Origin of the sequence: Cryobacterium sp. MDB2-A-1, from assembly GCF_004402675.1 — a bacterium.
Taxonomy (GTDB): domain Bacteria; phylum Actinomycetota; class Actinomycetes; order Actinomycetales; family Microbacteriaceae; genus Cryobacterium; species Cryobacterium glucosi.
In genome coordinates, this window is record NZ_SOFK01000009.1 from 1 (window position 1) to 57,262 (window position 57,262).

General features: G+C 69.5%; 52 protein-coding genes (1 of these 52 cut by a window edge). 10 read left to right on the top strand and 42 right to left on the bottom strand.

Annotation, left to right across the window (positions count from 1 at the left end; all coding sequences use genetic code 11):
• Positions 1-507: 507 nt before the first annotated feature.
• Positions 508-1,809, bottom strand: a complete 1,302-nt coding sequence (gene tyrS, locus E3O39_RS00740) for a tyrosine--tRNA ligase (RefSeq protein ID WP_241984930.1) — start codon at positions 1,807-1,809, stop codon at positions 508-510.
• Between the two features lie 166 nt (positions 1,810-1,975).
• Here tyrS and E3O39_RS00745 point away from each other — a divergent pair, with 166 nt between their 5' ends.
• Both E3O39_RS00745 and E3O39_RS00750 read left to right on the top strand, forming a co-directional pair.
• Complete coding sequence (locus E3O39_RS00745) at positions 1,976-2,659, top strand: winged helix-turn-helix transcriptional regulator (protein WP_134447024.1); 684 nt, start codon at positions 1,976-1,978, stop codon at positions 2,657-2,659.
• Positions 2,656-3,255: a hypothetical protein gene (locus tag E3O39_RS00750; protein ID WP_134447022.1), complete on the top strand. Its 600-nt coding sequence runs from the start codon at positions 2,656-2,658 to the stop codon at positions 3,253-3,255. The genes E3O39_RS00745 and E3O39_RS00750 overlap by 4 nt, the downstream gene beginning before the upstream one ends.
• A gap of 61 nt (positions 3,256-3,316) precedes the next feature.
• Here the strand turns inward: E3O39_RS00750 and E3O39_RS00755 are convergent, their stop codons facing one another.
• From E3O39_RS00755 to E3O39_RS00825, 15 genes are all read right to left on the bottom strand, one after another.
• Complete coding sequence (locus tag E3O39_RS00755; RefSeq protein WP_134447020.1) at positions 3,317-3,928, bottom strand: DNA-3-methyladenine glycosylase; 612 nt, start codon at positions 3,926-3,928, stop codon at positions 3,317-3,319.
• Between the two features lie 53 nt (positions 3,929-3,981).
• Positions 3,982-5,418: an argininosuccinate lyase gene (argH, locus tag E3O39_RS00760; protein WP_134447018.1), complete on the bottom strand. Its 1,437-nt coding sequence runs from the start codon at positions 5,416-5,418 to the stop codon at positions 3,982-3,984.
• 10 nt (positions 5,419-5,428) lie between these two features.
• On the bottom strand, positions 5,429-6,628 hold the full coding sequence (locus tag E3O39_RS00765; protein WP_134447017.1) for an argininosuccinate synthase: 1,200 nt from the start codon (positions 6,626-6,628) through the stop codon (positions 5,429-5,431).
• A 33-nt stretch (positions 6,629-6,661) separates the two neighbouring features.
• Positions 6,662-7,594 (bottom strand): ornithine carbamoyltransferase, encoded by a 933-nt coding sequence (gene argF, locus E3O39_RS00770; protein ID WP_134447015.1) that lies wholly within the window; start codon positions 7,592-7,594, stop codon positions 6,662-6,664.
• 35 nt (positions 7,595-7,629) lie between these two features.
• Positions 7,630-8,892: an acetylornithine transaminase gene (locus tag E3O39_RS00775; RefSeq protein ID WP_134447013.1), complete on the bottom strand. Its 1,263-nt coding sequence runs from the start codon at positions 8,890-8,892 to the stop codon at positions 7,630-7,632.
• Between the two features lie 40 nt (positions 8,893-8,932).
• On the bottom strand, positions 8,933-9,784 hold the full coding sequence (gene argB / locus E3O39_RS00780) for an acetylglutamate kinase (RefSeq protein ID WP_241984934.1): 852 nt from the start codon (positions 9,782-9,784) through the stop codon (positions 8,933-8,935).
• 140 nt (positions 9,785-9,924) lie between these two features.
• Complete coding sequence (gene argJ, locus E3O39_RS00785; RefSeq protein WP_134447009.1) at positions 9,925-11,097, bottom strand: bifunctional glutamate N-acetyltransferase/amino-acid acetyltransferase ArgJ; 1,173 nt, start codon at positions 11,095-11,097, stop codon at positions 9,925-9,927.
• Complete coding sequence (argC, locus tag E3O39_RS00790) at positions 11,094-12,140, bottom strand: N-acetyl-gamma-glutamyl-phosphate reductase (protein WP_134447007.1); 1,047 nt, start codon at positions 12,138-12,140, stop codon at positions 11,094-11,096. Before argC ends, argJ begins: the two co-directional genes overlap by 4 nt.
• A 231-nt stretch (positions 12,141-12,371) precedes the next feature.
• Complete coding sequence (gene pheT, locus E3O39_RS00795; protein ID WP_134447005.1) at positions 12,372-14,951, bottom strand: phenylalanine--tRNA ligase subunit beta; 2,580 nt, start codon at positions 14,949-14,951, stop codon at positions 12,372-12,374.
• Positions 14,951-16,009, bottom strand: a complete 1,059-nt coding sequence (gene pheS, locus E3O39_RS00800; protein WP_134447003.1) for a phenylalanine--tRNA ligase subunit alpha — start codon at positions 16,007-16,009, stop codon at positions 14,951-14,953. Before pheS ends, pheT begins: the two co-directional genes overlap by 1 nt.
• Before the next feature lie 11 nt (positions 16,010-16,020).
• Positions 16,021-16,800, bottom strand: a complete 780-nt coding sequence (locus E3O39_RS00805) for an amino acid ABC transporter permease (protein WP_241975412.1) — start codon at positions 16,798-16,800, stop codon at positions 16,021-16,023.
• A gap of 41 nt (positions 16,801-16,841) precedes the next feature.
• The gene (locus E3O39_RS00810) at positions 16,842-17,489 is read right to left on the bottom strand and encodes an amino acid ABC transporter permease (protein WP_134446999.1); all 648 of its coding nucleotides are present in this window, start codon (positions 17,487-17,489) and stop codon (positions 16,842-16,844) included.
• Positions 17,490-17,595: 106 nt separating this feature from the next.
• Entirely contained in the window at positions 17,596-18,462 is an 867-nt protein-coding gene (locus E3O39_RS00815) for a glutamate ABC transporter substrate-binding protein (RefSeq protein WP_134446997.1), read from the bottom strand.
• Positions 18,463-18,533: 71 nt separating this feature from the next.
• Positions 18,534-19,322: an amino acid ABC transporter ATP-binding protein gene (locus tag E3O39_RS00820; protein ID WP_134446995.1), complete on the bottom strand. Its 789-nt coding sequence runs from the start codon at positions 19,320-19,322 to the stop codon at positions 18,534-18,536.
• A 70-nt stretch (positions 19,323-19,392) separates the two neighbouring features.
• A complete protein-coding gene (locus E3O39_RS00825; protein WP_134446993.1) occupies positions 19,393-20,193 on the bottom strand; it encodes an RNA methyltransferase in 801 nt (266 codons plus the stop codon).
• A gap of 135 nt (positions 20,194-20,328) precedes the next feature.
• Here E3O39_RS00825 and E3O39_RS00830 point away from each other — a divergent pair, with 135 nt between their 5' ends.
• The gene (locus E3O39_RS00830) at positions 20,329-22,536 is read left to right on the top strand and encodes a glycosyltransferase family 39 protein (protein ID WP_134446991.1); all 2,208 of its coding nucleotides are present in this window, start codon (positions 20,329-20,331) and stop codon (positions 22,534-22,536) included.
• Positions 22,537-22,659: 123 nt separating this feature from the next.
• Here E3O39_RS00830 and rplT read toward each other — a convergent pair whose 3' ends face one another.
• Genes rplT through infC form a run of 3 tightly spaced genes read right to left on the bottom strand, consistent with a single transcriptional unit; the run spans position 22,660 to position 23,845 of the window.
• On the bottom strand, positions 22,660-23,046 hold the full coding sequence (gene rplT / locus E3O39_RS00835) for a 50S ribosomal protein L20 (protein ID WP_134446990.1): 387 nt from the start codon (positions 23,044-23,046) through the stop codon (positions 22,660-22,662).
• Positions 23,047-23,073: 27 nt separating this feature from the next.
• The gene (rpmI, locus tag E3O39_RS00840; RefSeq protein ID WP_134446988.1) at positions 23,074-23,268 is read right to left on the bottom strand and encodes a 50S ribosomal protein L35; all 195 of its coding nucleotides are present in this window, start codon (positions 23,266-23,268) and stop codon (positions 23,074-23,076) included.
• Positions 23,261-23,845, bottom strand: coding sequence for a translation initiation factor IF-3 (gene infC, locus E3O39_RS00845; RefSeq protein ID WP_134446986.1), 585 nt, complete (start codon positions 23,843-23,845; stop codon positions 23,261-23,263). The genes rpmI and infC overlap by 8 nt, the downstream gene beginning before the upstream one ends.
• A gap of 277 nt (positions 23,846-24,122) precedes the next feature.
• Here infC and E3O39_RS00850 point away from each other — a divergent pair, with 277 nt between their 5' ends.
• A complete protein-coding gene (locus E3O39_RS00850; protein ID WP_134446984.1) occupies positions 24,123-24,470 on the top strand; it encodes a DUF1844 domain-containing protein in 348 nt (115 codons plus the stop codon).
• A gap of 82 nt (positions 24,471-24,552) precedes the next feature.
• Here E3O39_RS00850 and E3O39_RS00855 read toward each other — a convergent pair whose 3' ends face one another.
• The 8 genes from E3O39_RS00855 to E3O39_RS00890 form a co-directional block, all read right to left on the bottom strand.
• Entirely contained in the window at positions 24,553-25,332 is a 780-nt protein-coding gene (locus tag E3O39_RS00855) for a DNA-formamidopyrimidine glycosylase family protein (protein ID WP_134446982.1), read from the bottom strand.
• Positions 25,333-25,340: 8 nt separating this feature from the next.
• A complete protein-coding gene (locus tag E3O39_RS00860) occupies positions 25,341-30,188 on the bottom strand; it encodes an ATP-dependent helicase (RefSeq protein ID WP_134446980.1) in 4,848 nt (1,615 codons plus the stop codon).
• 51 nt (positions 30,189-30,239) lie between these two features.
• The gene (locus tag E3O39_RS00865; protein ID WP_134446978.1) at positions 30,240-31,070 is read right to left on the bottom strand and encodes an SseB family protein; all 831 of its coding nucleotides are present in this window, start codon (positions 31,068-31,070) and stop codon (positions 30,240-30,242) included.
• The gene (priA, locus tag E3O39_RS00870; protein WP_134446977.1) at positions 31,054-31,794 is read right to left on the bottom strand and encodes a bifunctional 1-(5-phosphoribosyl)-5-((5-phosphoribosylamino)methylideneamino)imidazole-4-carboxamide isomerase/phosphoribosylanthranilate isomerase PriA; all 741 of its coding nucleotides are present in this window, start codon (positions 31,792-31,794) and stop codon (positions 31,054-31,056) included. Before priA ends, E3O39_RS00865 begins: the two co-directional genes overlap by 17 nt.
• Positions 31,795-31,855: 61 nt before the next feature.
• Positions 31,856-32,488, bottom strand: coding sequence for an imidazole glycerol phosphate synthase subunit HisH (gene hisH, locus E3O39_RS00875; protein WP_134446975.1), 633 nt, complete (start codon positions 32,486-32,488; stop codon positions 31,856-31,858).
• The gene (gene hisB / locus E3O39_RS00880) at positions 32,485-33,123 is read right to left on the bottom strand and encodes an imidazoleglycerol-phosphate dehydratase HisB (protein ID WP_134446973.1); all 639 of its coding nucleotides are present in this window, start codon (positions 33,121-33,123) and stop codon (positions 32,485-32,487) included. The genes hisH and hisB overlap by 4 nt, the downstream gene beginning before the upstream one ends.
• Before the next feature lie 25 nt (positions 33,124-33,148).
• Positions 33,149-34,228 carry a histidinol-phosphate transaminase gene (locus E3O39_RS00885; protein ID WP_370294541.1) on the bottom strand — a complete coding sequence of 360 codons (1,080 nt, stop codon included), beginning with the start codon at positions 34,226-34,228 and terminating at the stop codon, positions 33,149-33,151.
• A 117-nt stretch (positions 34,229-34,345) separates the two neighbouring features.
• Positions 34,346-34,720 carry a LysM peptidoglycan-binding domain-containing protein gene (locus tag E3O39_RS00890; RefSeq protein ID WP_134446971.1) on the bottom strand — a complete coding sequence of 125 codons (375 nt, stop codon included), beginning with the start codon at positions 34,718-34,720 and terminating at the stop codon, positions 34,346-34,348.
• Between the two features lie 418 nt (positions 34,721-35,138).
• Between E3O39_RS00890 and lexA the strand changes: the two genes are divergently transcribed.
• Entirely contained in the window at positions 35,139-35,762 is a 624-nt protein-coding gene (gene lexA / locus E3O39_RS00895; RefSeq protein WP_241975417.1) for a transcriptional repressor LexA, read from the top strand.
• Between the two features lie 112 nt (positions 35,763-35,874).
• Here the strand turns inward: lexA and metE are convergent, their stop codons facing one another.
• From metE to hflX, 3 genes are all read right to left on the bottom strand, one after another.
• Entirely contained in the window at positions 35,875-38,214 is a 2,340-nt protein-coding gene (gene metE / locus E3O39_RS00900; RefSeq protein WP_134446969.1) for a 5-methyltetrahydropteroyltriglutamate--homocysteine S-methyltransferase, read from the bottom strand.
• Between the two features lie 173 nt (positions 38,215-38,387).
• Positions 38,388-39,377 (bottom strand): methylenetetrahydrofolate reductase, encoded by a 990-nt coding sequence (locus E3O39_RS00905; RefSeq protein ID WP_134446967.1) that lies wholly within the window; start codon positions 39,375-39,377, stop codon positions 38,388-38,390.
• 205 nt (positions 39,378-39,582) lie between these two features.
• Positions 39,583-41,133, bottom strand: a complete 1,551-nt coding sequence (hflX, locus tag E3O39_RS00910; RefSeq protein ID WP_134446965.1) for a GTPase HflX — start codon at positions 41,131-41,133, stop codon at positions 39,583-39,585.
• Between the two features lie 41 nt (positions 41,134-41,174).
• Between hflX and E3O39_RS00915 the strand changes: the two genes are divergently transcribed.
• Positions 41,175-41,798 (top strand): class I SAM-dependent methyltransferase, encoded by a 624-nt coding sequence (locus tag E3O39_RS00915; RefSeq protein ID WP_134446963.1) that lies wholly within the window; start codon positions 41,175-41,177, stop codon positions 41,796-41,798.
• Positions 41,799-41,937: 139 nt separating this feature from the next.
• On the opposite strand, the gene dapF is transcribed toward E3O39_RS00915, so the two are convergent.
• From dapF to dapA, 12 genes are all read right to left on the bottom strand, one after another.
• Entirely contained in the window at positions 41,938-42,819 is an 882-nt protein-coding gene (gene dapF, locus E3O39_RS00920) for a diaminopimelate epimerase (protein ID WP_134446962.1), read from the bottom strand.
• Positions 42,820-42,883: 64 nt separating this feature from the next.
• Positions 42,884-43,819: a tRNA (adenosine(37)-N6)-dimethylallyltransferase MiaA gene (gene miaA / locus E3O39_RS00925; RefSeq protein WP_134446960.1), complete on the bottom strand. Its 936-nt coding sequence runs from the start codon at positions 43,817-43,819 to the stop codon at positions 42,884-42,886.
• Complete coding sequence (gene miaB, locus E3O39_RS00930; protein ID WP_134446958.1) at positions 43,794-45,515, bottom strand: tRNA (N6-isopentenyl adenosine(37)-C2)-methylthiotransferase MiaB; 1,722 nt, start codon at positions 45,513-45,515, stop codon at positions 43,794-43,796. The genes miaA and miaB overlap by 26 nt, the downstream gene beginning before the upstream one ends.
• Positions 45,516-45,559: 44 nt before the next feature.
• Positions 45,560-46,264 carry a regulatory protein RecX gene (locus E3O39_RS00935; protein WP_134446955.1) on the bottom strand — a complete coding sequence of 235 codons (705 nt, stop codon included), beginning with the start codon at positions 46,262-46,264 and terminating at the stop codon, positions 45,560-45,562.
• Positions 46,265-46,266: 2 nt separating this feature from the next.
• Positions 46,267-47,418, bottom strand: coding sequence for a recombinase RecA (recA, locus tag E3O39_RS00940; protein ID WP_134446953.1), 1,152 nt, complete (start codon positions 47,416-47,418; stop codon positions 46,267-46,269).
• 271 nt (positions 47,419-47,689) lie between these two features.
• Positions 47,690-47,911, bottom strand: coding sequence for a DUF3046 domain-containing protein (locus E3O39_RS00945; protein ID WP_134446951.1), 222 nt, complete (start codon positions 47,909-47,911; stop codon positions 47,690-47,692).
• Positions 47,912-47,957: 46 nt separating this feature from the next.
• The gene (locus E3O39_RS00950; protein WP_134446949.1) at positions 47,958-48,266 is read right to left on the bottom strand and encodes a helix-turn-helix domain-containing protein; all 309 of its coding nucleotides are present in this window, start codon (positions 48,264-48,266) and stop codon (positions 47,958-47,960) included.
• Between the two features lie 170 nt (positions 48,267-48,436).
• Positions 48,437-48,949, bottom strand: a complete 513-nt coding sequence (locus E3O39_RS00955; protein WP_134447028.1) for a CinA family protein — start codon at positions 48,947-48,949, stop codon at positions 48,437-48,439.
• Between the two features lie 69 nt (positions 48,950-49,018).
• Positions 49,019-49,618 (bottom strand): CDP-diacylglycerol--glycerol-3-phosphate 3-phosphatidyltransferase, encoded by a 600-nt coding sequence (gene pgsA / locus E3O39_RS00960; RefSeq protein ID WP_134446947.1) that lies wholly within the window; start codon positions 49,616-49,618, stop codon positions 49,019-49,021.
• A 2-nt stretch (positions 49,619-49,620) separates the two neighbouring features.
• A complete protein-coding gene (locus E3O39_RS00965) occupies positions 49,621-52,617 on the bottom strand; it encodes a DNA translocase FtsK (RefSeq protein ID WP_134446945.1) in 2,997 nt (998 codons plus the stop codon).
• 89 nt (positions 52,618-52,706) lie between these two features.
• Positions 52,707-54,383: a ribonuclease J gene (locus tag E3O39_RS00970; RefSeq protein ID WP_134446943.1), complete on the bottom strand. Its 1,677-nt coding sequence runs from the start codon at positions 54,381-54,383 to the stop codon at positions 52,707-52,709.
• 28 nt (positions 54,384-54,411) lie between these two features.
• Complete coding sequence (gene dapA, locus E3O39_RS00975; RefSeq protein ID WP_134446941.1) at positions 54,412-55,389, bottom strand: 4-hydroxy-tetrahydrodipicolinate synthase; 978 nt, start codon at positions 55,387-55,389, stop codon at positions 54,412-54,414.
• A 105-nt stretch (positions 55,390-55,494) separates the two neighbouring features.
• Here dapA and E3O39_RS00980 point away from each other — a divergent pair, with 105 nt between their 5' ends.
• The 4 genes from E3O39_RS00980 to E3O39_RS00995 all read left to right on the top strand — a co-directional run.
• Complete coding sequence (locus tag E3O39_RS00980) at positions 55,495-55,977, top strand: thioredoxin family protein (protein ID WP_134446939.1); 483 nt, start codon at positions 55,495-55,497, stop codon at positions 55,975-55,977.
• Entirely contained in the window at positions 55,967-56,482 is a 516-nt protein-coding gene (locus tag E3O39_RS00985; RefSeq protein ID WP_134446937.1) for a DUF4395 domain-containing protein, read from the top strand. Before E3O39_RS00980 ends, E3O39_RS00985 begins: the two co-directional genes overlap by 11 nt.
• A gap of 99 nt (positions 56,483-56,581) precedes the next feature.
• On the top strand, positions 56,582-57,007 hold the full coding sequence (locus tag E3O39_RS00990; protein WP_134446935.1) for an OsmC family peroxiredoxin: 426 nt from the start codon (positions 56,582-56,584) through the stop codon (positions 57,005-57,007).
• A gap of 15 nt (positions 57,008-57,022) precedes the next feature.
• On the top strand, positions 57,023-57,262 hold the 5' portion of the coding sequence (locus E3O39_RS00995; protein ID WP_134446934.1) for a TIGR01777 family oxidoreductase. It continues 651 nt past the right edge of the window; 240 of the gene's 891 nt are visible here — the first part of the coding sequence; it begins with the start codon at positions 57,023-57,025; the stop codon falls past the right edge of the window.

Genomic DNA, 57,262 nt, shown 5'->3' on the forward strand with positions numbered 1-57,262 from the left:
ATTGTGCACGCTGTTGAGTTCTCAAGGATCGGACGCACCCGGCTTCAGGCCACACCGTAACCGGCTTAGTGGCTGTCGCTCCGAGGCAACTTGTCTAACCTAACCTCCCCCGCAGCCCCTGTCAAATCGGCCGGGACCCCGCTTCTCGACACGAAAACGCGTCCACAAAAGGAGTTCAACCAATCCGACAAAACTTGCGGGAGGAAGACTTTCAAGCCTACGCCTCGCACATCCGAATCAAGGATTCGAGAGTGAGAAAAGCGTAAAACTTCGGTCCCACGTGAGGCCGGAAAGCACTGCGGCTTTTCCGCACCTTTGGGGTACGTGAAGACATTACGTGCCCCCACCACCCCCGTCAAAACCCGCACCACCCCGGGCGTGTCACGCCCCCGCCCACGCCGCCCCCAGCATCCGCGAGAGTACGATTTTGGCCCTTAAACCTCCGGTTTAAGGGCCAAAATCGTACTCTCGCGGCGGGGACTGCTCGACGAAGACGCCGGGCAGGGACTACTCGACGAAGACGCCGGCCAGGGTCTTCTTGCCGCGGCGGAGCACGGCGACACCACCGGGGAGCACGGCCCCCTCGATGGTCTGGTCCTCGCTGAGGACCTTGACGTTGTTCAGGTACACCCCGCCCTGCTTGATCGCGCGCCGGGCCTCGCTCAGGCTCGTCGTGAGTCCGGTGTCCACGAGCAACTGCATGACAGGTGCGTGCGGGGCCGTTGTCGTGTTGGGGAGTTCACGCAGGGCGGCCTCGAGGGTCTCCTCGTCGAGGTCGGCGAGGTCACCCTGGCCGAAGAGGGCCTGCGCGGCGTGGATGGCAGCATCCGTCGCCGCCCGCCCGTGCACGAGGCTCGTCACCGAGACGGCGAGGGTGCGCTGGGCGAGCCGCTTGAAGGGTTCCGTGGCAACCGATTCCTCGAGGCCCTCGATCTCGGCCCGCGTCAGGAACGTGAAGATCTTGAGGCGCAGGATCACATCGGCGTCGTCGGTGTTGAGCCAGAACTGGTAGAAGGCGTATGGGCTCGTCAGGGTGGGGTCGAGCCAGACGGCGTTGCCCTCGCTCTTGCCGAACTTGGTGCCGTCGCTGTTCGTGATCAGGGGTGTGCCGATGGCGTGCACGCTCGCACCCTCTGCCTTGCGGATCAGGTCCGTGCCGCTCGTGAGATTGCCCCACTGGTCGCTGCCCCCGGTCTGCAGCACGCAGCCGTGCGCGCGGAAGAGCTCGAGGAAGTCCAGGCCCTGCAGCACCTGGTAGCTGAACTCGGTGTAGCTGATGCCTGCGTCGGAGTTCAGCCGCGCGCTTACCGCATCCTTCTTGAGCATGGTGCCGACCCGGAAGTACTTGCCGATGTCGCGCAGGAAGTCGATCGCGCTGAGCGGACCGGTCCAGTCGAGGTTGTTCACCAGGGTGACGGGATTGTCGCCCTCCGCGCTCAGGAAGCGCGACACCTGCGCCTGCAGGTAGCCGACCCAGGTGCCGACGGTGTCCTTGGTGTTCAGCACCCGCTCCGCGGTGGGCCGCGGGTCGCCGATCAGACCAGTGGAACCGCCGACGAGGCCGAGCGGCCGGTGACCGGCGAGCTGCAGGCGGCGCATCAGCAGGAGCTGGACGAGATTTCCGAGGTGCAGGCTCGGCGCGGTCGGGTCGAACCCGCAATAGAAGGTGATCGGCTCCCCCGCGAGCAGCGCGCGCAGCTCGGCCTCGTCGGTCGACACCTGCACGAGGCCACGCCAGGAGATCTCCTCCCAGACATTCTCGAAGGTAACGTCGTTGGACTGCTGCTTGAGGATCACGGAATCTGACACGCAGCCCAGATTACCAGCGCGGCCGTGCCGGGCCGGGAGGACAGGCCTAAGCCTTCATCGTGAATAATTAAGCCTGAAGAATGAATATTCAGATATATAGCGTGTACGCTTACTTTATGCGGGCGAACTCCCGCGCTGCACAGCAATCGCACCGGAGGGCGCGCTCATGTTCGTGATCACCGCAGACCAGATCGACAGCCGCCACGACCGGGACCGGGCCGGCGAGATGATCGCCCGCCTCGCCGCCGACTTCGGCCCCGCCTTCCTCCTGCCGCCAGACCAGACCTCCGGCGACGAGATCCAGACGCTGCTCACCGACGCCGCGACCGCGCTCGACGTCGTGTTCGCGCTGCACCGGTCGGGGCACTGGAGCATCGGCCTCGGCATCGGCCCGGTCCGGGTGCCGCTCCCCCACGCCACCCGGCAGGCCTCCGGCGCGGCATTCATCGCCGCGCGGGCCGCCGTGACGCGAGCCAAGAAAGCGGATGCCCGCTTCGCCCTCGACGCAGACGGGTCCGGGGCCACGGCGGCCGGGGCATCCGCCGGCCGGCCCCACCCCGGCTTGCCCGCTGGCGCACCGATTCTGGCCGGCGCCGAGGTCGAGGCGCTCATCGCGACCGTGCTCCTGCTCCGCCAGCGCCGCTCGCCGGAGGGCTGGGCGGCGGTCGACCTGCTGCGCGGCGGGCTCAGCCAGGTCGACATCGCCGCCCGGCTCGGGATCACGCCCGCCGCGGTGAGCCAGCGGATCAAGTCCTCGCTCTGGAGGGTCGAGGAGGCTGCACACCCCGCACTCGTTAGGCTCGTGGAAGACCTCGAGCAGACTTCGACAGAAACGGACACCGCCGGATGACGATCCAGTCCTTCCAGATCCTCGCCACGCTGTACTGGATGCTGCTGTTGCTCGTGACGATCGGCTCGCTTGGCTGCGCCGTGCTCGCGTTCCGGTGGCGGAAGCAGACCTTCGCGATCATCTCGGCGGGCGGCCTCGCCGGCGCCCTGCTGATCGCGGCGGCCCCCGCTCCGGGCGGCAGCGACACCTTCGGCGTCATCCTCGGACTGATCGCACTCGCCCTCGCCGTCGTCGGCGGCGGTCCGATGGCCCTGCTCGCACTCGACTTCGCCACCCACGATTCCGCGCGGCCCGGCCAGCACGGCGGCATCCTCGTCGACGACGGCGCGACGCCCGCAGCACCCGGCGCGGCCGGTGCCGTGCACGAGGTGCTCCGCGGCGGTCTCATGATCGGCATCCTCGAACGGCTCGCGGTCGCGGGGGCGATCCTCGCCGGGTTCCCCGAGGCGATCGCCGTCGTCGTCGCCATCAAGGGCGTCGGCCGGTTCACCGAACTCACCGAGGCCGAAACCCGTGAGCGCTTCATCATCGGCACCTTCGCGAGCCTGATCTGGGCCTGCGCGTGCGCCGCCCTCGTGAAGATCGCGACGAGCTGAGCGACTGCGTGCGCTGAGTTACGGCCCCTCTGCGCGATCGGGAGGGTGTTTTGTCGGTGACTTAAACCCCCGACGCGTTTCCAAGCTGCGGATGCCGCCGGTAGGGCGACACGGTCGGCTCGCCCGGGAGCCAGAATCGCCACGGGAACGCCACTCCCCCGCCGGGACCGCTGACGCCGGTGCGCGGACCGGTGCGTACCGCAGGCGCGGGAATGGCGGGCAGGGTCAGCTCGAACGGCAGGGCGCCGAGATCGGCGCCGTCGTCGCCGAGCCCGATACCGAGGGCGATCGTGAGCCGCGCCGGTCCCCTGGCCAGATCGCCGTCGGTCTTCGAGGTCGTGCGGCGCGACCGGGCTTCGGCCAGTCCGTCGACGATCTCGCCTCCGCGGAGCAGGAGCGCTGACGCGGCACCCTCCGGGGAACAGACGATGTTGGCGCAGACGTGCATCCCATAGCTGAAATACGCGTAGAGGTGCCCGGGCGGGCCGTACATGGCCGCATTACGCCGGGTGCGACCCCGGAAGGCATGCGAGCCCGGGTCGGTTCCGTCGCCGAGGTAGGCCTCGACCTCGGTGATGCGCAGCGCGACCCCGCCGTGGCGGAGAACCGCACCGAGCACGAGCGGGGCGAGTTCGATCGCCGGCCGTGCGAGCAGCTCCCGGTCGAGGCTCACCGGCGGCGCCCGTCACGTCGCAGTTCCCGCGCGGCGTTCACCCGTGGCGCCCGCTAGAGCGCGAGTGCCGAGGCGAGCACGCGCACCCGGGCGACGAGCACGGCACGCTGCTCGGCAACGCGAACCGGGGCGGTGCCGCCCTGGCCGTCGCGACCCTCGACGGACCCGTGGATACTCAGCACGCTGCGCACCTCGGGGGTCAGGTGCGCGGAGATCGTGAGGAGCGCGTCATCGTCGACCTCGTGGAGTTCGAGTTCGTTCTGCTCGGCGTACTTCACGAGGAGCCCGGTGATCTCGTGCGCGTCCCGGAACGACACACGCTGCTTGACGAGCCATTCGGCGACATCGGTGGCCAGGGAGTAGCCCGCGGGGGCGAGTTCCGCCATCCGCTCGGTGTGGAAGGTCAGCGTCGCGATCATGCCGGCGAAGGCGGGCAGGAGCACCTCGAGGGTGTCGATCGAGTCGAAGACGGGTTCCTTGTCCTCCTGCAGGTCGCGGTTGTACGCGAGCGGGAGACCCTTGAGGGTCGTGAGCAGGCCGGTGAGGTTGCCGATCATGCGACCGGACTTGCCGCGGGCGAGTTCGGCGATGTCGGGGTTCTTCTTCTGCGGCATGATCGAGGACCCGGTCGAGTACGCGTCGTCGAGGGTGACGAAACCGAATTCGCGGGTGTTCCAGAGGATGATCTCCTCGGCGAGGCGGGAGATGTCGATGCCGATCTGGGCGGTGATGTACGCGAACTCGGCGACGAGGTCGCGGCTCGCGGTTCCGTCGATCGAGTTCTCGACGACGTGGCCGAAGCCGAGGTCGGTCGCGACGAGCCGGGCGTCGAGGCCGAGGGTGTTCCCGGCCAGCGCGCCGGAACCGTACGGCGAGTAGTCCGCGCGCTTGCCCCAGTCGGTGAAGCGTTCGAGGTCGCGCACGAGCGGCCAGCAGTGCGCGAAGAGGTGGTGGGCGAGGAGCACCGGCTGCGCATGCTGCAGGTGGGTGCGCCCGGGCATGATCGCGGTCTCGTTGGCCTCGGCCTGGGCGGCGAGGGCGTCGATCACCGTGATCAGGTGCGCGGAGATGCTCGCGGCCTTGTCGCGGAGCAGCATCCGGATCAGGGTGGCGACCTGGTCGTTCCGGCTGCGCCCGGCGCGGAGCTTGCCGCCGAGCGGGGCGCCGACGATGTCGATCAGGCCGCGTTCGAGGGCGGAGTGCACGTCCTCGTCGCTCTCGGCAGGCTGGAAGCTTCCATCGTTGATGGCGGCGTCGAGCCGGTCGAGCCCGGCGATCATGGCGGCGAGTTCTTCGGCGCTCAGGTAACCAGCGGCGGCCAGGGCACGGGCGTGAGCCCGGGAACCCCGGATGTCGTATGGCGCGAGTGGCCAGTCGAACTGGGTCGACTTGCTCAACCGTGCGAGCTCGGGGCTCGGTCCCCCGGCGAAGCGGCCACCCCAGAGGGCGCCCGCCTCACCGGCGCGGTTGACCGGAGAATCGCCTGTCATGCTCCGGACCCTACTTGCCGGCCAGGTCGCGGCGTGCGGAGATCTTGCTCGGCAGCGACCACAGCTCGATGAACCCCTTGGCCATGCTCTGGTCGAAGGTGTCTCCGGTGTCGTAGGTGGCGAGGTTGAAGTCGTAGAGGCTCTGCGGGCTCGTGCGGCCGGTGACGACCGCGGTGCCGGCGTGCAGCTTGAGGCGGATGTCGCCGGTCACGTACTTCTGCGTCTCGTCGATGAACACGTCGAGGGCACGCTTGAGGCCGGAGAACCAGAGCCCGTCGTAGACGAGTTCTGCCCACTTGGCCTCGACGCCGCGCTTGTAGCGGGCGAGGTCGCGTTCGATGGTCATGTTCTCGAGCTCTTCGTGCGCGGCGATGAGGGCGATGCCGGCGGGGGCCTCGTAGACCTCGCGGCTCTTGATGCCGACGAGGCGGTCTTCGACCATGTCGATCCGGCCGACGCCCTGGTCGCCGGCGAGCTTGTTCATGATCTCGATGGCCTGCAGAGGCGTGACGGGCTTGCCGTCGATCGCGACGGGGACGCCCTGGTCGAAGCGGATGACGACCTCGGTCGCGTCCCGCGTGACCGTGGGGTCCTGGGTGTACGTGTAGAGGTCCTCGATCGGCGCGTTCCACGGGTCTTCGAGGAAGCCGGTCTCGACCGCGCGGCCGTAGACGTTCTGGTCGATCGAGTACGGGCTCTTCGCGGACTGCTTGATCGGCAGGTTGTGCTCCGCGGCGTAGATGATGGCCTTGTCGCGGGTCAGCGCGAAGTCCCGGACCGGGGCGAGGGAGATCAGGTCGGGAGCGAGCGCGGCGACGGCGGCCTCGAACCGGACCTGGTCGTTGCCCTTGCCGGTGCAGCCGTGGGCGACGCTGTCGGCGCCGAGCGCCTTGGCGGTGGAGGCGAGGTACTTGGCGATCAGCGGGCGGCTGAGCGCGGAGACGAGCGGGTAGCGCTTCTGGTACAGCGCGTTGGCCTTGAGGGCCGGGACGATGTAGTCGTTGGCGAATTCGTCCTTCGCGTCGACGACGATGGCCTCGACGGCGCCGCAGTCGAGCGCACGCTGGCGGATGGCCTCCATGTCTTCGCCGTCCTGTCCGACGTCGATGGCGAGTGCTACGACCTCCTTGCCGGTCGCATCCTTCAGCCAGCCGATGCCGACCGAGGTATCCAGTCCACCGGAGTATGCGAGCACAACACGTTCAGCCATGGTTCTCCCTCTAAATATCTACTAAGTCTCAGTTTACGGGTTGGTGTTGTGGCCGAGCAGCCAGACCAGCAGCGCCTTCTGCGCGTGCAGGCGGTTCTCGGCCTCATCCCAGATGATGCTCTGCGGCCCGTCGATGACGTCCGCGGTGACCTCGTAACCGCGGTCGGCGGGAAGGCAGTGCATGAAGAGCGCGTCGGGCTTGGCGCGGGCGAGCAGCGCGCTGTCGACGCGGTAGGCGCCGAGGGAGGCGACGCGTGCGGCCTTCTCCTCCTCGAAACCCATCGACACCCAGGTGTCCGTGACGACGACGTCGACGCCGGTGACCGCTTCCGCGGGGTCGGTGTAGAGGGTGATCGAGCCGCCGGTCTTCGCGGCGATGGCCTCGGCATCCGCCAGCACCTGCGGCTGCGGGGTGTAGCCGGCCGGGGAGGCGACACGGATGTGCATGCCTGCCGTCGCGCCGGCGAGGAGGTAGGAGTGCGCCATGTTGCAGGCGCCGTCGCCGAGGAAGGTCAGGGTGAGGCCGGCGAGCTCGCCGCGGTGTTCGCGGATGGTGAGCAGGTCGGCGAGGAGCTGGCAGGGGTGGAAGTCGTCGGAGAGCGCGTTGACGACGGGCACGGTGGTGCCGAGGGCCATCTCCTCGAGGCCGGCCTGGCCGTAGGTGCGCCAGACGATCGCGGCGACCTGGCGTTCGAGCACGCGGGCGGTATCGCCCGCGGTCTCCTTGCCCCCGAGCTGGCTGTTGGCGGTGCTGATGATCAGCGGGCTTCCGCCGAGGTCGGCGATGCCGACGGCGAAGGACACCCGGGTGCGGGTCGACGACTTGTCGAAGATCACGGCGACGGTCTGGGGGCCCGCGAGGGGTTTCGCCTGGAATCGGTCGCGCTTGAGCTCAACGGCCAGGTCGAGGATCTCGGCTTGTTCGGCCGGGGAGATGTCGTCGTCGCGCAGGAAATGGCGGGTCACGGGGTCACTTTCGCTGGAATGGGGGATTCTTCAGCCTAGAGGCTGGCCAGGGCGAGCCCGAATCGGCGCCCGAATTCGGCCAGCTCGGCCTCGCCGACGATGAGGGGCGGCGCGAGCCGGATGGTGGACTCGTTTGCGGCGTTGATGATGAGGCCGGCCTCGAGGGCCGCGTCGGCGAGCTTCAGGGCCACGGGCTCGGCGAGTCCGATTCCGAGCAGCAGGCCGCGGCCCCGCACCTCGAGGATGTGCGGGGAGTCGAAGCCGAGGATCAGGTCGCGGAGCTGCTCGCCGCGGCGGGCGGCGTTGGCGACGAGGCCGTCCCGCTCGATGATGCCGAGCACGGTGTTGGCGGTCGTGGTCGCGAGCGGGTTCCCGCCGAAGGTCGAGCCGTGCTGGCCGCGCTGGAACAGCTCGGACGTCGCACCGAAGGTGACGAGGGCGCCGATCGGCACCCCGCCGCCGATGCCCTTGGCGATCGAGATCGCATCGGGCAGGATGCCGTCGTGCTGGTACGCGAACCAGTCTCCGGTGCGTCCGGCACCGGTCTGCACCTCGTCGAGGATGAGCAGGACCCCGTGCCGGGTGCAGAGCTCTCGGGCGCGGCGCAGGAAGCCGTCCGGCAGGTCGATGACGCCGGCTTCCCCCTGCACGGGCTCGAGGAACAGGGCGGCGACGGTGTCGTCGATCGCGGCCTCGAGGGCCTCGAAGGTCGCGTGGATGTGCTCGACGCCGCCGGGCACCGGCAGGAACGGCGCCCGCATGGCGGGCTTGCCTGACAGGGCGAGGGCGCCCATGGTGCGGCCGTGGAAGGACTCGTGCAACGAGAGGATGCGGGTGCGCGGCCGACCGGGCTCGCTCCCGATGTTGAGGCGGGCGAGTTTGAAGGCCGCCTCGTTGGCCTCGGCGCCCGAGTTGCAGAAGTAGACACGGCCGGCCGGGCCGGCCCCGGTGATGCGCTTGAGCCGTTCGGCGAGCTCGATCTGCGAGGGGGACGCGAAGTAGTTGGAGATGTGCGCGAGGGTGCCGACCTGGGCGGACACGGCGGCGACCATCTCGGGGTGGGCGTGCCCGAGGGAGTTGACGGCGATGCCCGCGAGGAAGTCGAGGTATTCGGTGCCGTTCTCGTCCCAGACGTAGCAGCCGGCGCCGCGGACGAGCATCGCGCGCGGCGGCGCGAAGGTGAGCATCATCGCCGCGGTGTATCGGTCCCGCCAGCCCTCGCTGCGTTCCGCGAGCGTGGCCGCGTCGGTCGTGCCCGCGTAGGTTGCCGGTGAGTCGGTGATCGTTTCGCCTGTCATTCTCAAATCCGTCGTGTCGGTGGTGTGGTGCGGTTGGGCTTCAGTTCGCCCGGGGTACTACTTCGGTGCCGATCCCGCTCCCGGTGAAGACCTCGAGCAGGATCGAGTGCGGCACGCGCCCGTCGATGATGGCCGCCTTGGCGACGCCGCCCTCGACGGCGTCGAGGCAGGCGGTCATCTTGGGGATCATCCCGGATTCCAGGTCGGGCAGCAGGGCGCGGAGCTCGGGCACTTCGATGATCGAGACGAGGGAGTCCCGGTTCGGCCAGTCGCTGTAGAGCCCGGCGACATCGGTGAGGATGACGAGCTTCTCGGCCCCGAGCGCGATGGCGAGGGACGCGGCGGCGGCGTCGGCGTTGATGTTCAGGGACTGGCCCGGGACATCCGTGTCTGGCGCGATCGAGGAGATCACCGGGATGCGGCCCGCGTCGAGCTGGGCGTGCACGGCCTCTGGGTCGACGCCGATCACGTCGCCGACGAGGCCGAGGTCGACCTCCTCGCCGTCGATCATCGTGCCGCGGCGGCGGCCCTGGAAGAGTCCGGCGTCCTCGCCGGAGAGGCCGGCCGCGAGGGGGCCGTGCTCGTTGATGTGGCTGACGAGCTCGCGGTTGATCTGGCCGGTGAGCACCATCCGCACGACGTCCATCGCCTCGGGGGTCGTCACGCGGTAGCCGCCGCGGAATTCGCTCTGGATGCCGAGGCGGTCGAGCATCGCCGAGATCTGCGGGCCGCCTCCGTGCACGACGACGGGGCGGAGGCCGGCATAACGCAGGTAGACCATGTCCTCGGCGAAGCTGCGCTGCAGCGCCTCGCTGACCATGGCGTTACCGCCGAACTTGACGACGATGATCTTGTCGTGGAAGTGCTTGAGCCAGGGCAGCGACTCGATCAGGGTCTCGGCCTTGACCGCGGCCTCGGCCCGGGTGTTCGACTCGGCCTCGGTCGTGTCGACCTCTGCGTCGCTCGCGTGCGTTCCGGTGCCGGTGTCCGCGAGCGGATGCCGGTGCGAGGCCTTGCCGTGCGTGTGACGGGTCAACTCGAGTACGCGCTGTTCTCTTCGACGTAGGCGTGCGTGAGGTCGTTGGTCCAGATCGTCGCTTCCGCGTCCCCCGCGTGCAGCGTGATCAGCACCGTGACGGAGCGTGGCGTGAGGTCGACGAGTTCGCGGGGCTGGTCCGGCTCCCCCGCGGTGCAGACCTGCACCCCGTTGATCGTGACGTCGATGTTGTACGGGTCGAAGGCGGCATCCGTCGTGCCGACGGCGGCGAGCACGCGGCCCCAGTTCGGGTCGTTGCCGAAGATGGCGGTCTTGAACAGGTTGCTGCGGGAGACAGCGCGGGCCACGATGACGGCGTCGGCTTCGGTCTCGGCGTTGCGCACGGTGATGGCGACGTCGTGGGCGCTGCCCTCCGCGTCGGCCTGCAGCTGCAGGGTGAGGTCCTGGCAGATCGCGGTGAGCGCGGCGGCGAATTCGGCTTCGTCCGGCGCGATGCCGCTCGCGCCAGAGCCGAGCAGGCTCACGGTGTCGTTGGTCGACATGCATCCGTCGGAGTCGAGGCGGTCGAAGGTGATCCGGGTCGCGACCCGGAGCGCCCTGTCGAGCTGGGCGGAGTCGAGGACGGCGTCGGTCGTGATCACGACGAGCATTGTCGCGAGGCCGGGGGCGAGCATGCCTGCGCCCTTGGCCATCCCGCCGATCGACCAGCCGGCCGGCGCGGTCACGGCGGACTGCTTCGGAGTGGTGTCGGTCGTCATGATGGCCCTGGCGGCGGACAGGCCCGCTTCGGCGGACGTCGAGTCGTCCGTGCGCAGGGCGAGGGTGGCGTCCCAGATGCCTGCGGTGATCTTGTCCAGGTCGAGCTGTTCGCCGATCAGGCCGGTCGAGCAGACGAGCACCTCCCCGGCGGACACGCCGAGGCGGTCACCGACGGCCTCCGCGGTCGCATGGGTGGTCTGGAAGCCGATGCTGCCGGTGTAGCAGTTCGCACCGCCCGAGTTGAGCACGATCGCGCGGACGCTGCCGCCGCGCATGACCTGCTGGCTCCAGATCACCGGGTTCGCCTTGCAGCGATTGCTCGTGAACACGGTCGCGGCACTGGAGAGCGGGCCGAGGTTCTGCACGACGGCGAGGTCGAGTCCGCCGGACTTCTTGAGGCCGGCTGTGACGCCGGCTGCCGCGAATCCGGCGGGGGTTGTGACGCTCACGGGGCGACTCCATTCATGCTGAGGCCCAGGGTCTCGGGCAGCCCGAGGGCCAGGTTTGCGGATTGGATCGCGGCACCGGCGGTGCCCTTGGCGAGGTTGTCGACGGCGGTCACCGTGACGACGCGGCCGACGGCCTCGTCGACGGCGAGGCCGATCAGTGCGGTGTTGGCGCCGAGCACGTCGCTCGTGCGCGGGAAGTGTCCGGCCGGGAGCAGGTGCACAAACGGTTCGTCTGCGTATGCGCTCTCCCAGGCTGCGCGCACGGCGGCTGCGGAGGTGCCGGGCACGAGGCGCGCCGTCGCCGTCGCGAGGATGCCGCGGGACATCGGCACGATCACGGGCGTGAAGGAGATGGTCGGATTCACGGCGCCCGCCCAGCGCAGGCTCTGCTGGATTTCGGGAATGTGCCGGTGGGTGCCGCCGACCGCGTACGGGTTGGCGGATCCGAGCACCTCTGCGGCGAGGTTCGGGACTTTGAGGCTCTTGCCCGCACCCGATGGTCCGACGGCGAGCACGGCGACGAGGTCGGCCGGTTCGATCACGCCGGCGTGGATGCCGGGCGCGAGGGCCAGTGCGACCGTGCTCGCGTTGCACCCGGGCGCGGCGATCCGGCGGGCTCCGACCAGGCGGGAGCGCTGCTTGCCGCCACCGGGGATCGGGAGTTCGGGGACGCCGTACGCCCACGAGCCGAAGTAGTCGCCGCCGTAGAACGCCGCCCAGTCCGCTGCATCCTCCAGCCGGTGGTCCGCGCCGCAGTCGATCACGAGCGTGTCGGGCGACAGCTCCGCGCTCAGGGCACCGGATGCCCCGTGCGGCAGGGCGAGGAAGACGACGTCGTGCCCGGCGAGGTTGACGGCGTTCGTGTCCACGAGGGTGAGGTGCGCGAGGCCGCGAAGGTGCGGTTGCACGTCGATCAATCGCTGGCCCGCGTTGCTGTGCGCGGTCACCGTGCGCACCTCGAATTCAGGGTGTCCGGCGAGCATTCGCAGCAATTCTCCGCCCGCGTAACCGCTCGCGCCTGCAATTGCTACCGAAAAAGCCATGTGACAAACCTATCGCGCTGCCCCGCGCCCCCGGGAATCCGGGCGACATCGGGTCGGTTCCCGCCGGCATCCGCACCCGGCCACCCGAGCGCACGTCAGCTGCGCACGCAAGAAAGTTGCGCGCCACCTCCGCCGCGACGCGCCAATCGCGCCCGATCGCGCGCCATTTCCGCCGTTTCGCGCCAGGCGTGCCTGGCGCGAAACGGCGCACGTGGCGCGCACCCCGGAGTCTTACTCGCGGAGGGTCGCGTCGAAGCGGGCGGCCGCGACGGCCACGCCGGCGAGCTTCGCGTCGCTCGCTTCCGCGGCGGTCAGGGTGCGGTCGGTGGCCCGGAATCGCAGCGCGAACGTCAGCGACTTGCGGCCGGGCTCGATCCCGGTGCCGCGGTAGTCGTCGACGAGCTCGATGTGGTCGAGCAGCGCGCCGGCCCCTTCAGCCACTGCCGCGAGCACCTCGGCTGCGGGCACCGTGGCGCTGACGACGAGCGAGAGGTCCTGGGTCGCTGCGGGCATCGTCTTGATCGGTGCGGCGTGCAGTTCGGAACCGGCCTGGGCGAAGACGTCGGAGAGGGTGATCTCGGCGACGGCGACCACGGCGGGCAGGTCGAAGCCGGTCGCGACGGCGGGCAGCAGTTCGCCCGCGAAGCCGACGCTCAGCTCCCCGTCTGCGGTGGCGACGAACAACTCGGCGGTGCGGCCGGGGTGCATCGCCGGGTGCACTCCCTGGCGCACCAGGATCGGCACGCCGGTCGCGAGCGCGACCTGCTGCACGGCGGCGAGGGCGTCCTGCCAGCCTGCGGCGATCGGCGCCCGGCCGGGCTGGTGCCGCACGGTGTTCCCGGTGAGAGCGACGGCGACGGAGTACGGCTGCGGCGGGATGCCCGCGTTGAGCTCGGCCTCGAGTGCCGTGCTGGGGCGGGTGGCACCCGCCGGTACGACGAGGCTGCCGTAGCGGATGCCCGCCACCGGCCGGAAGACGAGTCCCTGTTCGAAGACGGCCAGGTCGGTGATCCCGCGAGAACGGTTGCGGTGCGCGATCCGCAGCAGGCCAGGGAGGATCGAGGTGCGCAGGAAAGGCGCCTCGCCGTCGAGCGGATTGGCTACGCGGGTATGGGGGACCTCGGCGACGGCGGGGATGCCGGCGGCGGCACCGGCGGCATCCGTCGTGGTCGCGAGCGGTGCGAAGAGGCGGTTGTCGGCCTCGGACACGAACGGGTAGGCGAGCACCTCGGTGTGGCCGGTGGCCGCGAGGGTCTGCGCGACCGTGCGGCGCAGGCGCTGCACGAGGGTCAGGCCGCGGCCGGGCGGGGCGACCGGGAGCACAGAGGGGATGCTGTCGTAGCCGACGATGCGGGCGACCTCCTCTGCGAGGGTCCACTTGTCGGTGAGGTCGGGGCGCCAGGTCGGCGGGGTCACCGAGAGTCCGGTCGGGGTTTCGACGAGCAGGCCGCCGATCTCGGCGAGGGCTGAGCGCTCCTCGTCGTCCGAGTAGGTGCGCCCGATCAGGCCGGAGATGAAGTCGCGCGGGAGCTCGATCGCGACGGGCGGCACCGAGGAGTCGAGCGCGGAGCCGAGGCCGTCCGCGGTTCCGCCGGCGAGGTCGACGAGCAGCTGCACGACGCGGGCAGCTGCCACGGCGGCGACCTGAGGGTCCACTCCGCGTTCGAAGCGACGGGAGGCCTCGCTCGGGAGCTTGTGGCGGCGGGCGCTGCGGGCGATCGACACCGGGTCGAAGTTCGCGGCCTCGATGAGCACGTTCGTGGTGGATGCACCGATCTCGGTGCTGCGGCCGCCCATCACGCCGGCGAGGCCGATGGCACCGGACTCGTCGGTGATCAGGAGGTCCTCGGAGTGCAGGGCGCGCACGACGCCGTCGAGGGTCGTGAGCTTCTCCCCCGGTTCCGCCCGGCGCACCAGGATGCCGCCGGCGAGGGCGTCGAGGTCGTAGCCGTGCAGCGGCTGGCCGAGTTCGAGCATGACGTAGTTGGTCACGTCGACGACGAGCGAGATGGACCGCATGCCCGCGAGGGCGAGCCGGGTGATCATCCAGGCCGGAGTGGGCCGGGACGGGTCGACGCCGCGCACGGCGCGGGTCACGAAGACGCTCGCGCCCACGCGACCGCGGATGGGGGAAGCGTCGGCGAGCGTGACGGGGAAATCAATCGTGGAAACCGCGGTCACCGTCGCGAGGGCGGGGTCGCGGAAGGCGGCCCCTGTCGCGTGCGAGTATTCGCGGGCGATGCCGCGGATCGAGAACGCGTAGCCGCGGTCGGGGGTCACGTTGACCTCGACGGCGGTGTCGTCGAGTCCGAGGAGGGCGATCGCGTCGGTGCCGACCGGGGCGTCGTCGAGGCCGAGGTTCTTCAGGAGCAGAATGCCATCATGCTCGTCGCCGAGGCCGAGCTCGCGGGCCGAGGCGATCATGCCGTCGGAGACGTGGCCGTAGGTCTTGCGGGGCGCGATCGGGAACGGGCCGGGGAGCACCGCGCCGGGCAAGGTCACGACGACCTTGTCGCCGACGACGAAGTTGTGGGCGCCGCAGACGATGCCGTGCACGGCGGGGCCGCCGTCGGCCGCGGTCTCGTCGCCGGGCGCGACGCGCACCTGGCACCAGTTGATGATCTTGCCGTTGGTCTGCGGCTCTCCGACGAACTCGAGCACCTCGCCGACGACGATCGGGCCGGTCAGCTCGAAGCGGTGGATCTCTTCTTCTTCGAGGCCGACGCTCACGAGGGCGGCGTGCACGGCTTCGGGGGTCGTGCCGGGTTCGAGGTCGACGAATTCGCCGAGCCAGCTCAGGGGAACGCGCATCAGACGGTCATCCCGTACTGCTGGCTGAACCGTGCGTCGCCTTCGACCATGTCGTGCATATCCTTCACATCGTTGCGGAACATCAGTGCTCGTTCGACGCCGACGCCGAACGCGAAGCCCGAGTAGACCTCGGGGTCGATCCCCGCGGAGCGGAGCACGTTTGCGTTGACCATGCCGCAGCCGCCCCACTCGATCCAGCGCGCGCCGCCCTTGAAGGTCGGGTGCCAGACGTCGAGCTCGGCGCTCGGTTCGGTGAACGGGAAGTAGTTCGGCCGCAGCCGCACCTTCGCCTCCGGGCCGAAGAGGGCCTGCACGAAGTGGTCGAGGGTGCCGCGGAGGTGCGCCATCGTGAGCCCCTTGTCGACGGCGATGCCCTCGATCTGGTGGAACACGGGAGTGTGGGTCGCATCGAGCTCGTCGGTGCGGTACACCCGGCCGGGCGCGACGACGTAGACCGGCAGCTCGCGGGAGAGCAGGGCGCGCATCTGCACGGGCGAGGTGTGCGTGCGCAGCACGAGGTGTGCCTCGGGCGGGTCGATGAAGAAGGTGTCCTGCATCGCGCGCGCCGGGTGGTCCTCGTCGAAGTTGAGCGCGTCGAAGTTGAACCACTCGCTTTCGAGCTCGGGGCCTTCCGCGACCTCCCAGCCCATCGCGACGAAGACGTCGGCGACGCGTTCCTGCAGCAGGGCGAGCGGATGCCGCGCCCCGGCGTGCCAGGTCGACGCCGCTGCCGTGACATCCACCGTTTCAGCGGCGAGCTGTGCGGCGGCCTCTGCCGCGCCGATCTCCGCCTCGCGGGCGGAGAGGGCCTGGTTGACCCGGGCCCTGGCCTGGCCGACGAGCTTGCCGGCCGCCGCCTTCTGCTCCTTCGACACCGAACGCATCAGTGCGTTCAGGCGGGAGAGCGGAGACGCCTCACCGGCGTGTTCGCTCCGGGCCGCCTTGAGGGCGGACGAGTCGGCGGCGGCGGATATGGCGGCCAGGGCGGCGGTGACCGCCGCGGTCACGGCCGCTTCGGAGATTTCGGCCGGTGCGGGGTTTTCGGTGGATTCAGACACAAGTCCCAAGTTTAGTGCGTGGGCTTCGAACCGCTCCGCCGGGCGATCCGCCGGGCCAGCCACGACAGCGACAGGTTCATCGCGAGGTAGATGACGAGCACGACGAAGAAGAAGGAGAAGGAGTATCGGTTGCCGAAGAAGTTGGTCAGGTCGCGCATGCTGCGCAGGAGTTCGGAGTATCCCACCACGAAGGCGAGCGAGGTGTCCTTGAGCAGCACGACGAGCTGGGCGATGATGATCGGCAGCATCTGCCGGAAAGCCTGCGGGAATTCGATCCGGAGTCGCGTCGCGATGGGGGTCAGGCCGATCGCGAGACCGGCTTCGCGCTGGCCGCGTGGGAGCGCCTTGATACCGGCCCGGAGGGCCTCGCCGATGATCGCGCCGTTGTAGACGGCGAGGGCGGCGACGCCGGCCCAGAACGATCCGGTCGAGAAGACGAGCAGGACGAACAGCATCATCAGCAGCACGGGCATGCCGCGAAAGAATTCGAGGACGACCGTGGTGGGCACCCGGATCCAGGCCGTGTCGGAGGCGCGGCCGAAGGAGAACAGCACACCGAGGACGAGGGCGAGGACGGCCGCGACACCGGCCATTTCGAGGGTCGCGAGCGCGCCGCGGCCGAGCGAGCGCCAGACCTCGAGGTCGTTGAAGACGTCCCAGCGGCTCAGGTCCCAGAGTCCGGGCTGCACGGCGCCGTTGGCGCTCGCCTTCGGGGCTCCCAGGGCGAGCACGAGGGCGACGACACCGACGGCGATCACGGCGACGCCGACGTAGGAGATGATGCGGGACATCCGCCGGGCCTTGGGGCCTGGCGCATCGTAGAGGACCGAGGTCATCGGAGCACCGCCACTCTCTTCTCGACCCGGCCGGCGATGATGCCGAGGGTCACGGTGATCAGCAGGTAGAAGACGGCCACCGCGAGCAGGATTGCGAGGACCTGGTCGCCGCGGTCGTTGGTGACCTGGCGGGCGGCGCCGAAGAGTTCGAAGACGAAGAAGGCGCCGGCGACGGAGGTGTTCTTCGCGAGGGCGATGAACACGTTGATCAGGGGCGGCACGACCATCCGCAGCGCCTGCGGCAGGATCACGAAGGCGAGCGACTGGCCGAAGCCGAGCCCGATGCTGCGGGCGGCCTCGGCCTGGCCGACGTGCACGCCGTTGATACCGCTGCGCACGGCTTCGGCGACGAACGGCGAGGTGTAGACGGTGAGGCCGATCGCTGCGAGCGTGAAGTAGCCGGGCGAGAACTGCAGGTATGGCAGCAGGAACGCGCAGAAGAAGAGGATCAGGGTCAGGGGTGTGTTGCGGATGATCTCGGTGTAGACCGTGGCGAAGCCGCGGAACGAGCCGATGGGCGAGATGCGCAGGCCGGCAACGATCAGGCCGAGAATGAGTGCGCCCACCCCGGAGATGACGAGCAGGCCGAGGGTGTTTCGAAAGCCTTCGAGGAAGACCGGCAGGTTATCGATGACTGCGTCCATGCCTCAACTCCTCTTCTATGTCTGTGTCTGTGGGTGTCGGTGGGTGCATTCGAACGCGAGGCCGGGCGGATGCCGCATCAGGCATCCGCCCGGCGTCGCGCGGGTTCTAGTAGCGGTTGATGGTCGGCGGGGTGGGGGTGTCGAGGACCTTGCCTGCGGTGGCCTCCCAGGCCGCTGCCCAGGTTCCGTCGGTGAAGGAGGCGGCCAGGGTGTCGTTGATGAAGGCGCGGAATTCGGTGTCGTCCTTCTTCAGCCCGATGCCGTACGGCTCCTTGGTGAATGGCTTGCCGACGACCTCGAATTCGCCGGAGTTCTGGTCGGCGAGACCGGCGAGGATGACGTTGTCGGTCGTGACCGCGACGACTTCACCGCTGCGCAGCGGGCCGAGGCAGTTGGAGTAGGTGTCCGTCGCGATCACGTTGGTCGTGTACGCGGCGATGTTCTTCTCCGAGGTCGAGCCGCTCACGGTGCAGACCGGCTTCCCAGTGAGGTCTTCTGGCCCGGTGATCTTGTTCGGGTTCCCGGCGAGCACGAGCAGGTCCTGTCCGGCTTCGTAGTACGGGCCGGCGAAGGAGACGACCTCCTTGCGCTTGTCGTTGATCGTGTAGGTCGCGATGACGATGTCGACCTGGCCGTTCGTGATGAACGGTTCCCGGTTGGCCGACACGGTCTCGACCCAGTTGATCTTGTCCGCTGCGATGCCGAGCTTGGCCGCGATGAGCTTGCCGATCTCGACGTCGAATCCGACGGGGCCGTTCGGGCCCTTGAGTCCGAACAACGGCTGGTCGAACTTGGTGCCGATGGTGATCTTGCCTGCTTCGGCGAGCTTGGCCATGGTCGTGCCCGGCGCGAACGTCGGGGTGGCGGCGACGGGGGCCGCAGAGGGGGATGCACCGGAGTCGGTGCAGGCGCTGAGCGTGAGAACGCTCGCGAGGGCAATGGCAGAAATCACTAGACCTTTATTGAGTCGCATGGTGTCCTCCTGGGTGCTGTGTGCGGGGATCGCCGGTCGTGTGACCGGCAAGTACTGCGGGAAGAGGATCCTCAGTGCGCGAGGATCTTCGAAAGGAAGTCTTTGGCGCGGGTGGTCTGCGGGTTGGTGAAGAAACGGTCCGGGGTCGATTCCTCGACGATCTCGCCCTCGGCCATGAAGATGACCCGGTTGGCGGCCCTGCGGGCGAAGCCCATCTCGTGGGTGACCACGATCATGGTCATTCCGTCGTTGGCGAGATCGATCATGACCTCGAGAACCTCGTTGATCATTTCGGGGTCGAGTGCGCTCGTCGGCTCGTCGAGGAGGATGACCTTGGGTTCCATGGCGAGGGCCCTGGCGATCGCGACGCGCTGCTGCTGGCCGCCGGAGAGCTGGGCGGGCATCTTGTGGGCCTGGTCGGCGACGCCGACCCGCTCGAGGAGGGCCATCGCCCGGGTCTCGGCGTCGGCCTTGGACAGCCCGCGCACCTTGATCGGCCCGAGGGTGACGTTCTGCAGCACCGTCATGTGCGCGAACAGGTTGAACGCCTGGAAGACCATGCCGACGTCTGCCCGCAGCCGGGCCAGGCCCCTGCCCTCTTCGGGAAGGGCCTGACCGTCGATCGTGATGACGCCGGAGTCGATCGTCTCGAGGCGATTGATAGCCCGGCAGAGCGTGGACTTGCCCGACCCGCTCGGGCCGATGACGACGACGACCTCGCCACGGGTGACGACGGCGTTGATGTTCTTGAGGACGTGCAGCTCGCCGAAGTGCTTGTTGACATCGGTAACGACCACGAGGGGCTCGCCCCGACGCACCGTGATGTTCGACGTAGCCGGCGTGGGATCTGTAGGCTCCATATCCCCCAATCTAGGGGAAATTGTTAGCAGCGCAAACCAATCCGCACGCCGGCGGGCCCGGTTCCCGCGACTAGCTGCGCTGCGCGAAGGCGCTTTCGTACAGGCAGACGGATGCCGCGGTCGCGAGGTTCATCGATTCGGCGTGGCCGTAGATCGGCACGGTGATCGAGCGGTCGACGAGGGCCAGGTCCTCATCGGTCAGGCCGCGGGCCTCGTTGCCGAACAGCCAGGCCGTCGGCGCGAGAAGGAGTCCCTCATTGCGGGCGGCGAGCAGGTCGGTGCCCTTGATGTCGGCGGCGAAGATCTGGAGGCCGGCGAAGCGGGCGCGCTCGCGGACGTCGTCAAGGGTGACGCCGACGGCGACGGGCAGGTGGAAGATCGAGCCCGTGGACGAGCGCACGACCTTGGGGTTGTAGAGGTCGACGCTGCGACCGGTGAAGATCACGGCGTCGGCGCCGGCGGCATCCGCTGCCCGGATGATCGTGCCGGCGTTGCCCGGGTCGCGCACCTCTTCGAGGATCGCGATGAGCTTCGGTTCCTTGGCGAAGATCTCCTTGACCGAGGTGGGGAACTGGTGGCAGACCGCGACGAAGCCCTGCGGGGTGACGGTGTCCGCCATCGTCTCGAGGACCTGCTCGGTGACGAATTCGACGTCGACGCCCGCATCGACGGCGGTTTCGGCGATCTCGGGGTGGCGCTCGAGGGCCGTCGGGGTTGCGTACAGCTCGACGACGAGCTCCGGACGGAAGTTCAGGGCCTCGGCGACGGCCTGCGGGCCCTCGAGAAGGAACAGCCCGGTCTCGGAGCGCGCGGCCCGGTTCGACAGCTTCGCAACGGCCCGCACGCGCGGAGAACGGGGATTATCTAACATGCTCCCAGCCTACTTGCCGGGGCTGTGGCGGCGCGGTTGCCGCGCTGACAGCCGGCCATAGCCATCTCATAGCGCCGGCATAGCTGGCCCATGGACGCACTCGGCAAGCTCAAAGGATCAACCTTTGGAGGAGCCATGACCGGCCACATCGTTCCGGGTCACGTGACCCGCCCACCCGTATCCGTGCCGCGCACATCCGGCGCGACCACAGGGTCCAGCACGTCCGGCGCCGCAGCGCCGTCGACGGCGCGCCGCGGACTGATCGCCCGGATCATTCTCGGAGAGCGCACGGACGCCGCCTGGATCCGGCCGTCGTTCTGGGCGCTCCTGATCGTCACCGGCCTGCTCTACCTCTGGAACCTGAGCGAGAGCGGCTCGGCGAACAGCTTCTACGCCGCCGCGGTGCAGGCAGGGTCCAGGAGCTGGACCGCCCTGTTCTTCGGATCTCTCGACTCCTCGAACTTCATCACCGTCGACAAGCCGCCGGCATCGCTCTGGGTGATGGGGCTCTCGGCGCGGATCTTCGGTTTCTCGAGCTGGAGTGTGCTCGTGCCGCAGGCGCTGATGGGCGTCGCGGCCGTCGCCCTCGTCTTCGCGACCGTGCGGCGCAGCCTCGTGGCCTTCGGCCAACGGCTGGGCGCCGTCGGCGGGCTCGTGGCCGGCGCGGTGCTCGCGTTCACGCCCGCCGCGGCGCTGATGTTCCGCTTCGACAACCCCGATGCACTCCTGACGGTGCTGATGACGGCTGCCGCGTACTGCGTGGTCCGCGCGCTGCCCGCCGCGAGCTGGCGCTGGCTCGCCCTCGCCGGCGTCGCCCTCGGCTTCGCCTTCCTGACCAAGATGCTCCAGGGCCTCCTCGTGCTGCCGGCCTTCGGCCTCGCCTACCTGCTCCTGGCGAATACGACCGTCTGGCGCCGCCTCGCACACCTCGGCGTCGCCGCGGGCGCCCTCGTCGTGTCGGCGGGGTGGTGGGTGCTCGCGGTCGCCCTGTGGCCGGCATCCGCTCGCCCATACATCGGCGGGTCCACGGACAACACCGTGCTCGACCTCGTCTTCGGCTACAACGGCCTCGGTCGGATCTTCGGGGCGACCGCAGGCGGCGGCGGAAACGCGGGCGGCGGCACGACGGCCGCGGCCGGCTCGAGCTTCGGCGGCGCGACCGGACTCAGCCGCCTGTTCAGCAGCGAGATGGGCCTCGAGATCTCGTGGCTGCTGCCGACGGCGCTGCTCGCCCTGGTCCTCGGCCTCTGGGCCACCCGCAAGCGGCACCGTACCGACGGTGCCCGCGCTGCTCTCGTGATCTGGGGCGGCTGGCTGCTCGTGACGGGACTCGTCTTCAGCTACATGAGCGGCACCATCCACCCGTACTACACCGTCGCCCTCGCCCCGGCGATCGCGGGCCTCGTCGGAACCGGCGGCGTCGTGCTCTGGCACGGCCGTTCGCACTGGTTCGGCCGGCTCGGCCTCGCCGCGATGATCGCCGCCGCCGGCGCCTGGGGCTTCGTGCTCCTGTCCGAGAACGCGGACTGGCTGCCGTGGCTGCGCTGGACACTGCTCACGGTGACCCTGCTCGGCGCGGCCGGCTTCGTCGTCGGTGCCGCACTGAGCTGGCGTCGCCTCACGACCGTCGCGGTTCTCGTCGGCATGCTCGGCGGCCTCGGCGGAAGTGCGGCATACGCGATCGCGACGGCGTCGGTCGCGCACAACGGCTCGATTCCCTCTGTCGGTTCTGTCTCGTCCTCGAGCGGAATGGGCGGCGGCGCGGGCGGCGCGATGGGCGGTGCCCCCACAGGCGACGGCGGCGGCACGAGGCCCGATGGCGGCACGGCGCCGGACGGCGCAGGCGGCACTCCCCCGACGGGAGGCACCGGCGGTCCGGACGGCTCGGGCACGACCGGAACGACGGGCACCGATACCGGCTCCGGCACGAGCGACACGGGCACGGATGCCGCGGCGAACGCCGGCGACTCCGGCTCCGCTCCCTCCGGCGCGGGTTCGGATTCCGCGACCTCGTCCGAGCTCACCGCCCTGCTCACGGCCTCGACGGCTCGCTGGGCCGCGGCGGTCGACGGATCGCAGTCCGCTGCGACGCTCGAACTGTCCACCGGCGTCGCCGTGATGGCGATCGGCGGCTGGAGCAGTGACCCGACGCCGACCCTCGCCGAGTTCCAGGCGTACGTCGCGGCCGGTGACGTCGGCTACTACATCTCCGGAAGCCAGGGCGGCGGCATGGGCGGCGGCGACAGCACCGCGACGGCCATCGCGACCTGGGTGGCCGCGACATACACCGCGACCACGGTCGGCGGCTCGACGGTCTACGACCTCTCGACCCCCGCCGCCTGACCCGGTTCCGGGCGCGGGAACGCAAAAACGGGAGTGGGCCCTGGGGCCCGCTCCCGTTTTGGGTGATGCGGAGTGCTGGTGGAACGAACTGCTCGCGAACTGAACGGCGCTGAAGCGTGAAGGCTAGGCCTTGACCTTCGGTGCGGACGTGTCGGCGGGCAGTGCTGCCTTGGCGCTCTCGACGATGGCGGCGAAGGTGGCCGCTTCGTTGACCGCGAGGTCGGCGAGGATACGACGGTCGACCTCGATGCCGGCCAGGGCGAGGCCCTGGATGAGGCGGTTGTAGGTCAGGCCGTTCTGGCGGGACGCAGCGTTGATCCGCTGGATCCACAGGCGACGGAAGTCACCCTTACGTGCACGACGGTCACGGTAGCTGTAAGTGAAGGAGTGAGTGAGCTGCTCCTTGGCCTTCGTGACCAAACGGGAGCGCTGGCCGCGGTAACCCTTGGCGCGCTCGAGGATGACGCGGCGGCTCTTGTGAGCATTGACCGCTCTTTTTACTCTTGCCATTTTCTTGTTCCTTTAGGGGTACGGGGTCTAGCGACCGAGAAGCTTCTTGATGACCTTGGCGTCGGCCTTGGCCAACACCTGGTCGTGGTTCAGGCGGGACTTGCGCTGGGTGCTCTTGACCTCGAGGTTGTGGCGCAAACCGGCCTGCTGCTTCATGATCTTGCCGCTGCCGGTTACCTTGAAGCGCTTCTTAGTCCCGGAGTGGGTCTTCATCTTAGGCATTTTTTTCCTCCTGTTTCGCTGCCTTATCAGCAGCTCTATGTGCATTGGCCTCTGCCTTGGCCTCTGATTTGTTCTTCAGTGGGCCAATCACCATGACCATGTTTCGACCGTCGATAGTCGGGCTCGATTCGACCGAACCGAATTCCGCGACATCCTCGGCAAATCTTTGGAGCAGTCGTACGCCCTGGTCGGGACGGGACTGTTCACGGCCACGGAAAAGAATCATGGCCTTGACCTTGTCGCCGGCCTTGAGGAAGCCTTCGGCGCGTTTGCGCTTGGTCTCGTAGTCGTGCGTGTCAATCTTGAGGCGGAACCGAACTTCCTTAAGAATGGTGTTCGCCTGGTTGCGCCGGGCCTCCTTGGCCTTCTGCGCAGCCTCGTACTTGAACTTGCCGTAGTCCATGATCTTTGCGACCGGCGGCTTGGAGGTAGGGGCAACCTCGACGAGGTCCAGATCCGCCTCCTGTGCCATGCGCAGTGCGACGTCAATGGCCACGACCCCGATCTGCTCGCCGGCGGGGCCGACAAGACGGACTTCAGGGACGCGGATACGGTCATTTGTACGGGGATCGCTGATGCGTCTCTCCTTCTCTCATGCATCGTGACTACAGCCAGGCAACGGATGCCGCCTGGCGACGAAGAGAGGAAAATCGCGTGCGAAATGGTGGAGCGTTATTGCTCAAACACTGCGTACGGCACCCTGTCTACCTTCGCGCCACTGTTTCCAGTGCCACGACGGCGGAGTGCAAACAACCCGGTAACCTTTGTGAAGCGGTATGCGCGGGTGGGAGATTATCCACTTTCGTACCGAGATAAATACCTCGGAGCCCGGACGAGTCTAACAGAGGAATGCAGTGACCAGTAGCACAAGCCAGGATGCCAGCCAGGAAACCCGCGATATCGCCGATGTGGCCGCCGTGGAGATCATCACGACGGCGTGCGTGCACCTGATGAGCGCCGCTGCGGTGAAGTGCGGGCTCGCCGACGACCCCGACACGCAGATCGACCTCGACGAGGCCCGGAAGCTCATCAACGCCCTCGCCGGGCTCGTGACGGCGGCCGCCCCCGACATCGCCGACATGCACGCGCGGAGCCTGCGCGACGGGCTGCGTTCGCTGCAGCTCGCGTTCCGCGAGGCCTCCGCGATCCCGGACCCGATCGGCGCGGGCCCAGGCGAGAAGTACACCGGCCCGGTCAACTAGCCCGATCACCCTTCCCTGAGGTGTCGCATATCGACGTTCCCGCGACCCGCGAACGTCGATATGCGACACCTGAGCCGGCACGTCAGGTCTGGCAGCGGGGACACCAGTAGGTGACCCGCTGCTCGAGCTCAGAGCGGCCGAGCGTGCCCTGGCGGATGCGGGTGCCGCAGCGTCGGCAGGGCCGGCCGGCACGGCCGTAGACCCAGGACTGTTCGCCGCGGCGGGCGGAACCCGTGGTGATTCGGTCGGTTCTGCCGCGGTTCGCGACGATCAGCCGGTGCGCGAGGTCGACGAGACCGGCGACATCCGTCACGTCGGCCACCGGCCGGGTGGGCAGCACGCCCCGCAGGAAGCAGAGCTCGTTCACGTACTCGTTGCCGAGACCCGCGAGGTTCGCCTGGTCGGCGAGTGCGACCGCGATCGGACGCTCGGGCCGGTCCTCCAGGCGGCGCACGGCCTCGGCGGGGTCCCAGTCGGCGCCGAGCAGGTCGGGGCCGAGGTAGTCGAGCCTGGCGCCTTCCTCCCCGATGGGCAACACCTCGAGCACCCCGAGTTCGAAGCCGACCGCGATCCAGTCGGCCGTCTCGAGCACGGCCCTGGCCTGGAAGGCCGGCCGCTTCCAGGCCGAGCCGTGCCGGTAGAGGTGCCAGGCGCCCTCCATCTTCAGGTGTGAATGGATGCTGGCCTCCCCCACCCGGATCAGCACGTGTTTGCCGCGACTCGTGACCTCGTGCACGGTGTCGCCGGTGAGATCGACGGTCGCATAGGCCGGCACGCGGATGTCGCAGCGGGTCAGGACGGCCCCGCGCAGCGCCGTGTCGAGGTTGTGCGCGGTCAGCCAGACGGTGTCGCCCTCAGGCACGGTCGGCCTCAGGCATGCAGCTTCAGTCCCTTCGGCGTCACGCCGAATCCGGCGGCCTGGAGCGCGCGGCCGAACGGGGTGCCGATCACGAAGGCGCCATTGACCGTCTCGACGCCGAGTTTGGCGATCCGGCCGCTCGTCACCGTGGCGGCGAGGGCACCGGCCGCGGCCGCGAAGAGTGCGTCACGGGCGGCGGCGACGTCGGCACCGATGGCAGCACCAACGGCATCGTCGGCATCGGCGCGGTTACCCGCCGGCACGGCGCCGGCGTCGACATCGTCGGCCCCTCCGACCTGGCTTCCGTCGAAGGCGAGCACGGTCTTGCCGCCGCGTTCGACGTAGAGCGCGAGGGCGCCGTCGACGAGCACGACGATCGCGCCGGCCTTCCGGGCAGCACGGTGAGTGGTGCCGGCCGGCAGGGCCGGCCACGGCAGCACGGCCCCGTACGGGTTGGCCGGGTCGGTCGCGGCGAGCGTGACGACGACCGGCGCCCCCTGCCCTGCCGCGGCGGGACCCGCTCCCCGGCCACCGTGCGCGCCGGACTCCGACTCGGTGAAGGAACGCAACCGGTCGATCGTTCCGGCGGTCGCGAACTGTGCGGCGCCGAGCCCGTCGATGAAGTAGCCGCGCCGGCAGCGGCCGGATTCCTCGAAGCCGCTCAGGGTGCGGTAGACGAGCGCGAAGCCGCCGGTGACGCCCTCCCCCACGACGGCGCCGCGGGTGACGACCCCGTAGCGTTCGAGCAGGGTCTCGCCGAGGGCATGGGCGCGGCGGGTGGGTGAATCGTCGGCGACAGGCACGATCGACCAGCGGCCGGACACCGTCGGCGGTCCGCCGCGCAACGGCATCGCCGACCGGGCAAACCCGCGGCCGCCGTGCAGGCGTGCCCGAGGCACCGCCCTCCGGGTGCTGTGCGCCGTGCGGCCTCCGGAAAGCAGCGCCCGCACCGGGGCGAAGGTGTCGTTGCCGACGAGGCCGGCCCAGACCAGGTCCCAGAGGGCGTCGGCGAGGAGCACGTCGTCCTGGCTGCCGACCGCGTCGGCGAGCTGCCGGAAGAAGAACCCTCCCCCGCCGCCGAGGGTCGCGAGCACCTCGCGCTGCAGCTCCGTGGTCTCGACGAGGGCTGGCGGCGGCAGGGTGAGCGCGGCGGTCTCGGCGAGGTACAGGCTGATCCAGCCGTCGTTGCCCGCGAGGGTGCCTGCCCCCGCCCAGAGCACCTCGCCCGCGTTGGTGAGTTCGTCCAGCATCGCCGGCCGGTAGTCGCTCACCCGGGCGGGCAGCACGAGCGATTCCCAGGCGGACGCCGGGATGCGGGCCCCCTCGAGCTGTTCGATGACGGATGCGACGCCGTCGACGCCGCGCAGCCGTCCGCCTACATGTTGCCAGGACGGCAGGAACCGGCCCATCGTGATTTGATCGACGGGCTCGACCTCGTGGCGGAGCGCCGCGAGGGACCGCCTGCGGAGTCGGCGCAGAACCTCGGCGTCGCACCATTCGCTGCCGGTGCCGTGCGGCCGGTACTCGCCCTCGATCACCCGGCGGGTGCCGGCGAGACGTCGCAGCGCCCCGAGGGCGACGACCGGACCGAGACCGAAGCGGTCGGCGACATCCGCCACCGTGAACGGGCCGTGCGTCCGCGCGTACCGGCTGACCAGGTCGCCGAGCGGGTCTGGCACGGCCTCGGTGAAGGCGGCGGGCACCCCGAGCGGCACCGGAACGCCGAGGGCGTCGCGAAGCCGGCTGGCGTCCTCGATCACGGCCCACCACTGGCGGCCGGCGAACCCGGCCCTGAGTGCCCTGCGTGCGGCGACGAGCTCGAGCAGGCCGGTTTCGGCGTCGGGGTCGTCCTGGGTATCGAGCCGGGCGGCGACCTCCTCGGTCGTGAGGGGCCCGAGCTGGCGGAGGAGGTCGGCGATACCCTCGACGCCCCGCGCGTGCCGGTCGGCGGGCAGGCGCTGGAGTTCGGCATCCGTCTGCTCGATCACGGCGGGGTCGAGGAGCTCTCGCAGTTCGACCCTGCCGAGCAGCTCCGCGAGGAGGCTCGAGTCGAGGAACAGCGCCGTGGCCCGGCGCTCGGCGAGCGGTGAGTCGCCCTCATACATGAACGCGGCGACGTAACCGAAGAGCAGGGTGCTCGCGAAGGGGCTCGGGGTCTCCGTGCGGGTCTCGACGAGGCGGATCGTGCGGCTGTTGATCTTGCGGGTGAGGTCGAGCAGGGCCGGCAGGTCGTACACGTCCTGCAGGCATTCCCGCACGGTCTCGAGGATGATCGGGAAAGTGGGGAACGTGCGGGCGACCTCGAGCAGCTGGGCGGCCTTCTGCCGCTGCTGCCAGAGCGGCGACCGGGTGCCGGGGTTGTACTTCGGGAGCAGCAGGGCGCGGGCGGCGCACTCACGGAACCGGGCGGCGAAGAGGGCGGAGCCGCCGACCTCATCGGTCACGAGCTGCTCGATCTCCTCCGCCTCGAAGACGAAGAGTTCGGCGCCGGGCGGTTCGGCGTCGGTGTCGGGGATGCGCGCGACGATTCCGTCGTCGCTTGCGACGCACCCGCCGTCGAGCCCGTAGCGTTCCCGCACCCGGGCGGCGACCGCGAGCGCCCACGGCGCGTGCACCTGCATGCCGTATGCGGAATGCAGGATCACCCGCCAGTCGCCGAGTTCGTCGCGGAACCGTTCGACGACGAGGGTGCGGTCGGTCGGCAGCTGGCCGGTGGCCGCGCGCTGGTCGGCGAGGAAGACCAGGAGGTTGTTCGCGGCGCGCTCATCGAGCCCCCCGGCCGCGCAGCGGACCCGGGCGGCGGCCTCCGGCAACGCGGAGACCTCCCGGACGAAGGCGCCGACGGCCTCGCCGAGTTCCGCCGGCCGGCCCAGGCCGTCACCCTTCCAGAACGGCAGCCGCCCCGGCTCGCCGAACGCCGGGAGCACGAGCACCCGGTCGTGGGTGATCTCCTGGATCCGCCAGCTCGTCGTGCCGAGTGCGAAGACGTCGCCGACCCGGGATTCGTAGACCATCTCCTCGTCGAGTTCGCCGACACGACGCCCTGTGGTCTGCTCGCCGCCGACCATGAAGACGCCGAAAAGCCCGCGGTCGGGAATGGTGCCGCCGCTTGTGACGGCGAGGCGCTGCGCGCCGGGACGCCCGGTGAGCAGGCCGGTGTCGCGGTCCCAGACGATCCGGGGGCGGAGCTCGGCGAACTGGTCGGAGGGGTACCGCCCGGCCAGGAGGTCGAGCGTTGCCTCGTATGCCGAGCGGGGCAGGCCCTGGAATGGGGCGCTGCGGCGCACGATGTCGAACCAGTCCTCGGCCTGGATCGGCTCGAGCGCCACCGCCGCGACGGTCTGCTGGGCGAGAATGTCGAGCGGGTTCGATGGCACCGCGATCGACTCGATCAGTCCGGCGACCATCCGCTCGGCGGCGACGGCGGCGTGGATGAGGTCGGCACGGTGCTTGGGGTAGATGACGCCGCGGGAGATCTCGCCGACCTGGTGCCCGGCGCGGCCGACCCGCTGCAGCCCGCTCGCGACAGAGGGCGGAGACTCGACCTGCACGACGAGGTCGACGGCACCCATGTCGATGCCGAGTTCGAGGCTCGACGTCGCGACGACGCAGCGCAGCCGCCCGGCCTTGAGGTCCTCCTCGATCATCGAACGCTGTTCCTTGCTCACCGAGCCGTGGTGCGCGCGGGCGAGCAGGGGCTCGGCCCCTGCGCTCTGGCCGCTCGCTCCCATCAGGTCTGCCGGCGGCCGTGCAGGGCCCGCTGAACCGCGTGCTGAGCCTTCACCGACTGAGCCCGCACGGGCTGCGCCCGCTGCAGCGCCCTCGGCAGCGGATGCCGGTGCGACCCCTGCCCCGACCGGCGCGAGCTCGCCCGCGGCCTGCTCCGCGGCATCCGCCAGGCGCCCGGCGTAGATCTCGTTGAAGCGCGCGGTCAGTCGCTCGGCAAGGCGGCGCGAGTTCGCGAAGACGATGGACGAGGAATGCGCGAGCACCTCGTCGACAATGGCTTCTTCGACGTGCGGCCAGATCGAACCGGCCTGCGGCGCGGCGGCCGCTGTCGACCCCTCCCGTTCGGGAACGGGGCCCAGCTGCGTCATGTCGTCGACGGGGACGACGACGCGGAGGTCGAAGCGCTTGCCCGCGGCAGGATTGACGATCTGCACGGGGGCGGCGCCGCCGAGGAACCGGGCGACCTCCGCGGCCGGGCGGACGGTCGCAGAGAGACCGATCCGCTGCGCTGGCCGCGCGAGCAGCTCGTCGAGGCGTTCGAGAGAGACGGCGAGGTGGGCGCCGCGCTTGCTCGACGCAACGGCGTGCACCTCGTCGATGATGACGGTGTCGACACCCCGCAGGGAGTCACGGGCGGCGGAGGTGAGCATCAGGAAGAGCGACTCGGGGGTCGTGATCAGGATGTCGGGGGGCGTCTTGACGAGGCTGCGCCGGTCGGCGGCCGGGGTATCACCCGAGCGCACGCCGACGGTCACCGTGACCGGAGGGAAGCCGAGCCGGGCCGCCGCCTGGGTGATGCCGACGAGCGGAGCGCGGAGGTTCCGTTCCACGTCGACGCCGAGCGCTTTGAGCGGGGAGATGTAGAGCACCCGGGTGCGCGGCAGCGGGGCGGCGACCGTCCCTGCGGCATCCGTGGCCGCGGAAGACTCAGGGGCCGGCGTCGCCAGCCGGTCGATGGCCCACAGGAAGGCCGCGAGGGTCTTGCCCGAGCCGGTCGGGGCCACGACGAGCGCGTGCGAGCCACGGGAGATGGCGTCCCAGGCGCCGAGCTGGGCCTCGGTCGGCGCGGCGAAGGCCTGGCCGAACCAGGCCCGGGTGGCGGGCGAGAATCTCTGCAGGACCTCGGTCATCTCTCCATCTTCCCGCCCACCCCTGACAATCGGCCCCAGCGACCGGCCCGGTCAGCGTGACGCGGCGAGCTGCACGCGCAGGGAATCGACCTGGGTGGCGATCGTGTCGCTCGCCGACCACCGCGCGGCGAGCCGGGCGAGCGTCGCGTCGAGTTCGGCGCGGGTCAGGCCGTCGACGAGCTCGAGGCGCACCACGAGCTCTGGCCCGGCGAGCCGGCCGAGCGGGTCGCCGGCGGAGAGCGCGACGCCGAGCACGCTCAGCTCGCTCGTGATCGACGCCGCGAAGGCGTCGGCGACGGCGCGGCTCGCGTAGCTCGGCGTCCAGGGCTGGCCTTGCGCGATCGCCCACAGGGCCGGCCTCCGCACGACATATTCGGTCGGCGCGGTCGGGTCGAGCACGACGAGGTCGGTGTTCTCCTGTGCCGCGGCGAGGGCGATCCGGATGCCGTCGGCCGGCACCGGCCGCGCCGCACTGTTCCACGCGGCCATGGCTTCGGCCGAGGTGAACACCGGGAGCACGTTCCGACCGTCCGGTCCGGCGACCGTGATGACCGAGAGTTCCTGGGTCTTGTCGACGAGGAGACCGGCGTCGGTGTGCCCGGAGTCGCCGAGCGCCGTCACGAGCGGGATCAGCAGCCGGGACGAGCGGATCGCGTCGACGACGGCCTCCTCCCCGGACTCCCTGTCGCGGTAGCGGGCGAGGGCGGCGAGGAGGTCGAGCGGGGCCGATCCGTCGTCGTCGGCGTGGTCGTTGGCTTCGAAGGCACGGCCGGCCCAGGGCTGCCCGGCGGAGTCGGCAGGGACGCTGGCGCGACCGGGGCCTCCCTGGCCTTCTGGGCCCCCGGGGAGGCCGGTCGATCCGAGATTAACGGCCGGCGACATCCAGGGCCTCACCGAGGGTGAAGGCGCCGGCGTAGAGCGCCTTGCCCACGATCGCGCCCTCGAGTCCGAGCGGGACCAGCTCGCGCAGGGCGACGAGGTCGGCCAGGCTCGAGATGCCGCCGGAGGCGACGACGGGACGGTCGGTGTGCGCGAGCACCTGCCGGAGCAGGTCGAGGTTCGGACCCTGCAGAGTACCGTCCTTGGTGACGTCGGTCACGACGTAACGGGAGCAGCCCGCTTCCTCGAGGCGGGCGAGCACCTCCCAGAGGTCGCCGCCTTCCTTCGTCCAACCGCGGGCGGCAAGGGTCGTGCCGCGCACGTCCAGGCCGACGGCGACCTGGTCACCGTGTTCGGCGATCACGCGGGCAGCCCAGTCCGGGTTCTCCAGGGCCGCCGTGCCGAGGTTGATCCGGCTGACGCCCGCGCCGAGCGCCGCCTGCAGGGAGGCGTCGTCGCGGATCCCGCCGGACAGTTCGATCTTGACTCCGGAGACCTCGCGGATGACCCGGCTGATCACGTCGGTGTTCGTGCCGCGCCCGAAGGCCGCGTCGAGATCGACGAGGTGGATCCACTCGGCGCCCTGCCTCGCCCAGTCGAGGGCGGCGTCGACGGGGTCGCCGTAGTTGGTCTCGGTCCCGGCCTCGCCCTGGGTGAGGCGCACGGCCTTGCCGTCTGCGACGTCGACAGCCGGGAGCAGGACGAGGCGGGGGGTGGTTTCAGTCACGGTAGTCCTCAGATCAGGGATGGGTGCGGCCGGGCCGCCGAACAAAAGCGAGAGGGGACGGTCAGTCCCGCAGGGTACCGATCCAGTTCTTCAGCAGGCGGATGCCGGCCTCACCCGATTTCTCCGGGTGGAACTGGGTCGCGGAGAGCGGTCCGTTCTCGACAGCGGCGAGGAACGGTCTGCCGTGTTCCGCCCAGGTGAGCCGGGGCCGCGGGAACGGCGGCGTGACCTCGAGCGTCCACTCCTGGGCGGCGAAGGAGTGCACGAAGTAGAACCGCTCGTCCTCGATGCCGGCGAAGAGGCGCGAGTCCGGGTCGGGGGTGACGGTGTTCCAGCCCATGTGCGGCAGGATCTTGGCGGGCAGCTGGGCGACGGTGCCGGGCCATTCGCCGAGTCCCTCGGTGTCCGAGCCGCGTTCGACGCCGTGCTCGAACAGGACCTGCATGCCGACGCAGATGCCGAGCACCGGCCGTCCCCCGGCGATGCGGCGGTCGACGATCTCGTCGCCGCGCACGGCGGTGAGGGCGCTCATCACGGCGCTGAACGCTCCGACGCCGGGCACGACGAGGCCGGAAGCCTCGAGGGCGGTGCGGCGGTCGCTCGTCAGGGTCACGTCGGCGCCGGCGAGTTCGAGGGCTTTGACGGCCGAGTGCACGTTGCCGGTGCCGTAGTCGAAGACGACGACGCTCGTCACAGGGCGCCCTTGGTCGAGGGGATGCCGGAGACGAGCGGGTCGTAGGCCTTGGCCTGGCGGAAGGCGCGGGCGAAGGCCTTGAATTCGGCCTCGGCGATGTGGTGCGGGTCGCGGCCGCCGAGCACGGTGACGTGCACGGTGAGGGCCGCGTTGAATGCGATCGCCTCGAAGACGTGGCGCACCATCGAGCCGGTGAAGTGTCCGCCGATGAGGTGGAACTCGAAGCCGGCAGGCTCCCCGGTGTGCACGAGGTACGGGCGGCCGGAGATGTCGACGACAGCCTGGGCGAGGGCGTCGTCGAGGGGCACGAGCGCGTCGCCGTAGCGGGAGATGCCGGACTTGTCTCCGAGCGCCTGCCGGATGGCGAGTCCGAGCACGATGGCGACGTCTTCGACGGTGTGGTGCACGTCGATCTCGATGTCCCCCGACGCCCGCACGGTGAGGTCGGTCAGCGAGTGCTTGGCGAACGCGGTGAGCATGTGGTCGTAGAACGGCACCGAGGTGTGGATGTCGGAGACGCCGGTGCCGTCGAGGTTGATCGTCAGGTCGATGCTCGACTCGCTCGTCTCCCGCTGCAGGTGCGCGATGCGGGCCTGTGCGGTCGATGACTGTGCGGCCGGTGACTGTGAGCTCATGCGGCTAGTTTATTGGCCCGGGCGGTTACGCGTGGCCCAGTGCTTCGAGGGCGTCGAGGAATACGCTCGTCTCGCGCTCGGTGCCGGCCGTGACCCGCAGGTGGCCGGGGATCCCGACGTCGCGCACGAGGATGCCCTCGGCGAGCAGCGCCTCGAAGGTTCCGCGCGGGTCGGAGACCCCGCCGAACAGCACGAAATTGCTCCAGCTCCGCAAGGGGCGGTAGCCCAGCCGGTGCAGCTCGGTGACGAGGCGGTCGCGCTGGCCGCGGATGTCGTCGACCATGCGCAGCATCTCCGGCGTGTGCGCGAAAGCGGCGACGGCCGCGGCCTGGGTCAGCGCGGAGAGGTGGTACGGCAGGCGCACGAGCCGCAGCGCATCCGTCACGGCCGGGTCGGCGGCGAGGTAGCCCACCCGGGCCCCGGCGAATGCGAAGGCCTTGCTCATCGTGCGGGAGACCAGCAGGCGTTCCCTGCCGGGCAGCAGGGTGAGAGCGGATGCCGTCCCCACCGGAGCGAATTCGGCGTAGGCCTCGTCGACGACCACGATGCCGTCACAGGCGTCGTAGACGGCGGCGATCACGTCGAGAGAGAGCGGGGTGCCGGTCGGGTTGTTCGGGGAGCACAGGAAGACGAGGTCGGGATTGACCCGGTTGACCCAGTCGACGGCGCGTTCCGGGGTGAGTTCGAAGTCGGCGTCGCGGTCACCGGCGACCCAGCGGGTTCCGGTTCCCGAGGCGAGCAACGGGTACATCGAATAGGTGGGGGCGAAACCGAGGAGGGTGCGTCCCGGCCCGCCGAAGGCCTGCAGCACCTGCTGGAGAACCTCGTTGGAGCCGTTGGCCGCCCAGATGTTCTGACGGGTGAGACCGTGTCCGAGGTAGCGGGCCATCGCCTCGCGCAGTTCCGTGAATTCCCGGTCCGGGTACCGGTTGATCCCCCGGATAGCGGCGGCCAGTGCTGCGGCGATGTCGACGGCCACGTCCTCGGGGATGCCGTGGGTGTTCTCATTCACGTTGAGCGCGACCGGCACGTGCAGCTGCGGCGCCCCATAGGGAGTGAGCCCGCGAAGATTGTCGCGGAGGGGCAGGTCGTTGAGACTGGTCACTCCCCCCATGTTACCGATGGGCCTCAGCACCGGCGGGTCATATTGCCCGTGGTTCAGTATTTGGCTTGCTCAGTACTCCGGTGGTTCAGTATCCGGCTTGCTCAGTATCCGGCTTGCTCAGTATTCGGCAGGGAGAGCCAAGCGCTGGCCCGGCTGCACGCTCTCGGAGGGCAGCTGGTTCAGGTTGACGATCTCGGCGATGACCTCGCGCGGATCGGCAGAAGGGGCGATGCGCTCGGCAAGCTGCCACAACGACTGGCCCGACTGGATCGTGACGTAGTCGAAGGTCGTCGCACTTCCACCCGCGTCGGCGCTCATGCCGCTGCCGCTCAAGGTGCTGCCGTCTGCGGCGGCGAGGCCGCCGTTGAGGGCGAGGGCAAGCGCGCCGACGACGAGGGGGACGCCGGCGATCGCGGTCAGCACGGCACGACCGCGCCGGGTGATGCGCAGCCGGGTGTGCGCCCCCGGGACCAGCTCGATTGTTGTGCTCATGTCTGCCTCCTGTGTATTCGTATCCGGCTCTCGGCCGGGAGAGCCGGATACGAAGCTATGTTCCGAATATATATTCGATTGTTCGAACAATCAAGACTTTCTCCGGTTATTATTGGGGTGAAGTACACGACACACTCGAATGAATGTCTGCACTTCGCCCCAGGCTGGTTACAGTTTCGATTGACTGGTGTGAACTCAACCAGCGACCACTGACATTCGGATACGGTCGCCTCACGGCATCCACCGGGGCGACCGCCCGCCACCGCCCACCGCCACCGACAGGAGCGACATCGTGACCCAGGACAGCGTGACCCCGGACAGCGAGACCCCGGACAGCGTGACCCCGTTCGCCGGCAGTTCCCCCGAACGAGGCGGAACACGTCGGAGGAAGAGCCTCAGCGACAAGCAGCGCGCGATCATGGACGTGATCCAGCGCTCTGTCGGCCAGCGCGGCTATCCGCCGAGCATGCGGGAGATCGGTGACGCCGTGGGCCTGTCGTCGCTGTCGAGCGTCACCCACCAGCTCAACCAGCTCCAGCTGAGCGGCTACCTGCGCAGGGACCCGAACCGGCCCCGGGCGCTCGAGGTCCTGATCGAGCTGCCGCAGTCGCCGGAGGACACCGCGGCCGGCGCCGCCGAGAACTTCCAGCAGGGTACCCCGGTGGGCGACGCGGCAATGGTGCCGCTCGTCGGGCGGATCGCGGCCGGTGTTCCGATCATGGCCGACCAGCAGGTCGACGAGATCTTCCCGCTCCCGCGCCAGCTCGTCGGCAAGGGCGAGCTGTTCATGCTCAAGGTCGTCGGCGAATCGATGATCGACGCCGCGATCATGGACGGCGACTGGGTCGTCGTCCGCCAGCAGAAGACCGCGGAGAACGGCGAGATCGTCGCCGCGATGCTCGATGGCGAGGCGACGGTGAAGGTCTTCCGGCAGCGTGACGGCCACACCTGGCTGCTGCCGAGGAACACCAACTTCGAGCCGATCCTCGGTGACCACGCCGAGATCCTCGGCAAGATCGTCGCCGTCCTGCGTTCCCTGTAGCTCCCTGTAGATCCCCCGAGCGCGCCAACTGCGCCGCTTCGCGCCAGGCAAGCCTGGCGCGAAGCGGCGCACACGGCGCGTCTCGCGCGGCGGGTGTTCGCCGCGAGGAGGATCAGGCGAGGGCGGGCACGCCTGCGGCGAGGCGGGCGCGCACGATGCGGGTCGCCTCGATCATGTTTCCGAGAGACTCGACCGTCTCCGCGTAGCCGCGGGTCTTGAGCCCGCAATCCGGGTTCACCCAGACCTGACCGGCCGGGATGGCGGCGACGGCACGGTCGAGCAGCTCCGTCAGCTCGGCAACGCCCGGCACCCGCGGTGAGTGGATGTCGTAGACGCCCGGGCCGATGCCGTGGTCGAAGCCATTGGCCTGAATGTCCGTCACGACCTCCATCCGGGAGCGGGCCGCCTCGATGCTCGTCACGTCGGCGTCGAGAGCGCGGATCGCCTCGAGCACGACACCGAACTCGGAGTAGCAGAGGTGGGTGTGGATCTGGGTGGCGTCCCGCACCCCGGCGGTCGCGAGCCGGAACGAGCCGACGGACCAGTCGAGGTAGTCTGCGTGGCCGGCCTTCTTGAGCGGAAGCAGTTCGCGCAGGGCCGGCTCGTCGACCTGGATGATGCCGATTCCGGCGGCCTCGAGGTCGGCGATCTCGTCGCGGAGGGCGAGGGCGACCTGGCGCGCCGTCTCGCCGAGGGGCTGGTCGTCGCGCACGAAGGACCAGGCGAGGATGGTGACCGGGCCGGTCAGCATGCCCTTGACCGGCTTCGCCGTCAGCCCCTGCGTGTAGGTCGACCAGTCGACGGTGATCGGCTTCGGGCGGGAGACATCGCCCCACAGGATGGACGGGCGGGTGCAGCGGCTGCCGTAGGACTGGACCCAGCCGTTCTCGGTGACCGCGAAGCCGTCGAGGTTCTCGGCGAAGTACTGCACCATGTCGTTGCGCTCGGGTTCGCCGTGCACGAGCACGTCGAGGCCGATCTCCTCCTGCAGGGCGACGACCCTGGCGATCTCCGCGCGCATCAGGTCGCGGTATTCGGCGTCGCTGAGCACTCCGGTGAGGAAACGGGCGCGGGCACGGCGGATCTCCCCGGTCTGCGGGAAGGAGCCGATGGTCGTCGTCGGCAGGAAGGGCAGCGCGAGTGCGGCCTCCTGGGCGGCGAGCCTGTCGGCGTAAACCCCTCGGCTGTACGAGGCGTCGGTGAGCTCCGCGGCACGGGCCCTCACGGCACCGTCGCGGACGCCGGGGGCGGCGCTGCGGGAGGCGAGTGCGCCGGTCGCAGCGTCCAGTTCGGCGCTGATGGCCTCCCGTCCGTCGGCCAGGCCGCGGGCGAGGGTCACAACCTGGCCGACTTTCTCGTCGGCGAATGCGAGCCAGCTCACGAGTTCGGCGCCGAGCGCGGTCTCGTCCGCGACGGTGTGCGGGACGTGCTGGAGGCTCGTCGAGGTCGAGACGGCGATCCGCGGCGACAGTGCGCCGGCCCCGGTGACCTGAGCGAAGGCATCCGCCAGGTCACCGCGCCAGATGTTGTGCCCGTCGATGACACCGGCGACGAGGGTCTTCCCGTCCAGCCCTGGGGCGGTCTCGGGGAGCGTGCCGCGGACGAGATCAAGGCCGATGGCCTCGATCGGTGCGCCGGCGAGCACGGGCAGGGCGTCGTCGAGGCTGCCGTAGGGGGCAGCGACGAAGATCGCCGGACGCTGGGCGAGGTGCCCGAGGGTCCCGTACGCCCACTGCACGGCGCTGAGGGTCTCGGCGCGGGGCACGTGGATGCTCTCGCTGACGAGGCCGGGTTCGTCGAGCTGCACCCACTCGGCACCGGCGTCGGAGAGGCGCTGCAGCAGGATCGCGTACACCGGAATGAGGTCATCGAGCCGGTCGAGGGGCTCGAAGCCCGCAGGGGCTTCGTCGCTCGGCTTGCTGAGCAGCAGGAACGTGACCGGGCCGACGATGACGGGCCGGGTCAGGAAGCCGGCGGCGCGTGCCTCCTCGAATTCGCGCACGATCCGGTCGCTCGAGAGGGAGAACTCCGTTTCCGGTCCGATCTCGGGCACGAGGTAGTGGTAGTTCGAGTCGAACCACTTGGTCATCTCGAGCGGGAGGCTGTCCCCCTCGCCGCGGGCGAGGGTGAAGTATCCGGCGAGGTCGATGTGCCCGTCGGCGTCGACGAGTCCGGCGAAGCGGGCGGGCACGGCGCCGACCGTGCAGAGCGCGTCGAGCATCTGGTCGTAGTAGGAGAACGACTCCGGGATGGCGGAGTCGGTGCGGCCGAGGCCGAGGGCGGCGAGGCGGTCGCGGGTGGCCTGACGGAGTCCGGCCGCAGCGGCCTCGAGTTCGACGGCGCTCGATGTGCCGGCCCAGAAGGATTCGACGGCCTTCTTGAGTTCTCGGCGCGGGCCGATGCGCGGATAGCCGAGGATCGTGCCTGCGGGGAACGGGGCAGTGCTGGTCATAACGTTTCCTTTGCGGTTGGGCGGTGCAGCGGATGCTGGCGGGTGGTGTGTGGGGCGGATGCCGCGGCGTGCAGGGTGCTTTCGGGCGCGACGGAAACCCGAGGCGCCCGTATGGCGGTCGGTGGAGCGGGAGCGGCGATGGCGTCCGGGGCGGGGCGGGGCGCCAGGCCGGGTTACACGATCGTGGGCAGTGCCGTCGGCGTCCGGACCGGAGCCGGCGCGCCGAGCAGGCCGCAGCCGTCGAGCACCTCCAGTACGGTCTCGTGCTGATTGAAGGCGTAGAGGTGCAGACCGGGCGCTCCCCCGGCGATCACCTGGCTGGCGAGGTCGACGGCGTGCTGGATGCCGATCTCACGCTGTCCTTCCTTGGTCGGTTCGATCTCGAGCCGGATGGACAGGTCTGCCGGCATCTGCTCACCGGAGAGTTCGATGATCCGCCGCAGCCTGGCCGGGCTGGTCACCGGCATGATGCCGGGCAGGATCGGGAAGAGCACTCCGGCTTCCCTGGCGCGCTGGACGAAGCTCAGGAAGTGGTCGGCGTGGAAGAAGAGCTGGGTGATGCCGAGGTTCGCGCCCGCGGCCTGCTTGGCGAGCAGGGTGTCGATATCCTGCGCCGATGAACGTGACCGGGGGTGGCCGTTCGGGAACGCCGCAACGGCGATCCGCACCTTCTCGTGGCCGGGCTTGACGGCGCGTGCGGCGGGGATACCGGGGATGATCGTCTCGCGGTACGGGGACTTCTCGGCCTGAACCCGGTGGATGAGCTGCACGAGTTCGGCGGCGCTGCCGAAGTCGCCGAGGAACGCCTCGCCCTCCTTCGTGCCTGCCGGGGGGTCGCCGCGGAGGGCGAGGAAGCTGCGCACTCCGGCGTCGAGGAATTCGCGGATCAGCCGGTTCGCCTCGTCGTGGGTGGAGCCGACGCAGGTGAGGTGGGCCATCGCTTCGACGTTCGTCGTGCGGAGGATTCGGCTGAGAACGTCGAGCGAGGAGCGGCGTGAGGATCCGTTGGCTCCGTAGGTGACCGAGAGGAAGTCGGGGCCCGCCGCTGCGAGATGGTCGATCGTCTTCGCGAGAGCGGATGCTGCGGCATCCGTCTTCGGCGGATACAGCTCGAACGAAAAGGGGATGCGCCGTGTGCGGGCGGAGTCCGTTGGAGTGGACATTCATTCCTCATTCGACAGTAGCCAGTGTGTGCACTGAATGGCCGGGCGGCCGCGGACCGCCAGAAAGCCCTGGCGGGTGTTCGCGGGCGGGTGCCGGGCTCGGCTGTCGCTCCATGCCGGCGGAAGAAATCCGTCGGCAACGATTGAAGAAAACTCTAGCAATCCCTTAATCGGATTGCACGAGTGTGACCGTTCGTTACCTGGTTCAGCTTGCGACGGCGGGCACGGCGGCCGCCGGTGCGACGGCGAACGGTGCGAACTGGGACTGGATCTCCGTCGTGACGAGGGCGCGCACCCGGGTGCCGGTTTCGGCGTAGTCCGTCGTGAGCACCGTGCCCTGGGCGTGCAGCATCGCGATCAGGTCGCCACGCTCGTAGGGAATGAGCAGGTCGAGTTCGATGGACGGGCGCGGAAGCAGTCCGGCGATCGCGGCGAGCACCTCGTCGACGCCCTCACCCGTGCGGGTGGAGACGAAGATGCCCTTCGGCCAGAGGCCGCGCAGCACGAGACGATCGTCGTCCGTGACGAGGTCGCTCTTGTTGAAGACGACGAGCTCAGGGATCTCCCGGGCGCCGACCTCACCGATGACCTCGCGGACCGTCGCGAGCTGGCTCGCCGGGTCGGGGTGGGAGGCGTCGACGACGTGCACGATGACGTCGGCGTCGGCGACCTCTTCAAGGGTCGACCGGAAGGCCTCGACGAGTTGGTGCGGCAGGTTGCGGACGAAGCCGACGGTGTCGGTCAGCGTGTACAGCCGGCCGTCGCTCGTTGTCGACTTCCGGACGGTCGCGTCGAGCGTGGCGAAGAGGGAGTTCTCGACGAGCACGCCGGCCCGCGTGATCCGGTTGAGCAGGCTCGACTTGCCGGCGTTGGTGTAGCCGACGATGGCGACGGAGGGCACGGCGTTGCGCTTGCGGTTGGCACGCTTGGCCTCGCGGGCCGGCTTCATGGCCAGGATCTGCTTGCGCAGCCGGGACATCCGGGTGTGGATGCGACGACGGTCGAGTTCGATCTTCGTCTCGCCGGGGCCGCGGGAACCCATTCCGGCACCGGTTCCGCCGACCTGGCCACCGGCCTGGCGCGACATGGAGTCACCCCAGCCGCGGAGGCGGGGCAGCAGGTATTCGAGCTGGGCGAGTTCGACCTGCGCCTTGCCCTCCCTGCTCTTGGCGTGCTGGCTGAAGATGTCGAGGATCGTGGCGGTGCGGTCGATGACCTTGACCTTGACGACGTCCTCGAGGGCGCGCCGCTGGCTGGGCGCGAGTTCGGTGTCGGCGATGACGGTGTCGGCGCCGAGCGCCTTGACGATGCCGGCGAGTTCCTGCGCCTTGCCCTTGCCGAGGTAGGTGCTCGTGTCCGGGGTGGCGCGGCGCTGCATGAGGCCGTCGAGCACGGTGGCGCCCGCGGTCTCGGCGAGGGCAGCGAGTTCGCGCATGGAGTTCTCGGCGTCCGCGACGGTGCCCTGGGTGTAGAGGCCGATCAGGATGACGTTCTCGAGGCGCAGCTGCCGGTATTCGACCTCGGTGACGTCCTCGAGCTCGGTGGAGAGGCTGGGAACGCGGCGGAGGGCGTTGCGGTCTTCGCGGTCGAGCTGGGCGCCGTCATGGCCGTCATCGTGTTCGTCGGCGCGGGGCTCGGCGTCGAGGGCCTGGGCGCTCCCGCTGCGGAACAGGGAGTAGCCGGCGGCCTTGGAATCGGCACTGGCAAGGACCCGTGCCACAACGTCGTCGTCCGGGGTTTCAACTGGTTCAATCATTCCTTTAACCTTACTTCCTCGAAGAGCGGTAGGTTCCCTCTATGCCCTCCGACCATTACTTCACCCCTGCCCCCGACAGCAAGCTCAGGCTGCAGCAGGTGACCGTGCACCTGGGCGGTCAGGCGCGGGAGGTCACGACCGCCAATTCGGTGTTCAGTCCCGACCACATCGACACGGGCACCAAGGTGCTCCTCGAGAACACGCCGGCGCCGCCGCCGGGGGGCGACTTCCTCGACCTCGGCTGCGGCTGGGGTCCGATCAGCTTCCACCTCGCGCTCGCTTCGCCGCGCGCCACGATCTGGGCGGTCGACGTCAACGAGCGCGCCCTCGACCTCGTACGGCTGAATGCCGAGAAGCTCGGGCTGACGAACATCACGGCCGTCACACCCGACCAGGTTCCCTCGCACGTGCAGTTCCGCACGATCTGGTCGAACCCGCCGATCCGGGTCGGCAAGAACGAGCTGCACAACCTGCTGAGTGGCTGGCTACCGCGCCTCGAACCCGATTCGGATGCCTGGCTCGTCGTGCAGCGCAACCTCGGCTCCGATTCCCTGCAGCGCTGGCTCGACGGCGAACTCCCGCACGACTTCGCGGTCTCCCGCTTCGCGATCAGCAAGGGCTTCCGGGTCCTCCGCGTCAAGCGCCACGGCGACCCCACCCTCTAACCGCGAGAGCGCTCCCCCGCTGAGCCCGCGCCCGCAAGGTTCCGCGAGAGCGGAGATATGGCCCTTTCGCGGACCGCGAAGGGGCCATATTCGTACTCTCGCGGCAGGGACGGGCGAAACCCCGACCTGGGGGCCTTGGTCAGTTGAGGCGGAAGACGCCGTCGTAGACGAGCTCGGCCGGCCCGGAGAGCGCGACGTGCTCGCCGTCCTCTGCAGGGAACATCCGCACGCCGAGCGTGCCGCCGGTCACCTCGACGCGCCACTGGTTCGGGGCTCCCGCGCCCGCCCAGTGCCGGGTCGCGAGGGCGGCCGCTGCGGCTCCCGTGCCGCAGGAGAGCGTCTCGCCGCTGCCGCGTTCGTGGACGCGCATCCGGATGTGTCCGACGCCGTCGACGACCAGGGGGTCGCCCGGCACCACGAATTCGACGTTGGCCCCGTCGGCCGGTTCGGGGTCGAGCTGCGGGATGTAGCCGAGGTCCGCGCTCTCGAGTTCACCGAGGTCCGCGAGGGCGACCACGACGTGCGGGTTGCCGACGTTGATCCCGAGACCGGGCCGGGCGACGGCGAGGTTCCTGGCACGGACGAGCGGTTCGCCGCCGTCGAGCCGCCAGCGGCCCAGGTCGACCTGGTAGCCCGCAGCGTTCCGCTGCACGTCACGGACGCCCGCGCGCGTTCCGACGACGAGGGTGTCCCCGCCGGGCACGTCGGCGAGGCCCTGTTCGGCGAGGAACCGGGCGTAGACACGGATGCCGTTGCCGCACATCTCGGAGAGCGTCCCGTCGGCGTTCCAGTAGTCCATGAACCACTCGGCCTGGTCGTCCTCCGCGAGGGCTGGGGCGCCGGCCTCGAGGCTGCGCGAGCGGACCGCGCGGATGATGCCGTCGGCGCCGATGCCGAAGCGGCGGTCGCAGATCGCGCGGATCTGCGCCGGGGTCAGCTCGATCTCCCCGTCCGGATCGGCGAACAACACGAAGTCGTTGCCCGTGCCCTGGCCCTTGGTGAAGTTGAGATCGATGCCCATCAGACCAGTGTAGGGAGCAGACCGGGCACCACAGACCCACACTCCCCGTCGAATCGGTTCCGGGTCAGAGGTGCGAGCGGGCAGCCTCGACGCGGTCGGGGGCGTCGTAGTCGATCCAGTGCGTGTCCTGTGAGCGCTTGAACCAGCTGACCTGCCTGCGCGCGTAGCGACGGGTGAGCTGTTGGGTCTGCTCGATCGCCTCGGCCTGGCTGAGCCGGCCGCTGAGCTGGCCGAGCGCCTGCGCGTAGCCGATGGCGCGGCTCGCGGTCACCCCGGTTTCGAGGCCGGCCGGGATGAGGCCCCGCACCTCGTCAAGGAGACCGCCGGCCCACATCCGGTCGACACGGGCATCGAGGCGCGCGGTGAGTTCCTCGCGCGGCGCCCTCAGGCCGAGGGTCACGGCCGGACGCCAGTACACGGGCTCCCCCGGTAGGGCGGCGAGGTGCGGCGCTCCGGTGAGTTCGACGACCTCGAGCGCGCGCACGAGGCGGCGGCCGTTGCTCGCGCCGATCCGGGAGGCGGCGCCGGGGTCGACGACCTTCAGGCGCGCATAGAGGACGCCGGGGCCCTGCTCGACCAGGTCGGCCTCGAGCCGGGCGCGCAGTACCGGGTCGGTCGCCGGGAACTGGAAGTCGAAGACCACGGAGGAGACGTAGAGCCCGGATCCGCCGACGAGGATGGGCACGGCCCCGCGGGCGGCGATGTCCTCGATCGACGAACGGGCCTCGGTCTGGTAACGGGCGACCGCGGCCTCGTCGGTCACGGCGAGCACGTCGAGCAGGTGGTGCGGGATCCCCCGCTGCTCGTCGGCTCCAAGCTTGGCGGTGCCGATGTCCATGCCGCGATAGAGCTGCATGGCGTCCGCGTTGACGATTTCGGCCGGGGTGCCCTCTGCCCTGAGGCTCTCGGCGAGGTCGAGCGAGAGCTCGCTCTTGCCGGTGCCGGTCGGTCCGACGATGACGACAAGCACCCGGTTAGCGCTCACCGTCGTCGACGGCATAGATCGGTACCGTCGAGCTGGCATTGACCGCCGGGATCCGGCCGGAAGCGGTCGGAACGGCGGGCACCGGAGCAGGGCCCTGGGCCGCGGCGGAGGCCGCAACAGGATGCGGCGTGGCAGAGTGCGGCGTGGCAGAGTGCGACGCGGCGTGCGGGGCCGCGGGACGAAGGCCGAGCGTGGGCATCCCGAGCGAGACGGAACCAGCAGCGGAGGTGCCGGCGTGGCTCGGCACGCCGCAGGCATCCGCCTCGGCACGGTCCCAGGCGTCGCCGGCCGTGGTCCGGCGGATGCGCAGCGGCGCCCCGTCCGGGGAGTCGGCGATGAGGTGGAACGGTGCGGCCTGGGTCACCGTCACCGTGACGAGGTCCCCGGGACGCGGGCGCTCCGAACCGTCCGGCACGTCGAAGTGCACGAGGCGGCTGTCGGGCGCACGCCCGCTCATCCGATGGGTGTCCGAGTCCTTGCGGCCCTCCCCGTTCGCGACGAGCAGTTCGAGCTCCCGGCCGATCACGGCCTGGTTCTCTTCCCACGAGATGCGTTCCTGAAGCACTGCGAGGCGCTCGTACCGATCCTGGACGATCTCCTTGGGCACCTGGTCGGCCATCTCCGCGGCCGGTGTGCCCGGGCGGATCGAGTACTGGAAGGTGAAGGCCGTCGCGAACCGTGCCCGTTCGACGACACGGAGGGTCTCCTGGAAGTCCTCCTCCGTCTCGCCGGGGAAGCCGACGATGATGTCGGTGCTGATCGCCGCATCGGGCATCCGCGCACGAACCCGGTCGAGGATTCCGAGGAAACGCTCGGATCGGTAGGACCGGCGCATGGCTTTGAGCACCCGGTCGGAACCGGACTGCAGCGGCATGTGCAACTGCGGCATCACGGCGGGAGTGTCGGCCATGGCCTCGATGACGTCGTCGGTGAACGCGGCGGGGTGCGGGCTCGTGAAGCGGATGCGCTCGAGTCCCTCGATCTTCCCGGCGGCGCGGAGAAGTTTGCCGAAGGCGAGGCGGTCGCCGAATTCGACGCCGTAGGAGTTGACGTTCTGGCCGAGCAGCGTGACCTCGATGGCTCCGTCGTCGACGAGGGCCTGGATCTCGGCGAGGATCTCGCCCGGCCGACGGTCCTTCTCCTTGCCACGCAGGGCGGGGACGATGCAGAAGGTGCAGGTGTTGTTGCAGCCGACGGAGATGGAGACCCAGCCGCTGTAGCTCGAGTCGCGCTTGGTCGGCAGTGTCGAGGGGAAGGTCTCGAGGGCGTCGAGGATCTCGAGCTGGGCCTCGCCGTTGTGCCGGGCGCGTTCGAGCAGGCTCGGCAGCGCACCCATGTTGTGGGTTCCGAAGACGACGTCGACCCACGGCGCCTTCCCAAGGATGACGTCCTTGTCCTTCTGGGCGAGGCAGCCGCCGACGGCGATCTGCATGCCCGCGTGGCGCCGTTTGATCGACGCGAGCTGGCCGAGGTTGCCGTAGAGCTTGTTGTCGGCGTTCTCGCGCACCGCGCAGGTGTTGAGGACGACGATGTCGGCTTCGGCCCCGTCGGCGGGAACGTACCCGGCCGCCTCGAGGGAACCGCGCAGCCGTTCGGAGTCGTGCACGTTCATCTGGCAGCCGAAGGTGCGCACCTCATAGGTGCGTGCCCGGCCGTCGTCGTCGCGGGCCGCCGGCGACGGGGCGATCAGGGTCTTCGTGCTCAGGGTCATAGTGACTCCAGTTTACGCGACCGCGCCGGACCTTCCCGATTCGGCTACTGGAACCGCACGCCGGACGAGCCGCCGCCGTTGCGCGAGTCGAGCGCGGCCTGGACCGCTTCGCGCACGACCGAGGACGGGTAACCCTTGCGCATCAGAAATGCATTGAGCCGGCGATCGATGGTGCGATCGTCGAGGCGGCCCAGCTGCTGCACGCGCTTGATCGCGACCTCGATGGCCCGTTCGGTCTCGTCGTCGGGCATGGCGTCGAGCGTCTCCGCGATGAGCTCCTTGTCGAGGCCGCGGCGGCGCATCTCGGCCTGGACGCCGGAGCGCCCAAGGCCCTTGCGCTCGTGCTGGCTGTAAACGATCTGCTCGGCGAGCTTCGCTTCGTCGAGATAGTCGAGGCGGATGAACCGTTCGACGATCTCTTCGATCTCGCTCTCCGGAAGGTCGAGTCCGACGAGCACGCCGCGGGCCTCGGAGATGGACAACGAGCGACCGCGAAGCCGCTGCAGGAGGACCTGCTCGGCGTGTTCGCTGTCCGGGTCGACGGCGTGGTCGAGGTCTCCGGTATCGACCGCACCCGAGGCGACCCCGCCGGAGTCAACCTCGGAGACGTCCCCGGCAGAGGAGGATGCCTGGGCGCCCGGCAGGTAGCTCACCGTCGCGAGAGTGCCCCGACGCTTGGCCGTGGCTCCGGTGGCCGCCGCGGCGGCCGGCTTGATGTCCGGCTCGGCCTTGGGTTCGAAGTGCACCATGCTTACGCGCCCTTCCGGGCGGCGAGCCTGGCCTGGGTGGTCTTCGGCTGAGTCACGTCGTCCCCTGCCGCCGCGCGGGCAGCGGTCGCGGCCTCCTTCGCGGCGAGCTCCGTCGCAGCTTCCGCGGCGGCGGCGGCCTTCTTGGCGGCTGCGCCTTCCGGCGAGATGCCGAGCTTGAAGAGGATCTTGCTCTCGATCTCGTTGGCCATGTCCGGGTTCTTCAGCAGGAAGTTCCGGGAGTTCTCCTTGCCCTGCCCGAGCTGGTCGCCGTCGTAGGTGTACCAGGCGCCGGACTTCTTCACGATTCCCTGTTCGACACCGAAGTCGATCAGGCTGCCCTCGCGGGAGATGCCGATGCCGTAGATGATGTCGAACTCGGCCTGCTTGAAGGGCGGCGCCATCTTGTTCTTGACGACCTTGACCCTGGTGCGGTTACCGACGGCTTCTGTGCCGTCCTTCAGGGTCTCGATCCGGCGGATGTCGAGGCGAACCGAGGCGTAGAACTTGAGTGCCTTGCCGCCCGCGGTGGTTTCCGGGCTGCCGAAGAAGACACCGATCTTCTCGCGGAGCTGGTTGATGAAGATCATCGTGGTGTTGGTCTGGCTGAGCCCGCCGGTGAGCTTGCGGAGGGCCTGCGACATCAGCCGGGCCTGGAGGCCGACATGGGAGTCGCCCATCTCGCCCTCGATCTCGGCGCGGGGCACGAGGGCGGCGACGGAGTCGATGACGATGAGGTCGATCGAGCCGCTGCGCACGAGCATGTCGGCGATTTCGAGCGCCTGCTCCCCCGTGTCGGGCTGGGAGACGAGGAGGGCATCGATGTCGACGCCGAGCTTCTTTGCGTAATCAGGGTCGAGCGCGTGCTCGGCGTCGATGAACGCGGCGATGCCGCCGCCCTTCTGGGCATTGGCGATGGCGTGCAGGGTGAGCGTGGTCTTACCGGAGGACTCCGGACCGTAGATCTCGACGATGCGCCCGCGCGGGAGCCCGCCGATGCCGAGGGCCACGTCCAGTGCGATCGAACCGGTGGAAATGGTTTCGACCGGTGCCCGGTCGTCGCTGCCGAGGCGCATGATCGAACCCTTGCCGAACTGGCGGTCGATCTGGGCGAGCGCGGTGTCGAGCGCCTTCTCGCGGTCTGCTGCTGATGCCATGGTGGGTCTCCTTCGGTCGTGCGTTTCGGCGCCTATAGGCTGTCGCGAAACACTCACCGGGAGGACCCCGGTGCGTGCTCTGGGACAAGGCATTCGCTGTCTGTCACTGACGAAGGCGACTGTACGCCGCACCCCCGACATTGATCGGGAAGCGCTACGACGGTGGACACTTCTGCACTGACTCCTGCTGGTGAGGAGCCTACCAAAGGTCGAACACGTATTCGAGCACCGACGCGCCGAAACGGGTGCGTCGTCGAAGTCCGGAGGAAGACTACGGGCGCGGCGCCGGCACCCCTGCGCCGAACCAACGGCTCTTGGGCACGTCGGTCTCCGCGCACAGCGCGAGCCAGACGTCGCGCGCCGGAACACCGCCGGCCAGGGCCTGGTCGGCGGTGTTCCCGAGCGAGGTGAGCACGAGGTCGCGGGTCAGCACACGACCGTACGACTCGCCGAATTCGTCTTTCAACGCCTGACGGAATTCACTGAGTCTCACGAAGCCACCTCAACGGCGGGGAAGGAGGGGATGGGGAAGGCCGGGGTCAACGAACCATCATGCCGGTGTCGTACGTCGCGACGAGCTCGTCGGGAACGGTGTCGGGGAAACGATCGATTCCCTCGATGACGGCGAGGCGGTCTCCCACCTCACGCATGATGACCGAGATCGGGGTGTCCAGCGCGTCAGCGACGGACGCCAGAATCTCGGATGACGCTTCCTTCTGGCCGCGCTCCACTTCGCTAAGGTAACCCAGGGCCACGCTGGCCTTGCTGGCGACCTGACGCAGTGTGCGCCCTTTCTGAAGTCGGAAGTCCCTGAGCACATCGCCGATTTCCTGTCGTACAAGAATCATCGGAACCTCCTTCTATTACTTATCAAGTGCAGCCTTATCAAGTAAAGCTACTTCGGTCATGCCGGTGGCGGATGGATAACAGTACTACATCCACCCGACTCCTGCAGACTACCCAGAACGACTGGGGTTTGCTTGTGAATATGTACTGTGTAACCCAGCGTTTACGCGAACTATTCCGTCGGTAACGTGGCTATCAGCCCACGCACAGCTTCGACGGCCGCCCGGACCGTTTTCGCCCGGATCGCGGCGCGGTCACCGGTGAGGGTGAGCAGGACCGCCGAGGATTCGGTTCCGATTGAGAGGCCGAGATAGACCGTCCCCGGTTGTCGGTCGCCCTGGGGGTCCGGACCGGCGACACCGGTCGTCGCGACCCCGATATCCGCGCCGCGGCCGCCGAGGGTGAGCCGCCTGCGCGCGCCCGCGGCCATCTGGCGCGCGACCTCCGGATCGACGGGGCCGTGCGCGGCGAGGAGTGCGGGGTCGACGCCGAGGAGGGTGTGCTTGAGTTCGGTCTGGTACGCAACGATGCCGCCGGCGACGACGACGGATGCCCCGGGGATCCTGATGAGTTCGGCCGCGAGTGCTCCCCCGGTCAGGGACTCGGCCACGGCGATGGTGAGGCCCCGGCTGGTGAGTTCGAAGATCAGGGCCGCGGTCGGATCATCCGCTTCGGTCGCATTCACCGTCACATCGGTCGGCTCGGGCACATCAGTCGGATCGGGCACATCGGTCGTATGGATGGTCACGGCAGGTCAGCCGTCGTGCCGGGACTGGCGCGAGACACGCCGGGCGGCGACGAGGTAGTCGATGCCGGTCGACACGGTCAGCACGAGCGCGACGGCCATGGCCGCGTAGTTGACCCAGTGGATCCAGTCGCCGAGCACGAGCCAGAGCGGCACGAGGAAGAGCGAGATCGCGACGGACTGCATGATCGTCTTGAGCTTGCCGCCGCGGGAGGCCGGGATGACCCGGTCGCGGAGCATCACGAAGCGGAACGCCGTGATGCCGAGCTCGCGGACCAGGATCACGATCGTGACCCACCACCACAGTTCGCCGAGGATCGAGAGGGCGACGAGCGCTCCCCCGGTGAGCACCTTGTCGGCGATCGGGTCGAGCAGCTTGCCGAGGTCGGTGACGAGGTTGTACTTGCGGGCGATCGCTCCATCGATCCCGTCGGTGGCGATCGCGAGGATGAACAGCACGGCGGCCGCCCAGCGCAGCGCGCCGTCCTGGCCGGCGTCGGCGAGCAGCATCCAGATGAACAGCGGGGCGAGCAGGATCCGCACGACCGTGATCAGGTTGGGCAGGTTCCAGTTGCTGGGGTGTGCGACGGGTTCGGATGCTGTGGCCATGATCAGTCCCTGCCGGTGAGGTTCCAGGCATCCTCGTCTGCTGACGACGCCTCTTCCTCAGGGTAGCCCTCGCTCATTTTCGCGACCGGGTCGCCGGCGTAGCGGGGGTCGGGCTGGGAATCGCGGCGGGCATCCGCCTCGTGGGCGGCGTTGGCCTGGCGGGCCGCCGTTGCGGCGTGGTGCTCATCGTCGGAACCGCGGAGCAGGGCGAGCACGCTCGGGAGCTGTTCGACGGTGACGAGCACGTCGCGGGCCTTCGACCCCTCGGACGGGCCGACGATCTCGCGGGACTCGAGCAGGTCCATCAGCCGGCCGGCCTTGGCGAAGCCGACGCGCAGCTTGCGCTGCAGCATCGAGGTCGAGCCGAACTGGGTCGACACGACGAGTTCGGCGGCGGCGAGGAGCACCTCGAGGTCGTCTCCGATGTCGGAGTCGATCTCCTTGCGCGGCGCCTCCATCGAGACGTCCGGCCGGTAGTCGGGGCGGGCCTGCTGGGTGACGTGCTTGACGACCCGTTCGATCTCCGCCTCGCTGACCCAGGCGCCCTGCACGCGGATGGCCTTGGATGCGCCCATCGGCAGGAAGAGCGCGTCGCCCTGGCCGATGAGCTTGTCCGCGCCCGGCTGGTCGAGGATGACCCGGGAGTCGGTGACGCTCGTCACCGCGAACGCGAGGCGGGACGGCACGTTGGCCTTGATCAGGCCGGTGACGACGTCGACGCTCGGACGCTGGGTGGCGAGCACGAGGTGGATGCCGGAGGCACGGGCGAGCTGCGTGATCCGCACGATCGAGTCTTCGACGTCGCGCGGGGCGACCATCATCAGGTCGGCGAGCTCGTCGACGACGACGAGGAGGTACGGGTACGGCTTGAGGGTGCGGGCGCTCCCGGCCGGAAGCACGATCTCGTTGCCGACGACGGCCTTGTTGAAGTCGTCGATGTGGCGGAAACCGAAGCTGGCCAGGTCGTCGTAGCGCATGTCCATCTCTTTGACGACCCACTGCAGCGCTTCGGCGGCCTTCTTCGGGCTCGTGATGATGGGCGTGATGAGGTGCGGCACGCCGGCGTATGCGGCGAGTTCGACCCGCTTCGGGTCGATCAGCACCATGCGCACGTCGCTCGGCTGGGCGCGCATCAACAGGCTCGTGATCATCGAGTTCACGAAGCTCGACTTACCGGAACCGGTCGAACCGGCGACGAGGAGGTGGGGCATCTTGGCGAGGTTGGCCACGACGAATCCGCCGCCGACGTCCTTGCCGACGCCGATGGTCATCGGGTGGGTGCTGTTCGTGGCCGCCGCCGAGCGGAGCACGTCGCCGAGGGTGACGATCTCGCGGTCGGTGTTCGGGATCTCGATGCCGATCGCGCTCTTGCCGGGGATCGGCGAGAGGATGCGCACCTCGTTGGACGCGACCGCGTACGAGAGGTTCTTGCTGAGGGCGGTGACCCGTTCGACCTTGACGCCGGGGCCGAGTTCGATCTCGTACTGGGTCACGGTCGGGCCGCGGGAGAACCCGGTCACCCGAGCGTCGACCTGGAACTGGGTGAGCACCTCGGTGATCGACGTGACGATGACGTCGTTCGCCGCCGAGCGCGCCTTCGCGGGAGGTCCGGCGGTCAGGGTCGTGTTCGACGGCAGCTCGTACGGCACGGCCGGGTGATCGCCGGTGTCCGGGTGCAGCGGATGCCCGTCCTCGCCGGGCACCGCACCGGTCGCCCCTGCGGCACCCAGGCCGTCGAGTCCCGGAAGCACCTCGGTGAGTCCCGCCGCCGCGGCCGAGCCTGGGCCGCCGGTCGCCTCGTCGTCGTGCAGGCCGAAGTCCGAGCCGCGCGGCACATCGATCTCGCCGGTGAAACGCTTGATGGCGTCCTCGGCGCGGAGCAGGTCCTCGAGTACCTCTGTGCCGTAGTGGTCGCCGCCGGAACCGCCGCCGGACAGCCCGACCGAGAACGGCGTGGCCGGTGTCGGCACCGGGGACCCGTCCGCGGGCGCGATGGCGCTGTCGAAGCCGCCTCGGCCGTCGCCGCCGAGAAGGGTGCTGAGGGGATCGTCGCCGGCCCCGGACGGGCCGTCGCCCGCCTTCGAACCGTGAGCGCCGGCATCCGACACGAGGGCGCCACCGAAGTCAGGGTCTTCCTCGCGCTTGCTGTTGTTGCGACGCCACCAGGGCAGGGCGCTGTTGCCGTCCGGCTCGCCGTCGAGTCCGTCGAGTTCGACCTGGGCGGTCTTCTCGGCGCGCTCGAGTTTCGCGGTCTTCGCCGCCGCGCGCTCGTCCTCCGTGGAGAGCTCCGCGCCGAACAGCCAGGCGTAGAGCTCGCGCGAACGCTGGCCGATCCGGTTCGGCGGGGTCTTCGTGATGATCAGCAGGCTCAGGGCGAGCAGCAGGATGATGATGGCGGTGGCGCCGATGGCCGTCGTGAGGGCGATCAGCGGGGCCGCGATCATCCAGCCGATGACGCCGCCGGAGAGGGCGAGCACGTTCATGCCCTGGGTGGGCGTCGGCTGGCCGCCGTAGACGTGGCAGAGCCCCGAGACGGAGACGAGCAGCAGGCTCAGGCCGATGCCGATGCGCCCGTTGTCGTGCACAGAACTGGGCTTGCGGAACAGCCAGATCGCGAAGACGAAGAGGATCACCGGCAGGGCGAACGCGACCCGGCCGAAGAGCCCGCCGAAGGTCCAGGCGTCGAAGTTGCGGGCGATCGCGTTGTCGATCAGGAACCATTCCACGACCGCGCCGGCCACGGCGAGCAGCACGAGGAAGAACGGCAGGCCGTCGCGGCGTTCCTCTTTGGAGAGCTTCTCCGGGCCGAGTGCGCGAGCGGCGGCGCCGGCGACATGGGCGAGGGCGAGCCAGGAGCGCACGAAGAGGCCGGGTTCGGTCTCCGCTGCGGCGAACTTGACCGTCTTCTGTGCTGTGGTGCGGGCAGCCGGCTTGCGCGCGGGCGTACCGCGGGCCGGCGTGGTGCGGGCGCGCCCGGTCGACTTAGTGCTCGTGGCCATGAAGTCCACGGTACCGCCGAGCCGCCGATTCCGCGTGAGCCCACGCGGTCCTGGTCGTGGCGCCGCACACGCGAGCGCCTCCGGCGACCCTAGGCCTCGATGACGAGCGGCACGATCATCGGGCGGCGGCGGAACGTGACGTTGACCCACCGGCCGACCGTGCGGCGCACGATCTGCTGCAGCGCGTGCGGGTCGCGGACCCCGTTCTCGGCGGCCTCGCCGAGGGCGGCGCGAATCTTGGGCAGCACCGCATCGAAGACAGAGTCGTCCTCCGCGAAGCCCTTCGCGTGGATCTCCGGGCCGACGATGACGTTGCCGGTCTTGGCGTCGACGACGATGATGATCGAGATGAAGCCCTCCTCTGCGAGGGTGCGCCGGTCCTTGAGGTCGGCCTCGGTGATCTCGCCGACGGTGGAGCCGTCGACGTAGACGTAGCCGAGGTCGAGCTGGCCGACCTTGCGTACGACGCCGTCCCTGAGGTCGAGCACGGTGCCGTCTTCGGCGAGGATGACGTTCTCCGGCGGCACCCCGGTCTCGGCGGCGAGCTTCGCGTTGGCGACGAGGTGCCGGTATTCGCCGTGCACCGGGAGCACGTTCTTGGGCTTCAGGATGTTGTAGCAGTAAGTGAGCTCGCCCGCGGCGGCGTGGCCGGAGACGTGGACCTTCGCGTTGCCCTTGTGCACGACGTTGGCACCGAGCTTGGTCAGGCCGTCGATGATGCGGTAGACCGCGTTCTCGTTGCCGGGGATGAGTGAGCTCGCGAGGATCACGGTGTCGCCGGGGCCGACCTCGACCTGATGGTCCTGGTTGACCATCCGCGCGAGCACGGCCATCGGTTCGCCCTGGGAGCCGGTCGACATGTAGACGATCTTGTCGTCGGGGATGCTGCCGGCCTTCTTGAAGTCGACGAGCACCCCTTCCGGCACGGTCAGGTAGCCGAGGTCGGCTGCGATGGTCATGTTGCGCACCATGGAGCGGCCGAGCAGGGCGACCCGGCGTCCGTTGGCGTGCGCGGCGTCGAGCACCTGCTGCACCCGGTGCACGTGGCTGGAGAAGCTCGCGACGATGACGCGGCGCGGAGCCCGGGCGATGACGTCGTCGAGGACGGGACCGATCAGCCGCTCCGAGGCGGTGAAGCCGGGGACATCCGCGTTGGTGGAGTCGACGAGGAAGAGGTCGACTCCCTCGGTGCCGAGCCTGGCGAACTCGCGCAGGTCGGTCAGCCGGTGGTCGAGAGGGAGCTGGTCCATCTTGAAGTCGCCGGTGTGCAGCACGGTGCCGCCCGCGGTCTTGATCGCGACGGCGAGGGCATCCGGGATGGAGTGGTTGACCGCGACGAACTCGAGGTTGAACGGGCCGAGCCGCTCGGTCTGCCCCTCGGCGACCTGGAGCGTGTACGGCACGATCCGGTGTTCCTTGAGCTTGGCTTCGATGAACGCGAGGGTGAGCCCCGAACCGATCAGGGGGATGTCCGCCCGCAGCTTGAGCAGGTACGGCACGGCGCCGATGTGGTCCTCGTGCCCGTGCGTCAGCACCACGCCGAGAATGTCATCGAGGCGGTCCCTGATCGGGCTGAAGTCGGGCAGGATCAGGTCTACGCCCGGCTGGTGCTCCTCGGGGAAGAGCACGCCGCAGTCGACGATCAGGATCTTGCCGTCGATCTCGAACGACGTCATGTTCCGGCCGATCTCGCCGAGGCCGCCGATCGGGATGATCCGGAGCGTTCCCGGTTCGAGTGTGGCCGGTTCGTAGACGTCGATGGGCATGGGCCCTCCTCGTGGTTCGGTGTGCTGGCTAGCGGGTGGTTCCGGCGATCTTGGGCAGGGCCCCGCCGGCGGCGGCATTGCGGTCCGGGCGGAAGTTGGAGAAGTCCACACCGGGGATGTTCTTGACGAGGTCGATCTCGTCCTCGATCTCGGCGGCTTCCCATTCCTCCGGGCCGACGAGGGGCAGCCGCACGCGGGGGCTCGTGATGCGCCCGAGGCCGTGCAGGATGTACTTGGCGGCGACGGTTCCGGGCACGTGGGTCATCACGGCGCGAACGAGCGGCTCGAGCTGCTTGTGTGCGGCGGTTGCGGTCTTGAGGTCGCCGGCGTTGACCGCGTCGACCATCTGCCGGTACGGGGTCGCCGCGATGTTCGCGGTCACGCCGATCAGTCCGGTCGCGCCGATCGACAGGTGCGGGAGCACGTTGGGGTCGTCGCCGGAGAAGTAGAGCAGGTCGGTCTGGTTGAGCACGCGGCTCACCTGGGCGAGGTCGCCCTTGGCGTCCTTGACGGCGAGGATGTTGGGGTGCTTCGCGGCGCGCAGCAGAGTCTCGTATGCGATCGCGACGCCGGTGCGGCCGGGGATGTCGTAGAGGATCACCGGCAGGTCGGTCGCGTCGGCGATCATGCGGAAGTGGGTGAGGATGCCGGCCTGGGTGGGCTTGTTGTAGTACGGGGTGACGATCATGTTGCCGTCGGCGCCGGCCTTCTCGCTCTGCCTGGCCAGCTGCATCGCGTGCGCGGTCTCGTTCGAGCCACCGCCCATGATGATCTTCGCGCGGCCGCCGGCGACGTCCTTGCCGACCTCGACGAGGCGCAGTTTCTCCGCGTCGGTGAGGGTCGAGGTCTCCCCCGTGGTGCCCGTGACGACGATGCCGTCGGCGCCCGCCGTGATCACGTCGTCGATGTGCTTCGCCACACCCGCCCAGTCGACCTCGCCGTCGGCGGTGAAGGGGGTTACCAGGGCGACGAGGACCTGGCCGAACGGATTCTCAGACATAGACACGTGGACAGGCTATCGCCTTGCCGACGGGACATGGGCGTGTCGCGCGGCACGTAACGTGTCGTCACACGCACGGAATCGGCGAACCGCCCGCGTACTGTCAGGGTCATGGATGCCCCTGCCGCCCTGCTACTCGTGCTCGCGCTCGTCGCGGTCGCGACGGCGCTCGGCCTGGTCTACCGAGCGAGGCAGGGCCGGATCCGCCCTGTCGCCGACCCGACCGTTCTGGTGCCCGCGGATGTCGGCAGCCAGGTCCCCTTCGGCCCCGCGGCCACCCTCGTGCAGTTCTCCACGGAGTTCTGCAGCCGCTGCCCCGGCACCCACCGACTCCTCAGCCAGATCGCCGATGGCCGTCCCGGCGTTGCCCACGTCGACGTCGACCTCACGCACCGGGCCGACCTCGCGAACCGCTTCGGCGTGCTGCAGACCCCGACGACGCTCATCCTCGACGGCGCGGGTCGCGTGCACGCCCGCGTCGGCGGCGCGCCGCACCGGGCGGATGTCCTCCGTCACCTCGACCATCTCGCCGGGCCCGAATCGGCGAACCCCCTCACCGCGTCACACCTGCCAGGGAGCCCCCATGCCCAGTGATTCCTCCGCGAACCGCGCAACCACGCCGAGCCCCGCCGCTCCGCCCCGCCGCGCGCCCGTCGACCCCCGAGGCCCGCGGTTCAGCGCCGCCATCACGGCCGTGCTCCTGCTCGTCGTGATCTTCCTCTCCCTGACCGGGGCATCCGTCGCCGCTCTCGTGTTGCTCGCCGCGATCGCGGCGCTCTTCGCCTGGGGAGCATTCGCAGGCGTCGGCCGGCACCCGTATGGCCTGCTGTTCAAGCGATTCGTACGTCCCCGCCTTGCACCGCCCGCCGAACTCGAAGACGCCGCTCCGCCGACCTTCGCCCAGGGGGTCGGCCTGTTCGTGACCGTCATCGGCGTCCTGCTCGGACTGTTCGGTCTCGCCCCCGCAGTCGGGATCGCCGCCGGTTTCGCGTTCATCGCCGCGTTCCTGAACTCGGTCTTCGACTACTGCCTCGGCTGCCAGCTCTACCTCCTGCTCGTGCGCGCCCGGATCCTCGGTCGCTCCCCCGCCGCGGCCTGACGCGCGTGGACCGGGCTCCCTGTCAACTCCCAGACTGAGCCTGTCCCTCTGAGTGGATGCCCGGTTAGGCTGGGGCTTTCACACCCAGGAGGTAACACCATGGCACTGACCAGCGAAGCGTCAACCGTCTGGACCGGAGACCTCAAGTCCGGCCATGGCACCGTCTCACTCGACTCCTCCCACGCCGGCGAGTTCCCGGTGACCTGGAAGGCACGGAGTGTCGGGAGCCCGAACACCACCAACCCCGAAGAGCTCCTCGGCGCCGCGCACGCCGCGTGCTTCTCGATGGCCCTCGCGAACGGGCTCGGCGCGGCCGGGCACACGCCGGAGAACATCCAGACGACCGCTGCCGTGACCTTCGAGGCCGGAGTCGGCATCGTCGGCAGCCACCTGCTCGTCAGCGCGAGCGTGCCCGGCCTCACCGAGGAACAGTTCGCGGCATTCGCCGAGGACGCGAAGGCGAACTGCCCGGTGTCGAAGGCCCTCGCCGGGATCCCGATCACGATCGAAGCGGAACTGGCCTAGGCGCAGGAGCGCCCGATGCGCGTACTGATCGCCGGAGCCTCCGGGCTCATCGGCACCGAACTCGTCCGACAGCTCGGCGAAGCCGGGCACACCGTGTCCCGCCTCGTACGGCACCCCGCAGCCGGGCCCGACGAGGTCACCTGGAACCCCGCCGTCTTCGACATCGACCCTGCAGCCCTCGACGGGGTCGACGCGGTCGTCAACCTCTCGGGGGCCTCGCTCGCCCGTCTGCCGTGGACGAACGGCTACCGGACC

Coding starts and splice junctions, on each gene's coding strand:
- E3O39_RS00745 (WP_134447024.1), top strand. CDS start 1,976: ATGTTCGTGATCACCGCAGACCAGATCGACAGCCGCCACGACCGGGAC.
- E3O39_RS00750 (WP_134447022.1), top strand. CDS start 2,656: ATGACGATCCAGTCCTTCCAGATCCTCGCCACGCTGTACTGGATGCTG.
- argH (WP_134447018.1), bottom strand. CDS start 5,418: ATGACAGGCGATTCTCCGGTCAACCGCGCCGGTGAGGCGGGCGCCCTC.
- E3O39_RS00765 (WP_134447017.1), bottom strand. CDS start 6,628: ATGGCTGAACGTGTTGTGCTCGCATACTCCGGTGGACTGGATACCTCG.
- E3O39_RS00775 (WP_134447013.1), bottom strand. CDS start 8,892: ATGACAGGCGAAACGATCACCGACTCACCGGCAACCTACGCGGGCACG.
- argC (WP_134447007.1), bottom strand. CDS start 12,140: ATGGCTTTTTCGGTAGCAATTGCAGGCGCGAGCGGTTACGCGGGCGGA.
- pheT (WP_134447005.1), bottom strand. CDS start 14,951: ATGCGCGTTCCCCTGAGCTGGCTCGGCGAATTCGTCGACCTCGAACCC.
- E3O39_RS00805 (WP_241975412.1), bottom strand. CDS start 16,800: ATGTCCCGCATCATCTCCTACGTCGGCGTCGCCGTGATCGCCGTCGGT.
- E3O39_RS00810 (WP_134446999.1), bottom strand. CDS start 17,489: ATGGACGCAGTCATCGATAACCTGCCGGTCTTCCTCGAAGGCTTTCGA.
- E3O39_RS00815 (WP_134446997.1), bottom strand. CDS start 18,462: ATGCGACTCAATAAAGGTCTAGTGATTTCTGCCATTGCCCTCGCGAGC.
- E3O39_RS00820 (WP_134446995.1), bottom strand. CDS start 19,322: ATGGAGCCTACAGATCCCACGCCGGCTACGTCGAACATCACGGTGCGT.
- E3O39_RS00825 (WP_134446993.1), bottom strand. CDS start 20,193: ATGTTAGATAATCCCCGTTCTCCGCGCGTGCGGGCCGTTGCGAAGCTG.
- E3O39_RS00830 (WP_134446991.1), top strand. CDS start 20,329: ATGACCGGCCACATCGTTCCGGGTCACGTGACCCGCCCACCCGTATCC.
- rplT (WP_134446990.1), bottom strand. CDS start 23,046: ATGGCAAGAGTAAAAAGAGCGGTCAATGCTCACAAGAGCCGCCGCGTC.
- rpmI (WP_134446988.1), bottom strand. CDS start 23,268: ATGCCTAAGATGAAGACCCACTCCGGGACTAAGAAGCGCTTCAAGGTA.
- E3O39_RS00860 (WP_134446980.1), bottom strand. CDS start 30,188: ATGACCGAGGTCCTGCAGAGATTCTCGCCCGCCACCCGGGCCTGGTTC.
- E3O39_RS00865 (WP_134446978.1), bottom strand. CDS start 31,070: ATGTCGCCGGCCGTTAATCTCGGATCGACCGGCCTCCCCGGGGGCCCA.
- hisB (WP_134446973.1), bottom strand. CDS start 33,123: ATGAGCTCACAGTCACCGGCCGCACAGTCATCGACCGCACAGGCCCGC.
- E3O39_RS00890 (WP_134446971.1), bottom strand. CDS start 34,720: ATGAGCACAACAATCGAGCTGGTCCCGGGGGCGCACACCCGGCTGCGC.
- lexA (WP_241975417.1), top strand. CDS start 35,139: ATGGACGTGATCCAGCGCTCTGTCGGCCAGCGCGGCTATCCGCCGAGC.
- metE (WP_134446969.1), bottom strand. CDS start 38,214: ATGACCAGCACTGCCCCGTTCCCCGCAGGCACGATCCTCGGCTATCCG.
- E3O39_RS00905 (WP_134446967.1), bottom strand. CDS start 39,377: ATGTCCACTCCAACGGACTCCGCCCGCACACGGCGCATCCCCTTTTCG.
- hflX (WP_134446965.1), bottom strand. CDS start 41,133: ATGATTGAACCAGTTGAAACCCCGGACGACGACGTTGTGGCACGGGTC.
- E3O39_RS00915 (WP_134446963.1), top strand. CDS start 41,175: ATGCCCTCCGACCATTACTTCACCCCTGCCCCCGACAGCAAGCTCAGG.
- dapF (WP_134446962.1), bottom strand. CDS start 42,819: ATGGGCATCGATCTCAACTTCACCAAGGGCCAGGGCACGGGCAACGAC.
- miaA (WP_134446960.1), bottom strand. CDS start 43,819: ATGCCGTCGACGACGGTGAGCGCTAACCGGGTGCTTGTCGTCATCGTC.
- miaB (WP_134446958.1), bottom strand. CDS start 45,515: ATGACCCTGAGCACGAAGACCCTGATCGCCCCGTCGCCGGCGGCCCGC.
- E3O39_RS00935 (WP_134446955.1), bottom strand. CDS start 46,264: ATGGTGCACTTCGAACCCAAGGCCGAGCCGGACATCAAGCCGGCCGCC.
- recA (WP_134446953.1), bottom strand. CDS start 47,418: ATGGCATCAGCAGCAGACCGCGAGAAGGCGCTCGACACCGCGCTCGCC.
- E3O39_RS00950 (WP_134446949.1), bottom strand. CDS start 48,266: ATGATTCTTGTACGACAGGAAATCGGCGATGTGCTCAGGGACTTCCGA.
- pgsA (WP_134446947.1), bottom strand. CDS start 49,618: ATGGCCACAGCATCCGAACCCGTCGCACACCCCAGCAACTGGAACCTG.
- E3O39_RS00965 (WP_134446945.1), bottom strand. CDS start 52,617: ATGGCCACGAGCACTAAGTCGACCGGGCGCGCCCGCACCACGCCGGCC.
- E3O39_RS00970 (WP_134446943.1), bottom strand. CDS start 54,383: ATGCCCATCGACGTCTACGAACCGGCCACACTCGAACCGGGAACGCTC.
- E3O39_RS00980 (WP_134446939.1), top strand. CDS start 55,495: ATGGATGCCCCTGCCGCCCTGCTACTCGTGCTCGCGCTCGTCGCGGTC.
- E3O39_RS00985 (WP_134446937.1), top strand. CDS start 55,967: ATGCCCAGTGATTCCTCCGCGAACCGCGCAACCACGCCGAGCCCCGCC.
- E3O39_RS00990 (WP_134446935.1), top strand. CDS start 56,582: ATGGCACTGACCAGCGAAGCGTCAACCGTCTGGACCGGAGACCTCAAG.